50 protein-coding genes and 2 pseudogenes (1 of these 52 cut by a window edge) are annotated in these 55,711 nt (G+C 47.2%); 33 read left to right on the top strand and 19 right to left on the bottom strand.

The genetic code is table 11. From position 1 onward, the window contains the following. The 3 genes and pseudogenes from NDI33_RS10025 to NDI33_RS10015 form a co-directional block, all read left to right on the top strand. A pseudogene (locus NDI33_RS10025) lies at positions 1 to 411 on the top strand (photosystem II q(b) protein); the annotation flags it as partial. Positions 412 to 746: 335 nt separating this feature from the next. Next, the gene (gene aroC / locus NDI33_RS10020) at positions 747 to 1,841 is read left to right on the top strand and encodes a chorismate synthase (RefSeq protein WP_190676666.1); all 1,095 of its coding nucleotides are present in this window, start codon (positions 747 to 749) and stop codon (positions 1,839 to 1,841) included. Between the two features lie 7 nt (positions 1,842 to 1,848). Beyond that, the gene (locus NDI33_RS10015; RefSeq protein WP_190414328.1) at positions 1,849 to 2,703 is read left to right on the top strand and encodes an MBL fold metallo-hydrolase; all 855 of its coding nucleotides are present in this window, start codon (positions 1,849 to 1,851) and stop codon (positions 2,701 to 2,703) included. A 41-nt stretch (positions 2,704 to 2,744) separates the two neighbouring features. Here NDI33_RS10015 and NDI33_RS10010 read toward each other — a convergent pair whose 3' ends face one another. After that, entirely contained in the window at positions 2,745 to 3,683 is a 939-nt protein-coding gene (locus tag NDI33_RS10010; protein WP_190676664.1) for a phosphodiester glycosidase family protein, read from the bottom strand. Between the two features lie 164 nt (positions 3,684 to 3,847). Between NDI33_RS10010 and NDI33_RS10005 the strand changes: the two genes are divergently transcribed. Continuing rightward, positions 3,848 to 4,909: a hypothetical protein gene (locus tag NDI33_RS10005; protein WP_242033174.1), complete on the top strand. Its 1,062-nt coding sequence runs from the start codon at positions 3,848 to 3,850 to the stop codon at positions 4,907 to 4,909. A 159-nt stretch (positions 4,910 to 5,068) separates the two neighbouring features. Beyond that, positions 5,069 to 6,217, top strand: coding sequence for an isomerizing glutamine--fructose-6-phosphate transaminase (locus NDI33_RS10000; RefSeq protein ID WP_347275917.1), 1,149 nt, complete (start codon positions 5,069 to 5,071; stop codon positions 6,215 to 6,217). A 27-nt stretch (positions 6,218 to 6,244) separates the two neighbouring features. On the opposite strand, the gene NDI33_RS09995 is transcribed toward NDI33_RS10000, so the two are convergent. Then, on the bottom strand, positions 6,245 to 7,105 hold the full coding sequence (locus tag NDI33_RS09995; RefSeq protein WP_190676662.1) for an SH3 domain-containing protein: 861 nt from the start codon (positions 7,103 to 7,105) through the stop codon (positions 6,245 to 6,247). A 924-nt stretch (positions 7,106 to 8,029) separates the two neighbouring features. Further along, on the bottom strand, positions 8,030 to 9,145 hold the full coding sequence (locus NDI33_RS09990) for a serine/threonine-protein kinase (protein WP_190529213.1): 1,116 nt from the start codon (positions 9,143 to 9,145) through the stop codon (positions 8,030 to 8,032). Positions 9,146 to 9,380: 235 nt separating this feature from the next. On the opposite strand from NDI33_RS09990, the gene NDI33_RS09985 reads away from it, so the two are divergent. After that, positions 9,381 to 10,130, top strand: a complete 750-nt coding sequence (locus NDI33_RS09985; protein ID WP_190414319.1) for a DUF561 domain-containing protein — start codon at positions 9,381 to 9,383, stop codon at positions 10,128 to 10,130. 183 nt (positions 10,131 to 10,313) lie between these two features. Here NDI33_RS09985 and NDI33_RS09980 read toward each other — a convergent pair whose 3' ends face one another. Further along, positions 10,314 to 11,438 carry an aminotransferase class I/II-fold pyridoxal phosphate-dependent enzyme gene (locus NDI33_RS09980; RefSeq protein WP_190676660.1) on the bottom strand — a complete coding sequence of 375 codons (1,125 nt, stop codon included), beginning with the start codon at positions 11,436 to 11,438 and terminating at the stop codon, positions 10,314 to 10,316. Between the two features lie 346 nt (positions 11,439 to 11,784). Between NDI33_RS09980 and fetB the strand changes: the two genes are divergently transcribed. Beyond that, positions 11,785 to 12,564: an iron export ABC transporter permease subunit FetB gene (fetB, locus tag NDI33_RS09975; protein ID WP_190414315.1), complete on the top strand. Its 780-nt coding sequence runs from the start codon at positions 11,785 to 11,787 to the stop codon at positions 12,562 to 12,564. 292 nt (positions 12,565 to 12,856) lie between these two features. On the opposite strand, the gene NDI33_RS09970 is transcribed toward fetB, so the two are convergent. Beyond that, positions 12,857 to 14,809 (bottom strand): hypothetical protein, encoded by a 1,953-nt coding sequence (locus NDI33_RS09970; RefSeq protein WP_190676658.1) that lies wholly within the window; start codon positions 14,807 to 14,809, stop codon positions 12,857 to 12,859. Between the two features lie 243 nt (positions 14,810 to 15,052). Here NDI33_RS09970 and NDI33_RS09965 point away from each other — a divergent pair, with 243 nt between their 5' ends. The 3 genes from NDI33_RS09965 to NDI33_RS09955 all read left to right on the top strand — a co-directional run bounded on the left by NDI33_RS09965 (position 15,053) and on the right by NDI33_RS09955 (position 18,546). Next, positions 15,053 to 15,970: an SDR family oxidoreductase gene (locus NDI33_RS09965; RefSeq protein ID WP_190427258.1), complete on the top strand. Its 918-nt coding sequence runs from the start codon at positions 15,053 to 15,055 to the stop codon at positions 15,968 to 15,970. A gap of 134 nt (positions 15,971 to 16,104) precedes the next feature. Continuing rightward, positions 16,105 to 17,406, top strand: a complete 1,302-nt coding sequence (locus NDI33_RS09960; RefSeq protein WP_190676656.1) for an ATP-grasp domain-containing protein — start codon at positions 16,105 to 16,107, stop codon at positions 17,404 to 17,406. Between the two features lie 210 nt (positions 17,407 to 17,616). Further along, a complete protein-coding gene (locus NDI33_RS09955; protein ID WP_190427265.1) occupies positions 17,617 to 18,546 on the top strand; it encodes a CoA-binding protein in 930 nt (309 codons plus the stop codon). Positions 18,547 to 18,599: 53 nt separating this feature from the next. Here the strand turns inward: NDI33_RS09955 and NDI33_RS09950 are convergent, their stop codons facing one another. From NDI33_RS09950 to NDI33_RS09940, 3 genes are all read right to left on the bottom strand, one after another. Further along, positions 18,600 to 20,219 (bottom strand): hypothetical protein, encoded by a 1,620-nt coding sequence (locus NDI33_RS09950; protein WP_190676654.1) that lies wholly within the window; start codon positions 20,217 to 20,219, stop codon positions 18,600 to 18,602. Between the two features lie 109 nt (positions 20,220 to 20,328). After that, the gene (locus tag NDI33_RS09945; protein WP_190676653.1) at positions 20,329 to 22,059 is read right to left on the bottom strand and encodes an ABC transporter permease; all 1,731 of its coding nucleotides are present in this window, start codon (positions 22,057 to 22,059) and stop codon (positions 20,329 to 20,331) included. 106 nt (positions 22,060 to 22,165) lie between these two features. Continuing rightward, positions 22,166 to 23,116 (bottom strand): ABC transporter ATP-binding protein, encoded by a 951-nt coding sequence (locus NDI33_RS09940; protein ID WP_190414301.1) that lies wholly within the window; start codon positions 23,114 to 23,116, stop codon positions 22,166 to 22,168. Between the two features lie 909 nt (positions 23,117 to 24,025). Between NDI33_RS09940 and leuB the strand changes: the two genes are divergently transcribed. The 11 genes from leuB (at position 24,026) to NDI33_RS09885 (ending at position 31,119) form a co-directional block, all read left to right on the top strand. After that, positions 24,026 to 25,117, top strand: coding sequence for a 3-isopropylmalate dehydrogenase (leuB, locus tag NDI33_RS09935; protein ID WP_190676652.1), 1,092 nt, complete (start codon positions 24,026 to 24,028; stop codon positions 25,115 to 25,117). A gap of 103 nt (positions 25,118 to 25,220) precedes the next feature. After that, complete coding sequence (locus NDI33_RS09930) at positions 25,221 to 25,484, top strand: hypothetical protein (RefSeq protein WP_190414298.1); 264 nt, start codon at positions 25,221 to 25,223, stop codon at positions 25,482 to 25,484. 87 nt (positions 25,485 to 25,571) lie between these two features. Next, on the top strand, positions 25,572 to 26,393 hold the full coding sequence (locus tag NDI33_RS09925; protein WP_190676650.1) for an A24 family peptidase: 822 nt from the start codon (positions 25,572 to 25,574) through the stop codon (positions 26,391 to 26,393). 54 nt (positions 26,394 to 26,447) lie between these two features. After that, on the top strand, positions 26,448 to 26,660 hold the full coding sequence (locus NDI33_RS09920) for a hypothetical protein (RefSeq protein ID WP_190414294.1): 213 nt from the start codon (positions 26,448 to 26,450) through the stop codon (positions 26,658 to 26,660). Between the two features lie 42 nt (positions 26,661 to 26,702). Continuing rightward, positions 26,703 to 27,641 carry an acetyl-CoA carboxylase, carboxyltransferase subunit beta gene (gene accD / locus NDI33_RS09915; RefSeq protein ID WP_190676648.1) on the top strand — a complete coding sequence of 313 codons (939 nt, stop codon included), beginning with the start codon at positions 26,703 to 26,705 and terminating at the stop codon, positions 27,639 to 27,641. A gap of 72 nt (positions 27,642 to 27,713) precedes the next feature. Next, positions 27,714 to 27,908, top strand: a complete 195-nt coding sequence (locus tag NDI33_RS09910; protein WP_190414291.1) for a translation initiation factor IF-2 N-terminal domain-containing protein — start codon at positions 27,714 to 27,716, stop codon at positions 27,906 to 27,908. A 179-nt stretch (positions 27,909 to 28,087) separates the two neighbouring features. Continuing rightward, the gene (gene psbV / locus NDI33_RS09905; protein WP_190414289.1) at positions 28,088 to 28,579 is read left to right on the top strand and encodes a photosystem II cytochrome c-550; all 492 of its coding nucleotides are present in this window, start codon (positions 28,088 to 28,090) and stop codon (positions 28,577 to 28,579) included. A gap of 84 nt (positions 28,580 to 28,663) precedes the next feature. Continuing rightward, positions 28,664 to 29,155 (top strand): photosystem II cytochrome PsbV2, encoded by a 492-nt coding sequence (gene psbV2, locus NDI33_RS09900; protein WP_190676646.1) that lies wholly within the window; start codon positions 28,664 to 28,666, stop codon positions 29,153 to 29,155. 138 nt (positions 29,156 to 29,293) lie between these two features. Continuing rightward, positions 29,294 to 29,713, top strand: a complete 420-nt coding sequence (petE, locus tag NDI33_RS09895) for a plastocyanin (protein ID WP_190676644.1) — start codon at positions 29,294 to 29,296, stop codon at positions 29,711 to 29,713. Positions 29,714 to 29,870: 157 nt separating this feature from the next. After that, positions 29,871 to 30,203, top strand: coding sequence for a cytochrome c6 PetJ (gene petJ / locus NDI33_RS09890; protein ID WP_190676642.1), 333 nt, complete (start codon positions 29,871 to 29,873; stop codon positions 30,201 to 30,203). Positions 30,204 to 30,393: 190 nt separating this feature from the next. Beyond that, positions 30,394 to 31,119 carry a rhomboid family intramembrane serine protease gene (locus tag NDI33_RS09885; protein ID WP_190414281.1) on the top strand — a complete coding sequence of 242 codons (726 nt, stop codon included), beginning with the start codon at positions 30,394 to 30,396 and terminating at the stop codon, positions 31,117 to 31,119. Between the two features lie 229 nt (positions 31,120 to 31,348). Here NDI33_RS09885 and NDI33_RS09880 read toward each other — a convergent pair whose 3' ends face one another. From NDI33_RS09880 to NDI33_RS09840, 9 genes and pseudogenes are all read right to left on the bottom strand, one after another. Then, positions 31,349 to 33,520 carry a tyrosine-protein kinase domain-containing protein gene (locus NDI33_RS09880; RefSeq protein WP_190676640.1) on the bottom strand — a complete coding sequence of 724 codons (2,172 nt, stop codon included), beginning with the start codon at positions 33,518 to 33,520 and terminating at the stop codon, positions 31,349 to 31,351. A gap of 167 nt (positions 33,521 to 33,687) precedes the next feature. Beyond that, entirely contained in the window at positions 33,688 to 34,980 is a 1,293-nt protein-coding gene (locus NDI33_RS09875) for a polysaccharide biosynthesis/export family protein (RefSeq protein ID WP_199302489.1), read from the bottom strand. A 394-nt stretch (positions 34,981 to 35,374) separates the two neighbouring features. Then, positions 35,375 to 36,109, bottom strand: a complete 735-nt coding sequence (locus tag NDI33_RS09870; RefSeq protein ID WP_190676637.1) for a cyanoexosortase B system-associated protein — start codon at positions 36,107 to 36,109, stop codon at positions 35,375 to 35,377. Continuing rightward, positions 36,106 to 36,990 carry a cyanoexosortase B gene (crtB, locus tag NDI33_RS09865; RefSeq protein ID WP_190676635.1) on the bottom strand — a complete coding sequence of 295 codons (885 nt, stop codon included), beginning with the start codon at positions 36,988 to 36,990 and terminating at the stop codon, positions 36,106 to 36,108. Before crtB ends, NDI33_RS09870 begins: the two co-directional genes overlap by 4 nt. A gap of 86 nt (positions 36,991 to 37,076) precedes the next feature. Then, positions 37,077 to 38,222 (bottom strand): DegT/DnrJ/EryC1/StrS family aminotransferase, encoded by a 1,146-nt coding sequence (locus NDI33_RS09860; protein WP_190676633.1) that lies wholly within the window; start codon positions 38,220 to 38,222, stop codon positions 37,077 to 37,079. A gap of 265 nt (positions 38,223 to 38,487) precedes the next feature. Then, complete coding sequence (hpsE, locus tag NDI33_RS09855) at positions 38,488 to 39,501, bottom strand: hormogonium polysaccharide biosynthesis glycosyltransferase HpsE (RefSeq protein ID WP_348245634.1); 1,014 nt, start codon at positions 39,499 to 39,501, stop codon at positions 38,488 to 38,490. Between the two features lie 729 nt (positions 39,502 to 40,230). Then, a pseudogene (locus NDI33_RS09850) lies at positions 40,231 to 40,392 on the bottom strand (Uma2 family endonuclease); the annotation flags it as partial. 229 nt (positions 40,393 to 40,621) lie between these two features. Next, positions 40,622 to 42,619 carry an excinuclease ABC subunit UvrB gene (uvrB, locus tag NDI33_RS09845; RefSeq protein WP_190428900.1) on the bottom strand — a complete coding sequence of 666 codons (1,998 nt, stop codon included), beginning with the start codon at positions 42,617 to 42,619 and terminating at the stop codon, positions 40,622 to 40,624. Positions 42,620 to 42,697: 78 nt separating this feature from the next. Beyond that, positions 42,698 to 42,823 carry a hypothetical protein gene (locus NDI33_RS09840; protein WP_348245633.1) on the bottom strand — a complete coding sequence of 42 codons (126 nt, stop codon included), beginning with the start codon at positions 42,821 to 42,823 and terminating at the stop codon, positions 42,698 to 42,700. 529 nt (positions 42,824 to 43,352) lie between these two features. On the opposite strand from NDI33_RS09840, the gene NDI33_RS09835 reads away from it, so the two are divergent. The 3 genes from NDI33_RS09835 (at position 43,353) to NDI33_RS09825 (ending at position 44,796) form a co-directional block, all read left to right on the top strand. After that, on the top strand, positions 43,353 to 43,541 hold the full coding sequence (locus NDI33_RS09835; protein WP_190414269.1) for a CsbD family protein: 189 nt from the start codon (positions 43,353 to 43,355) through the stop codon (positions 43,539 to 43,541). Positions 43,542 to 43,671: 130 nt separating this feature from the next. Then, the gene (locus NDI33_RS09830; protein WP_190414267.1) at positions 43,672 to 44,124 is read left to right on the top strand and encodes a hypothetical protein; all 453 of its coding nucleotides are present in this window, start codon (positions 43,672 to 43,674) and stop codon (positions 44,122 to 44,124) included. 147 nt (positions 44,125 to 44,271) lie between these two features. Next, on the top strand, positions 44,272 to 44,796 hold the full coding sequence (locus tag NDI33_RS09825) for a hypothetical protein (RefSeq protein WP_190414265.1): 525 nt from the start codon (positions 44,272 to 44,274) through the stop codon (positions 44,794 to 44,796). A 402-nt stretch (positions 44,797 to 45,198) separates the two neighbouring features. On the opposite strand, the gene rpe is transcribed toward NDI33_RS09825, so the two are convergent. Next, entirely contained in the window at positions 45,199 to 45,906 is a 708-nt protein-coding gene (gene rpe / locus NDI33_RS09820; RefSeq protein ID WP_190529182.1) for a ribulose-phosphate 3-epimerase, read from the bottom strand. 187 nt (positions 45,907 to 46,093) lie between these two features. On the opposite strand from rpe, the gene NDI33_RS09815 reads away from it, so the two are divergent. The 6 genes from NDI33_RS09815 to NDI33_RS09790 all read left to right on the top strand — a co-directional run bounded on the left by NDI33_RS09815 (position 46,094) and on the right by NDI33_RS09790 (position 52,645). Next, positions 46,094 to 47,722, top strand: a complete 1,629-nt coding sequence (locus tag NDI33_RS09815) for a S8 family serine peptidase (RefSeq protein ID WP_347275916.1) — start codon at positions 46,094 to 46,096, stop codon at positions 47,720 to 47,722. A 289-nt stretch (positions 47,723 to 48,011) separates the two neighbouring features. Then, positions 48,012 to 49,292 carry a serpin family protein gene (locus tag NDI33_RS09810; protein WP_190676679.1) on the top strand — a complete coding sequence of 427 codons (1,281 nt, stop codon included), beginning with the start codon at positions 48,012 to 48,014 and terminating at the stop codon, positions 49,290 to 49,292. Continuing rightward, positions 49,289 to 49,687 (top strand): hypothetical protein, encoded by a 399-nt coding sequence (locus NDI33_RS09805; RefSeq protein ID WP_190676629.1) that lies wholly within the window; start codon positions 49,289 to 49,291, stop codon positions 49,685 to 49,687. Before NDI33_RS09810 ends, NDI33_RS09805 begins: the two co-directional genes overlap by 4 nt. A 412-nt stretch (positions 49,688 to 50,099) precedes the next feature. Then, the gene (locus NDI33_RS09800) at positions 50,100 to 51,506 is read left to right on the top strand and encodes an LCP family protein (protein WP_190429410.1); all 1,407 of its coding nucleotides are present in this window, start codon (positions 50,100 to 50,102) and stop codon (positions 51,504 to 51,506) included. Positions 51,507 to 51,662: 156 nt separating this feature from the next. Then, on the top strand, positions 51,663 to 52,112 hold the full coding sequence (locus NDI33_RS09795) for a hypothetical protein (protein WP_190429409.1): 450 nt from the start codon (positions 51,663 to 51,665) through the stop codon (positions 52,110 to 52,112). A gap of 161 nt (positions 52,113 to 52,273) precedes the next feature. Next, entirely contained in the window at positions 52,274 to 52,645 is a 372-nt protein-coding gene (locus tag NDI33_RS09790) for a hypothetical protein (RefSeq protein WP_190676627.1), read from the top strand. Here NDI33_RS09790 and NDI33_RS09785 read toward each other — a convergent pair. Continuing rightward, positions 52,632 to 53,585: an alpha/beta fold hydrolase gene (locus NDI33_RS09785; RefSeq protein WP_190676677.1), complete on the bottom strand. Its 954-nt coding sequence runs from the start codon at positions 53,583 to 53,585 to the stop codon at positions 52,632 to 52,634. The two genes, NDI33_RS09790 and NDI33_RS09785, sit on opposite strands and share 14 nt — an antisense overlap. A 352-nt stretch (positions 53,586 to 53,937) precedes the next feature. Between NDI33_RS09785 and speB the strand changes: the two genes are divergently transcribed. The 3 genes from speB to pyrH all read left to right on the top strand — a co-directional run. Continuing rightward, positions 53,938 to 54,852, top strand: a complete 915-nt coding sequence (gene speB, locus NDI33_RS09780) for an agmatinase (RefSeq protein ID WP_190676625.1) — start codon at positions 53,938 to 53,940, stop codon at positions 54,850 to 54,852. 72 nt (positions 54,853 to 54,924) lie between these two features. After that, positions 54,925 to 55,482, top strand: coding sequence for a thioredoxin family protein (locus NDI33_RS09775; protein WP_190411995.1), 558 nt, complete (start codon positions 54,925 to 54,927; stop codon positions 55,480 to 55,482). 118 nt (positions 55,483 to 55,600) lie between these two features. Beyond that, positions 55,601 to 55,711, top strand: partial view of a UMP kinase gene (gene pyrH, locus NDI33_RS09770; protein WP_190411994.1) — the 5' end (the start) only. Its footprint extends 618 nt past the window's final position; 111 of the gene's 729 nt are visible here — the first part of the coding sequence; its start codon is at positions 55,601 to 55,603; its stop codon lies beyond the right edge, outside the window.

Below are 55,711 nucleotides of genomic sequence, written 5' to 3'. Positions count from 1 at the left end.
CGTGAAACCACCGAAACCGAATCTCAGAACTACGGTTACAAATTCGGACAAGAAGAAGAAACCTACAACATCGTGGCAGCCCACGGCTACTTCGGTCGGTTAATCTTCCAATACGCTTCCTTCAACAACAGCCGTTCCTTGCACTTCTTGTTAGGTGCATGGCCCGTCGTCGGCATCTGGTTCACCTCTTTGGGAATCAGCACGATGGCATTCAACCTGAATGGTTTCAACTTCAACCAGTCAGTGATTGACAGCCAAGGTCGGGTCATCAACACTTGGGCAGATGTCATCAACCGCGCCAACCTGGGTATGGAAGTGATGCACGAGCGCAACGCTCACAACTTCCCCCTCGACTTGGCAGCAGGTGAGTCCACCCCAGTGGCTCTGGTTGCTCCCAGCATCAATGGCTAATCGCTAGAAACTCTAGCTAAATAAAAACGCTCTCCGCAAGGGGGGCGTTTTTTGTTTGGGGAAATAGAAAAAGCAAAGGACGTACAAGAAGCGATCGCACCCGATACAGAACTTTGCTTGATAAGGTGAGCAAGCGTGCTGGAGTACGTGTGGCTGCTGATAAGTAGATAGGAAAATTAAAAAAATATAAGCTCTCTCTCCTCTTACCTCTGCGCCCTTTGCGTCCTTGGCGGTTCGTTTAAATAAAAACAGTTGCAGCGAGATGCGCGATCGCTTCCCATCTCAATCGCGATCGCTGTTAAGATACAAATCGCTATGCATCCTCCTTAAGTATTATGGGCAATACCTTCGGGCATCTATTTCGCATCACTACATTTGGCGAGTCCCACGGCGGTGGCGTCGGGGTGATTATCGATGGGTGTCCACCGCAATTGGAAATTTCTGCCGAAGAAATTCAGGTAGAACTCGATCGGCGGCGTCCGGGACAAAGTAAAATCGTCACACCCCGCAAAGAAGCTGACACCTGCGAAATTCTTTCCGGCGTATTTGAAGGCAAAACCTTGGGAACGCCAATCGCAATTTTGGTGCGAAACAAGGACACTCGCCCCCAAGATTATGATGAGATGGCACAGAAATATCGCCCTTCTCATGCTGATGCGACTTACGATGCTAAATATGGCATTCGCAACTGGCAGGGGGGCGGCAGATCCTCAGCGCGGGAGACAATTGGACGAGTAGCCGCTGGCGCGATCGCTAAAAAAATCCTTCATCAAGTTGCTGGAGTTGAAATCATCGCCTATGTCAAGCGCATCAAAGACTTAGAAGGCGTTGTCGATCCCAACACTGTCACTTTAGAACAAGTAGAAAGTAATATTGTCCGCTGTCCGGACGCCGAATGTGCAGAGCGGATGATTGAAAAAATTGAGCAGGTAGGGCGAGAAGGCGACTCTATCGGCGGAGTTGTAGAATGTGTTGCCCGTCATCTACCCAAAGGGCTAGGTTCGCCAGTATTTGATAAGCTGGAAGCAGACCTGGCTAAAGGTGTCATGTCTCTACCAGCAAGTAAAGGATTTGAAATTGGCTCTGGTTTTGCCGGTACTTTGTTATTGGGCAGCGAGCATAATGACGAATTCTCGATTGACGAAAGTGGCGAAATTCGCACCAAAACGAACCGTTCCGGCGGGATTCAGGGGGGCATCTCCAACGGAGAAAATATTATTCTTCGGGTGGCATTTAAACCAACAGCCACCATTCGCAAAGAACAGCGCACCGTGACCCGCGAGGGTGAAGAGACTATACTAGCAGCTAAGGGGCGTCACGACCCTTGCGTTTTGCCCAGAGCGGTGCCTATGGTAGAGGCAATGGTGGCTTTGGTGCTTTGCGATCATTTGCTACGCCATCAGGGTCAGTGCGGTACTTTAAAGCCTTGAGAGTGAAATGGAAACCAGCCCTTCTTCCGAGTTTTTGCTTCAGTTTTGGGGTGTGCGAGGCAGTATCCCCTCCCCTGGAAAAGATACCGTTCGCTACGGTGGCAATACTTCTTGTATAGAAATGCAAATCGGTGGGAAACGCCTGATTTTTGATGGCGGCACCGGCTTGCGCCTTCTATCTAAGGATTTGATAAACCAGCAGCAGTCAGTAGAAGCTTATATGTTTTTTACTCACTACCACTGGGATCATATTCAAGGAGTGCCATTTTTTAAGCCAGCTTTTATGGAGGGCAATTGCTTCCACATTTATGGGGCAGTGCCACCGGATGCAGACTCCATGAAACAGCATTTCTGCGATCGCGTGATGCACTCAAATTCTCCAGTGCCCCTGCAAGGCATGGAAGCTGACTTGAAATTTTACGAGTTAATTTGTGGCGATACCTTTCAGGTGGATGATATCACCATTGAAACCGGCCCGCTGAACCATCCCAACGGCGCGATGGGATATCGGGTGACGTGGCAGGGGCACACCGTGTTCTACTGTACGGATACGGAACATTTGCCGGATCGCCCAGATGAAAATGTGCTGCACTTAGCCCGCGAAGCCGATGTCTTGATTTACGATGCCATGTACACCGATGAGGAGTATAACAACCCCAAATCTCCCAAAGTCGGCTGGGGGCACTCTACTTGGCAGGAAGGGGTGAAAGTAGCGCAGGCAGCAGGTGTCAAGCGGTTGGCAATCTTTCACCACGAACCGAACCACAGCGATGACTTTCTCGATCAAATTGAGACACAAGTTCAAGAAGTCTCGCCCGGTTCGTTCCTTGCCCGTGAAGGGATGATTGTGCAGGTAAATTAAAAAATGCAAAATTAAAAATTAAAAAATAAGATTGTTTATTTTTAATTTTTAATTCTTATCGGTCGCGCATAAAAGCCCAGATGGTTCGCCACTGGGCGCTGTCGCATGGGGATTCGAGTATGAATCGGTGAATTGAGCGATGCTCCTAACACTTCGTTAGGCTTCCCTCCAGGACGCGCTACCACCAGCGTTGTCGAACCGCCGCCATCCAAGTTCAGCGCCCGATAAACACCCAACTCGGCAAGAATATTTTGTAGCTCAATTATACTGACGCCCTCACTATAGAAACGCTGGCGACCATCAACCAGAATTAACCACAATTTCTCGCCGCTTTCATCAGTCGCAACCACTGTGCGCGGAAATAACTTTTTTTGATCGCGGTTATCTTTCATCACCACTAAGTTGCCGCGTTCGATGATGATTTCGCCGCCTGCCAAAGCTTGAGCCGTATCCGCAGGACAACTCGCCTTGCTGATTTGGGCACGATTATCCTGAGAAAAACACAAAACGGGCCAGCCTCGCTCAAACGCAGAGTAGGTGACGCCGTTAGAAATCGCCTGCCCCAATACGTTCACGGGTTCGCCGCTGTGGGGATAATATAACAGCCATTGCTCTTGGAATGGGTAAAAAAAGCTACCATTGATTGCCAATTGCAAGTTAAATTCCCGCAAAAAGTCACTGGTCGTTTGTGCTACGGTTTCTTTTCCTTGGGTGGGTTTTCCTGGCGTTACTAACACCCCAATTCCTGGCGCTTTTAGGTCGATAGTGACAACGTGGATCGTTAGGGGGCGCGGTGTTGAGCGGGGAATGCGCCGATAAACGATACCTTGAAATAGCGGTTGCTGAACGTCGGTGCGGGGTGGACGACTGAGACACGAAACGCCATAGAAGACACTATAGAGTCCCAGAGACAACAGCACCAGACTAAGGGCAATGGCACTGAGCGATCGCTTCCAGGAAATTTTGCGTCGTTTGCTCATGCTGGTTGAGGATTTTTCGACCACCGATTATCCCAAGATATCTTCTCATTTTGAAGCAAGGGCCGCGATCGCATTCTCAGCGCATTCTCATAGCTAAGAGCGATCGCGCATCATTGAATAGCACTTAGGATAAAAAAGAGTTTTAAGTTCGTAGGACGCAAGCCATGCGATTACAGTGGTTACTGTGGGGATCAATCCTCAGCGTTGGGCTGTCAGCACTGCCCGCTCAAGCACAGATAACAGATGCTAAAGTAGCGGCATTCGCAGAAGCGCTCAGGAAGGCAGCACCCCAAACCGGAAAACAGGACGATGGACTCTACAGCGACTGGCAAATCAAACTAAACAACATTTCTCGCTGGTCAAAACAATGCACCGGACGTGCCCTAAGCACAGCGGAATTTGAAGCAAATCCCGCCACCGCACGGAAAGTTGTAGAGTGCATCATGGGCAATATTCTTCGCCAACAGTATCAAGCCGCGGGTAACAATGAATCCGTAGCAGTACAACGGGCGGCTGCTTGGTGGATGACAGGCGATCCCACCCGCTATAACAGTAAAGACATCGCTTCCTACATCCAAAAAGTTTCTGGTTTTTACCAGCAGTCGCGTTCAACTTCATCCGCAGTACCGCCTGCCTCAACCCCACCCAAACCTGCTACCCAACCAGCGGCTAAACCAACTCCAACTCCCACGCCATCACCATCACCCACCTCAAACCAGCCACCCGCAAAACCCCCTGTCACAACGGCGGCGGCTACCAATTCAGCAAAGATTTCTGATACCCATGTAGGGGCACTGGTGGAAGCGTTACGACGGGCAGCACCGCAAACTGGCACCGCTGATGATGGACTCTACAGCGAGTGGCAAGTTAAACCAGATAATATACCCGGCTGGTCAAAACAATGCATCAATCGGGAACTAACACCGACACAATTTGAAGGCAGTCCCGTAACCGCACGAAGCATTTTGGTGTGTGTCATGCGCGACGTGTTGCGGGACGAGTTTCAGGCGAGTGGCAACAATGAGGTGGTAGCGGTACAACGGGCGGCTTCCTGGTGGATGACGGGCGATCCCACCCGCTATAACAGCAACGAAACCGGCCCTTATACAGAAAAAGTTCTTGGTTTCTATCAAGAGTTGCGCTCAACTTCATCGGCTTCACCACCTACCTCTAACCAGGCAGCTACAAATTCAGCGACAGAGCCGAAGTTATTTCCCCATCGCTAAACTGTTCGTAGTAGGGCAGAGGAACCTAGAACAGGGAGCAATTTCCTTTTAAGGGTAGGTTATTTTTCCTTCTTCCCCAACCAAGTCCGGGAATACTGCTGATAGGAGGCTCTAGCTCCTATCGGCAGCAGCCAATCCAATTAACATTTCTAGTGCAGCGTGAATTCTCCTAAAGAAAAGGTATTTTCCCACTTCATGCTCAAGGAAATCCATGAGCAATCAGAAGTTGTCCGAACTTGTTTAGAGGCTTTCTCAGAAATTCGTTTTAACGATAAACAGCCACGGCATGAATTGACTCAACAACCTCTAAACTTAGGTTTATCATCCAACTTTTACGATGGTATAGACCAGATTAAAATTCTTGCTTGTGGTAGTAGTCTTCATGCCAGCTTAGTAGGTAAATATCTATTAGAGCAAGTGGCTAAAGTGCCAACAAGCGTACACTATGCCTCAGAATTTCGGGATGCACCATCGCCTCTAACTCCGAATACTCTCATTGTTGGCGTTACCCAATCTGGAGAAACAGCAGATACTCTCGCTGCCTTAGAAATAGAAAAACAGCATTGTTCTGGTGACACTCGATTTTTAGGAATTACCAATCAGGCGGGAAGTTCCTTAGAAAAGCTAGTAGATCGTACAATTCATACTTTGGCAGGAAGTGAAGTAGCGATCGCTGCCACCAAAACCTTTGTCGCTCAGTTGATAGCGTTCTACTGTTGGGCGCTTGATGTAGCATACTGCCGTCAAACTCTATCGAGCGATCGCCTGCATCAAATTCTCACGGAATTGCACCGAATCCCCGAGCAAATTGATTTAATTTTACAAAGCCAAAAGCACGTCATCGAGCAGCTAGCCAAAGATTTTACCCATACCCAAAACTGCATTATTTTAGGGCGCGGGATTAATTTTCCTATCACTCTAGAAGCAGCACTAAAACTGAAAGAAACCAGCTATATCCACGCAACAGGTTATCATGCTGGAGAGTTTTTGCACGGCCCAATTGCGATGCTAGATTCTTCTGTGACTGTAGTAGCGATCGCAATGCCCGGAGTTGTTTATGAAAAAATCCTTGCTAATGCCCAAAAAGCAAAAGCAAGGGGGGTTCAGCTCATTGGGGTGACATCCACAAACAATCCAGAAATTACAGGCATCTTTGATCGGGTATTGACTGTCCCGGAGGTGGACGAATTACTTTCTCCGATCCTGACAGTTATTCCGCTGCAACTCTTAGCCTATTACGCGGCTGTTCATCGGGGATTGGATGTTGACCGCCCCAGAAATTTGACGAAGACTTTGGCTGTGGATTAACCTGTTGATTTCAGAAATTGCGATCGCTTAATTCCCATTTCCTGGCAAGAAGTAACGTAGTCGCCATTGTCCGCGAGTCCGCACAAAACTGACGCGGTAATCGGTTTCTGAATCGTACACATAGCGGTTGAGAACCCAACCTTTTTTACCATTCCCGAGTTTCACTGGCGTCCAACCATCGATAACCTTTTCCTTCACCTCTTTCTGCATCTGCTCTGGTAGGCTGTTAAAGGTGTTGCCATCAAACCCTACAAAATCGTAAGACACAACCCCCACAACTTTGCTACCTGCCCCAGGGTTTGCACGGACATTCACATTTTGTCCTAAAATTGCCAGTTGTCCAACATTCGGTTTATCTGGGCGAATTGACTCCAGTGCTTTTGCGATATCTGGACACACCCAAACATCAGATCCCGGTTCTTTGTTCGCCACTTTTGCCTGATTGTCGGTAGCACAACCTAAACTAAGTGCCTTATCCATGTATGCCCAAAATTTAGAATTTTTGTCATCAATGTTGTAGCTGTCCAAATTGAGCGTACCGCCATAGTTCCATTCAGTTTCTGAGGTGACAAGCGTGCGAATAAAATTAGCATCCCGCCGACTAATGGCATCTAAAAGACGCACGCGAAACTGAGAAAACGAACTTTTGTCTGGCGGAGTTGTTTGAGTCCCAGTTGGTTTTGGAGTCGGCGGCGTATACGGTGGGGGCGATACCGCCACAGACGGGGGTATTGTCGGTTCTAGTGTCTCCGTTGTCGCCGGAGGAGCTGGAACTTCAGTTGTGGGTTGTGGTGGTTGGCTGTTGCGGTAGCTAATCGTTGCTAAAGTGGAACCTGCGATCGCTCCTATAGCGATCGCGCATATTATTAAAATTTGATAAGGTTTCATTCTCCCCTCCTGTTCGATATTCCAAGTTCCTACGTTTTCAATGCCTTATCTTTGGCGGAGCCAGTGCAAATCCTGCTTGTTTGCTTTTACTGCTTTCAGGATTAACTTGCTAAAGCGGTTGGGTATTGATTCCCATTTTTTTACTCATAGAAATACCCTCACCAATCATTTTTTGACGAGGAAATAACTTATAAAACTGATTTTGAGCTTTTTAAGTAGCAAGCTTCATCAAGGGGATGCCAGTTTGTTAAGCTGCCACATGATTTCTAAGTTATTTTCGTGACTAAAGCTTTTTTGATTGAGTGCCATTTTAAATAACTTTCACAACCTCATTGGCTTTTCTATGGTTAATGATTATGATCTAAAACAAATTATTTTCATAAGATTTTTCCTTGGTCTTTGGCGATACACATCAGATACCTCATCCCCTGAGATGGGAGTGCGGCTACGCTAGAAGAAAGAGAGATAATAAGAAACTGAAGTGTAGCGCTTAAACAGGTGAATTGATATCAGCTCGCTCTCAAACTTTTTACTAAATTAGACGCTTGATTGAGCTAAATGTTTCCCTCTGTAAGCTTGAGAAATCTAAAACAACTTTTTATATTTTATCAATTAATAATAGACCGAGATAATGCAGCGAGCCTAAACGATTCATGAAGGTGATATCCTCGAATTCTCTAAGAATTCGAGGATATGAACCGCTGGTCCGCCACTTAAATGGGATTGCTATATAAGCAACCGTTCCCTTTTTCCTTTAGGAAAAGATTTTTTTAGAAGATATCTGAAAGGAATATTGGCATCTTGTCTGGGCTTTCACTCTCAGGAAATAAACTGCTGCACCCAATAGGAAACTTCTGCCCAAAAGCGGAAGCCTTTGTTGAGCAATGGTGTAATAACCAACTATAATTTTCCCACTACCAATTCCTAAAGTCCTGAGTTACCAGAACTGCTAATGATGCTATGACGGTGTCTTTTCTTAGGATCTCGTTGCTTTGCCTGCCACCTAGCTTTCCAATCTCGAAGCGCGATCGCTGTTCTGGCGGTAGGAGAAACATAATTTGGTGAATTTGCTTCTGATTTTTTCTTATCCGAATCTTTCCCTGAAGGACGCTGAGTTGTCATAAACTGCGCTAAATTGTCTTGAGGCGATTCCCAGCCAAATGCCTGCATAATCGCTGTTGCAGATTGATAACGTTCGCGTAAAGAGATTTTCAGCATTCTGTTGAGAATTTTGCCAAAGTCTTTACTGACTGATATCGTGTCCTGCCACTGAATCTCACCCGTAGAGCGATCGCTATCAAATTCTAGCGGCGCTTTCCCACTCAACAAGTAAAGACACGTTACGCCTAACGAATAAATATCGCTGGCATAAACAGGACGCAGTGAAAATTGTTCCGGCGGTGCAAATCCAACCGTGCCGATAAACTGGGTGGTTTGCTTCTGACCTCCTGTATCGCTTAAAGGAACCATCTCCTCTTTGACAGCTCCAAAGTCAATCAGTACCAGCCTCCCATCGTCCTGGCAACGGATGATGTTCTGGGGCTTAATATCGCGGTGAATTACATTATTGCCGTGGATGTACTGCAACAATGGCAGGATTTGACGGAGGAAATATTTAACGCCTTCTTCCGATAAGGGACCTCCGCGCCGCACCAAGCGTGCGAGGGTATACCCTCGTACATATTCTTGAACTAAATAGAATTCTCCCTCGTTTACAAAGTAATCTAGCAGCATGGGAATTTGGGAATGGCTGCCCAACTTACTGAGGGTTCTTGCTTCTTGCTCGAAGCGTTTCCGCGCTGTTTGCAGTCCAATCGGATCGCTAAACTTGGGACACAGCTGCTTAATCACGCACAAAGGATCGCCTGGCAAGTTGGCATCTCTGGCTAAAAAGGTGATACCAAAGCCACCTCTTCCCAACATTCGCAGGATCTCATAGCGATCGCGGAACAACTGCTCGGTACCACACAGCTGCCCTAGTTCAGTTTGCTGTAAAACATCTGAGTGAAAAGTTGACAGATTTGTGGGTGGAAAATTCATGACCGTCACTGGCAGGAGGAGGGCAGGAGGGGGGCAGGATCTGCGCTATGCTCCTAGTCTAGATCCCAGTTGTGATAAAAAGCAGAGCGTAATTTTTATTTCCTGATGGTATGGCAATCAGCGGGGATGCACAACCTTCCGCAGTAATATTCCCAGGTAGATCGTTCTGAATGTAGAGACCGGATGATTCGGTCTGTACAATTAAGATGCAAAATTTGCGAGCCAAATCGGGCTTATGACCATGAATACTACACTACAGCGTGTCTTTGACCAAGGTCGTGCTTTAAAAATTATTACCGGATTGAATAACTTCAATCCGGAGCGAGTTGCTGCCACCGTTAAGGCAGCCGACTTAGGCGGTGCTACTTTCGTCGATATTGCCGCAGAACCTAATTTGGTGCGGTTGGCTCGTCAGTTGACAAGCCTGCCAATTTGCGTATCAGCAGTAGAACCAGAACTGTTTGCGATCGCAGTGGAAGCTGGAGCGGATTTGATTGAGATCGGCAACTTTGATAGTTTTTACGCGCAGGGACGGCGGTTTGAAGCAGAAGAAGTGTTGGCGCTGACGCAAGCAACGCGATCGCTGCTGCCAAATATTACCTTGTCTGTCACCGTGCCCCATATTCTGGAGCTAGATCGGCAAGTTCAACTCGCAGAAGCATTGGTAAAAGCCGGTGCCGATATTATCCAAACCGAAGGAGGCACTTCCTCAACCCCGACTCACGCCGGTACGCTGGGACTGATTGAAAAAGCGGCTCCTACCTTAGCAGCAGCTTACGAAATTTCCCGCGCTGTTTCCGTCCCAGTCCTGTGTGCTTCCGGAATTTCTAGCGTTACTGCACCAATGGCGATCGCTGCCGGTGCTGCGGGTGTCGGCGTCGGTTCTGCCATCAACCAACTCAACAGTGAAGTCGCGATGGTAGCGGCTGTTCGTAGCTTGGTGGAAGCACTATCCACTGTCAGCCGCGAACGCATTCATGCGTAATCCCTAAGCGGTCGGAGTGATGAGTGATGAGTTTTGAATTTTGAATAAATCTTGGCTAAGGAACGTGGATTAAAAAACTTACACTGATGCACGTTCTGTAGGGACATGGCAGCGCCATGCCCCTACGCCAGAAATCGAGGTTAATCAATCAACCCTCAAAACTCAAAATTCAAAACTCAAAACTTATCCCAAGCAATCTTTCAAGCTGTAAACCACTTGCTCCTGTTCCGCCAGAGAAAGTTCTGGGAACATGGGCAAGGCCAAAACCTCGTGACAGACTTGCTCCACCACAGGGAAGTCCCCAGATTTATAGCCTAAATTCTTGTAGACCGGCTGTAGGTGTAAAGGCAGGGGATAGTAAACCATCGAACTAACGCCTTGCTGCTGTAGCTGATTGCGAACCTCATCCCGATAGCTGCCGTTACCGGATTGGGTGAGGCGAATCGTGTATTGATTCCAAACACAGCGACCTCCTGGCGTTTCTTGCGGCTTCACCACCCCAGGCACCGGCTCTAACAATCGGTGGTACTGCTGTGCAACCGAGCGACGCAGGTCATTCCACGTATCCAGATAACGCAGTTTAATTTGCAGAATGGCGGCTTGTAGAGCATCCAAGCGGCTATTGATGCCAGTTGCTTCATGATGGTAGCGATCGCGCATTCCATGCTCCCGCAGCATCCGTATAGCAGAAGCGATCGCTGGATCGTTCGTCGTCACCGCACCGCCATCCCCACAAGCACCCAGATTCTTAGTAGGAAAGAAACTAAAGCAGCCAATATGCCCGATGCTGCCTACTTTAGATCCTGCCCACTCAGCGCCTGTGGCTTGGGCACAGTCTTCAATCACCGCTAGATTATGAGCCTGTGCTACGTCCATCACTGTCGTCATATCCACCGGCTGCCCAAACAGGTGAACTGGGATAATGGCGCGAGTTTTAGCGGTAATCGCCTTTTGCAGCTGATCGATATTGAAATTAAACGTATGGGCATCAATATCGACAAAAACCGGCGTCGCCCCCACCACGCTAATTACTTCAGCAGTGGCAATAAAGGTGAAAGGCGTCGTAATTACCTCATCCCCCGGCCCAATCTGTAAAGCCCTGAGAGCTAGATAGAGGGCATCTGTACCAGAGTTACACGCTACACACTCTGCAACGCCCGTGTAAGCTGCAAACTGTTGCTCGAAGCCTGCAACCGAAGGACCACCAATATAACGACCAGAAGCCAAGATGCCTAGAACGGCTGCATTCACTTCTTCACTGATAATTTTGTACTGCCGCGACAGGTCTAGGGGGGGAATATTATTCACTCGTTGACACCACAAATTTTTATCTACATAGAACCAAATTTTGCTCAGAAAGGGAATCCACGCCTCACCATCCTTTGTGATTCAGAATGCCGAACTTACAAAATTGTTTCGCAGAATTTGGCAGATAGAGGGACGATAACAGGAAAACGAAGCAGACCCACAGAGGACAAGGGGAGCATTCCTATTTTCACTCAGTCCTAACTCCTAACTCCTAACTCCTCAGCACTCAGTCCTCAGTCCTCAGTCCTCAGTCCTCAGTCCTCAGTCCTCAGTCCTCCGCCCTCCGCAATCAAAACTTCCTCAACCCTGGCAGAATTAGGGAGAAAGCAAGACCTCATTTTGAACTGTGGATTCTTTAATCGCACTGAACTTTACAGACCTTGTCTTGGCGTTGGGCATGATGGCAGTTGCCATTGGTTTATCCAGGATTCAACAACTCGGATTAGAAGGGCAATTGGCGATCGCGACTGGTCGCACTATTATCCAGCTGTTGGGCGTTGGATATGTATTAGCCTTTGTCTTCGCCTGGAAAAATCCTTGGGCAGTTTTGGCACTTTTGATGGTGATGCTGAGCATTGCCGCAATTGTTGCTCGCAATCGCATCGGCAAAAAAATTCCCCAAGTATTGCCCGTGGTGTGGGGGTCGATTTTGGTGAGTAGCGCCCTGACATTGAGTTACACCACTTTGTTGATCCTTCAGCCGCCCATTTGGTATGAACCCCAGTACCTGATTCCCTTAGCGGGAATTGTACTCGGAAATGCGATGAATGGAGCAGCGATCGCGGGCGAACGGTTGAGCAGCACCGTCAACGCTAGTCGCGCCGAAATTGAAACCCACCTGAGCTTAGGTGCAACACCACAACAGGCGGTTGCACAGTACCGCAAAGATTCCATCCGTGCCGGTTTGATTCCCACTCTCAACCAAATGATGGTTGTTGGAGTCGTGACACTACCGGGAATTATTACAGGTCAATTATTGAGTGGTGTTGACCCGCTGAATGCTGCATCCTACCAAATTTTAATTATGTTTATGCTTGCTTTTACCAACTTAGTGACAACTTTATTAGTCACTCAAGGGCTTTGCCGCCAGTTTTTTACTAGCGAAGCCCAACTCAAGAATCATTAAAAATAAAAAACGGATTTTTTTAAAAAATTCCTGGTTAGTTTAATTCAAATATTGCTAGTTTTATACGACCTTGCGTCTGTTGTTTATTGTTTTGACAAATGCAAGATGTAATCTTAATTTCCTTTGATGATGCCTACATATTTGAGCCACTCAAATGGGACGGAAGACGAAGCATAAGTGTAGCAACACAAAAATGAAATGGTATAAGTAGCAACAGCAAAAACTAACCCAATATCAGGATTTAGTGGGTTGAGATAGAAAACATAATCGACCCTAATTGAGACTTTTCCTCCTAGCTAACTTTAGGATATTTGTTAATCAATGAACCATCTGGAGTATAGAGTTCAAGAGGAATACGGGCGTTATCGCTAATCGCTTCCAGTGCGTCTCCTAGCGTTCGCAAATGAGCGGCTATACCAGCTTGAGCATTAGAATCTCCTCTCAATTGTGCGGCGTTTACGGTTTGCGTCACCATCTGCATATAAGCGGGTGTCAACTGAACTCTGATTAGCTGACTGGTGACAGTGTATTCACAGACTTTCGGCGTTCCAGCGCAGGTTTTAATAAGATCGGTACTCGCTTTTTGTAGCAGGCTGGCATACCCTAGTTGGATTTCTGCTTGCCTGAGTTCGGCTTTATAAGAACTCATTAGGGAATCGCCTTGATTGTAGAAAAAAGTACCTCTGGGAATTTTTTGAATGTTAACGATTGCATTGCGCCAGTTCAGCACCGCTAATGTCCATTGGTTGCGCTGTTCGTAATTTTTGGCATTGCGTGCGAGGGTTTGAGCGAAATTGTAGGCGTTAGCGGCAATTTGTTCTTTGTTTTTGCGATCGCGTGCTGCTGACAATTTGGGCAGATTTGTCGCCAGCAGTTGCTGCGCCTCCGGACGGGAAGTCGTGCCGACAGGAATCGCCTTGAGCCGATTGATTGCCATCTCCCAGTTCATTTCAGCCAGTCGCCAAGTGGCGATCGAATTAGCCACTCCTTCACGGGCTTCTGCTACCTGAAGCCCTTCTTTTGCAGCGTCGAGGTTTTTAAGCGCCTGTCGTTCGGCATTCACTCGCCCGTTAATCGCGGCTAAATTTATTCGATAGTCCTTAATTTTCTGCTGAGCCAGTTGGTAGACCGTGCTATTTTTGGGCACGGGTTCCAAAAGCGCGATCGCTTCTCGCCATAGCTTCTGAATTTCTAACCATTCTGTCGCTGAATGGGGAGGATTTTGGCTCTGTCTAGCCGCCGCCGAACCTTTACTCAAAGCCATTACCAGCTGATCGAGCAATTCGGCTTGCTGCGAATTGTCGTTCAATTGCTTCTGAGCTTCGGAATAAGAACCAGACCAAAATGGAATCAGCTTCAAAAGGCGGATTGCCTCTTGTTGTTTCTCTCTTGCTTCTAGTATTTCTTGCCCAGATTTTGGTCGCTGAAGGGTTGCAGATGCCTCCTGGCTCAACTCTTGTGCCGTGAGTAGCGGCGTACAGGTTCCGATGACACAGGGACGTGTCAAGGCGTAGAGAGTGAGCAGAAACGTCAATAAACTTACTCCCGCGCTTGCCAACAGTACCGGTAATGGCAATCGCTGTAGTTTACCAACCAGTGAAGTCGGTGGTGCCTCGCTTTTAACCTCCCCCGGCGAATCATCCGGCGGCGACTCATCCGGCTCTAAACTGAGTTCATCGGCGGGAAGGGAGGAAGATTCATCAATTGTCGGTGCTGAGCCGATTTCTGCCGAATCGGTATCCACTCCAATGCTGTCATCTGCCGCTGCTGGTGTCTCGCTGGGGAGATTTTCCGGAATTGTCTCCTTGCGCCTCAATTTTTTGGGTGGATTTTTGACTTCTGTCGAATTTGGGATTGTCTCCTCGATAACAGATGTCTCATCAGCGAGAGCAGTCGTTGACCTTGACACAGTTGACGTTGGCACAGTTGACGTTGACACAACAGGCGGATCGACACTGAAGGCATGGAAAGCATAGGGTTGCTTTTGCCCGACTACTCTTAGATACACCTGGACTTGACGGGCAAATTCCGGTTGCAGACTTTTGAGAGTTTGCTCTAACGTTCTAAAGGTTCGTTGCGGGTCAGGCAGAAAATCCGCTGGGTGTTGCGTCAAAATAATTAACGCTTCCTGCGGTAAGGCACACCGAACTTGAAAGGGAACCTTCTCCGGTAATGCCGAGTAAAGGCGATTTTGTAGAATTCGCCCCAGTACCTCTAATTCGCTTTCGCGGGCTACTGTTTCCATCCAGCAACACCCTCCGTTTCACTTTCTTCCATTTTGAGGCAGGACAGCTAAAAAGCTTGCTCAATTTTCTACTTTCAAGCAGAGGAATCGCATCAGTAGTGCTTGCAATAATTAAAAAATCTAATCAAAAATCTAAAAATTTGTCTTGGCTACAGCGAATTGGCTATTGCTTGCAATGCTAGGGCTTACCATTAACAACTGTACGGGCACGCGGCTAAGGTGTTAGCCTACTGAACTCAAGTTATGAAGATCGATACTCCACCGCTATCTGAACAAGTCATCCTAATTACAGGAGCTTCTACTGGGATTGGCGCTGCTCTGGCGCAAGTTTTAGCGACTCAGTCGTTGGGAATCCGGCTCGTCTTAGCAGCTCGAAACCAGGAAAAATTGGAGGAAGTCGCAACTTTCTGCCGCAAAGCGGGTGCTGATGTGCTGGTTGTTCCCACCGATATCTCTCAAGTTGAGCAGGCTAAAGCTTTGGCAACTAAAACGATCGACCATTTTGGGCGCGTGGATGCCTTGGTCAATAATGCCGGATATGGACAGATGGGACCAGTAGAGTTGATTCCATTTGAGGCGGTGCAGCGGCAGTTTCAGGTCAATTTACTCGGCCCGCTTGCCTTAATTCAAGCTTTAATTCCAGGAATGCGGGACCAAGGGGGTGGACGGATCGTTAATATTAGTTCTCTAGGCGGACGGCTTGCGTTTCCCTTTGGAGGGTTATATAGTTCCTCTAAATTTGCTTTGGAAGGAATTAGCGATGCACTTCGGATGGAACTGGCTCCATTCAATATCAAAGTCAGCGTGATTGAACCAGGGCCAGTCAGTACGGAGTTTTTCGCGGTAGCAGCGCAACGGGTTGAGCAAGCGATATCAACTCCACAAGATACACCTTACCGGGCTGCTTTTGAGCGGCTAGAAGGGCTAGAGGAACGAACCAGTAGTCGAGCTTGGACTTCCGAACGGGTTGCTAAAGTGGTTGTGCGATCGCTCACCGACCGTCATCCTCGTCCCCGCTACGTGGCTGCTACTGGGGGAGATATTCTACTGTTTTTAATGAACAAAGTGTTGCCTACCAGGGCGGTTGATGCCTTTTGGCAGCGTTTCTATGGAATTGATAAAGTCGCCAAAGACTGGCAAAGTCGTCAGAAACAGGGGTAATCGGGATTGGGTAATTGTCACTCGTCATTATCGTTAGCCATTCGTCTTTGGTTTGCTGCGACTGCCAAATAACGAATCCCTTTTTTCTCAATTACCATTCCCCATTCCCCATCCCTCATCCTTAATTGCCATTCATGGATTTACTAGAATATCAAGCTAAAGAATTATTTCGGGAGATGGGCATCCCCGTTTTGCCTTCTCAACGAATTGATAATTCCAGAGACCTCAAAGGTTTGCAAATTCCTTACCCAGTTGTCCTAAAATCGCAAGTGCGTGCTGGTGGACGGGGTAGAGCGGGTGGAATTCGATTTGCAGAAAATACCATCGATGCGATCGCGGCAGCACGGACGATTTTTAATTTGCCGATTCTGGGTGAATATCCCCAAGTGCTTCTAGCAGAAGCAAAATACGATGCTACTCGTGAATTTTATCTAGCCGTCACCCTAGACTACGACCTTCGTCGCCCGGTGCTGCTAGGTTCCTCACAAGGAGGCATGAACTTGGAAGCGGTGATGGAGCTTCTTCAGCAAGTAGTTGTTGACCAAGAATTTTCCTCTTTTTATGCCCGCCATCTGACTCTGAAAATGGGACTCCAAGGTTCCTTGATCCAGTCAGTTAGCACCGTTATCGAAAAGATGTACCATCTGTTTGTCCAAAACGATTTAGATGGAGTAGAAATCAATCCCCTAGGTGTAAGTCCTACAGGCGAATTGATGGCTTTAGATGGCAAAATTACAGTCAATGATGCTGCTCTTAGACGTCATCCCGCTTTGGCTTCTCTAGCGGCAAAAATGCCTCAGTCCGATATCGCGAAGGAAACGCCTACAGACATCGATCCCGGTAAGTTTCTACCCATTCAGAACTGGCTGAATCGAGATGGTAATATTGGGATTCTCTGTAACGGCACCAGCTTGGCGATGGCAATGGTAGATTTGGTTTACAGCGCTGGCGGTAAGCCGAGACTTTGCCTAATTGTGGGTGAGGAGACAAGTGGAAATTTGACACCCGCATCTTGGAGAGAACAGCTCGAACAAGCGCTGGAGCGTCTCACTCAAAATAAAAATATTAAAGTATTGCTGGTTAATATTTTGGGCAATACCGCAGCGAGTCAGGAAGTCGTTGCAGTGATTGATTCATATCTGCAACGAAAAGTTAATGAAATGACAGAGCATCCGCAGCGAATGACTCGACGGGTTAGTTCACCCAGCCCCAAGGACTCTCGCACCCGGATCGGCGATCGCAGACCAGAATTTCTCACCCTGCTTCCCCAATTTGTTGTGCGCTTAGCAGGTGGCGAACTCGACAAAAGCCAAGAGCCTCTAGCCACGATGCCCGTACACTGGAGCGATAATCTGGATGACGCTGTTGAGCAAGCGATTTCCCTAGCCAAAGCAGCAGCTAAAAGTAGATCCGGGACTCCCAGCACTAAATCGTGAGGCAAGGTTGTTTTAGCGGTCGAGCTTTCATGCTGCTTTGCTTGGCATTAAAGTTACATTCAGGACGTTGGCTTGCTCCTGTCAACCTGACTCGCTCATCTCAACCTGATATAGATGTATGGGAGATGTTAGATACCGACATTTGTTATTAAACCTCATGTGCTGTTCGCGCACGAACGTTGCATGGAAAATAGACTTTGGTAAAGGATCATGAAGTTAACGCCAGACAGTAAAATCCTGATACAAGGCATCGCAGAACCACTTGCGTCAACCTACACTGCCCGAATGACAGCTTACGGCACGAAGGTAGTAGCTGGGGTCAGTGCCGGTCAGGGAGGGCAAACGCTGGATGGCATTCCGGTGTTCGACCTGGTAGAGCAGGCGATACAGTCGGTCGGAGCGGTTGACATTAGCATTATCTTTGTACGACCTTACGCGGCGCTTGATGCTGCGCTAGAAGCGATCGCAGCAGGTATCCGACAAATTATTCTGATTACGGGTGGGATACCTCCCCTGGATATGGTTCGGCTGCTCAGAAAGGCAGAGGCGACTCAAACTCTCATCGTCGGTCCCAGCAGTGCTGGGATTATTGTTCCAGGCAAGGTTTTACTAGGCACTCATGAACCTGAATTTTATAGCCCTGGATCGGTGGGACTGCTCAGCCGCAGCGGCAATCTCACCTACGAAGTAGCCGGGGAAATGACACGAGCCGGTTATGGTCAGTCGATTGCTGTCAGTATTGGCAGCGAGCCGTTTGTCGGATCTTCTGTCGTACAATGGCTGGAAATTTTGGCAGCAGATAAAAACACGAAGGTCATTGTTTTAGTCAGCCATATCAGCCATACCAGTTCTAGTGATGAACAGGCGGCAGCAGAATACATCGTTGCTACACTTGATAAGCCAGTAATTGTATATTTTGTCGGTCGCTTGCTTCCCCAAGAAAAACTTTTAGGCCCAGGGAATGCACTTGGTTTTTGGCGTCAGGAAGCGATGCTCGCTTCTCCACAGGCTGAACTTGCGGCCGAACAGACACCTGAAAACCGAAAAATTGCCGCTTTCAAGCAAGCGAAAATTCCAATAGCAGAGCGCCCTTCCCAAATTCCAGATTTGGTGAAAAAGGCGCTCAAAAAGTCGGGTTGAGGATTGAGTTAGAGGGAGAAGCAGTCGCGATATTTCTCCCTCTCTGAAGTGTTCTAGCGGGCGGGTGCTGATGGACGATTGGCAAAGATTGCTTTGGAGGAAGATTCGCCTGCTAATCGCATCTGCCGCGTCAATTGTAAGCTTAACAATGTCGTAACGCTCCACTGTCCCAAGATTGTCAGAAAAATGGGAATTGTGGAGGCTTCTTTTACCCCTATCCACGGAAAGGCGGTAAGCAGCCACACACCAGAGCTTTGATAAAATGGCATCGACAGCACGCTGAAAAAGATTGGAGGAAATACAATCAAGACTATTACAGTTATGCCAGCCCAGAGCGATCGCTTTGCTGTTTTCATAAATAGCAGCGTCTGAGCGATACCCGCCAATATCAGGAGCCAGTTTAGACTCAAGATCAAACCTAAAATAGCTGAAATCTTGGCACTGTTTTGAGGCCAAAACAGAATCCAAGCACCCCAAATTACGGTTTTAATGCCCAAATTTACTGCTACTGCCACCAGTGATGGGCTTTTTTCACCCCACAGCAAATCCTGCATTAAGCCGCTTTTCCAAAAACCTTTACGGTTAGAAACCTTTTCGCGGCGGTAACGCGCCCAATCCTGTAATGCCTGACGGTGAGGGGATAAAGCAGCAATTAAACCCAAGAACCATAGCAGATTTACGGTTTCCATAAAGACCAACAATCCCCACAGAAATCCAGATTCAGCAAATTGTGCCGGATTTAAGTGGTTCTTTTGTAGACAAAAACCTAGAAGCAGGAATTCAAAATAAGCGACCATCCAGTAACTTTGTTTTTTGCTGATAAGCGTGGCGTTGGCATTAGCAAAACGCCGATTTAAGGCTTGCCAAATCCAGTAAGTCCACAAACTAAAAGTTAGAATTGCAAAGGTCTCAGCTAACAAAAAGTTACTACCGAGCGGTATATAAAACCATTGCCAATAGTATAGTACTGAATCGCTCCAATCATAATTGGCCTGTGTAACCAGGGACACAGACCAATTAATTACATTTAGCCAAGGCAAAGCAAATACAAAGGTTAAAAAACTGGCTGACGAAGCTTGAAATTCGCTCAAAAATCCATAAAGTAAGGCAGCGCTATAGAAGAAATAGTAACTAGCACCTGAGAGCAAATAAAAACTCACCAGAAAGTGAAAAGGTACACCGGCACTAATCGCAGACCAGCAATGCAAAGGTAGTGCTAGGGCTACACCCAGATAAAGTAAGATAGGCACTCCCAGGATTTTCCCCGTCAAAATGCTTTGACTTGATTGGGGACTCAATCGAATGAAATTCAGGGTGCCTCGACGCTCTTCTTTACCAAGGTCGCTGAGAATCATATAGACCCCAGCGAGTAATAAGATAAGAGGCAAAGTCCAATTCAAAATGCTGAATAGGGTTTGCCACCACTGCTGCCAGTCAATGACAATCTCACCGGCAGCATCCAACCGGCAGTTGTAGTTACTGGTTCTTACACAAAAGCTGCTGTAGGTTCCATCAAGATTTAGTTGTTCGTAAAAATATAAGACCAGTAAAAACTGACTAATCAAAGAGACACCGATAGCGATCGCTAACTTGCGAGTTTTCAGTTGTCCTTTGAGTTCGCGCAGAAACTGAGGGTTCCAATCGCCCAATCGCTCCATCCAAAGTAGGTTCATCTCTGTTTTCCTTGATCGCAAATTTTGAGAAGAAACCCGTTTTCGAGGCAGAAAACGGGTTTTTCTAGATTCGTTTGTGTCCGAGAATTCGATTCGAGCGATCGCTTCTCTACAAGCCGTTAGCGGGTAAAGAGGGACGATTGGACATCAGCGATTTCGACGTGGACTCACCCGCCTGTCGTAACTGTCGCACTGTCTGAATACTCAACAAGCTGAACATTAGCCACTGACCCAGCACTGCCAGACCCAGGCTAGTCGCAGCAGCATCTTTTACAGCACCCCAGGCGAAGACGGAAAACAGCCATACGCCAGGGATTTTAGCGGGAGAGATTGATAGTAAGCCGAACACAATCGGCGGCAATATAATCAATCCAGCCACTGTACTCGCTGCCCAGAGCGATCGCTTCGGCGTCTTCATGAACAGCATTAGCTGAGCAACACCTGCGTAAATCAAGATTAAATTGACACTCAGCAGGATGGTCGCCAGCGCTGATGCTTTATACGCACTTGCAGGCCAAAGGAGTATCCAAGGCACCATGATAGTTGAAGCAATCAGTAAATTCAGTGCCACTGCTCCCACTGAAGGGCTTTTTTCCCCCCAAACCAAATCCTGCACCAAGTTTTTCACGCGAGAAGATGTTTTCTCCCGTCGGTAACGCGCCCAATCCTGCAAAACTTGGCGGTGAGGTGACAACGCCGCCATCAGACACAAGAACAGCGGCAAATTTAACAACAGCAAACCACCAAAATTATCAAACAGTCCGCCTGGTATAGATTCTGGATTATCTGCGCGCCATTTGGGTAGGGTTAGGGCAAATCCCAGAACAGCCACTTCAAAGCAAGCCGTCATTATATAACTCTGCCGTTTGCTGAGGAGAGTCGTACTGGGATTGTGAAAGCAACGCTTCATCCCTTGCCAAAACCATAAAGTTCCCACCGCATAGTTCAGCACGCTAAAGCCGATGACATTCCAGATGCTGGTACCTAGAGGTAAGTAAAACCATTTCCAGGCTTCCAGTTGCGCCATTCCCATTGACGGTGAATAGGCACTTCCTTGAGAACTGGCATCAATGAGGTATGCCAGCACAATTGAAGGAGAAAATAGATGCAGCCAATCTAGGGGGGAATTATGGATGATTGTGCTGCTGTTAAGGCTCAAGCCAGTCATAAGGCTCAAGAACATCAGCACGATGCCGCTGCCAATCCAAGATTGAAATCCACCGAGTCCACCGGCGACCAATCCATAAAGTAAGGCGGCGCTGTAGATGCAAGCGGCGCTGGCAACCACGACACCATAAAAGCCCAGAATGAGGACTAAAGGAATTTCAGCCGACAGACCCGCCAACAAATGCAAAGGAATCGCCAGACCGGCTAGGAGATAAAGTAAAATCGGCACTCCCAGCAGCTTACCGCTGAAAATACTGGTTGTTGACTGGGGGCTGAGGCGAATGAAATTCAGCGTGCCGCGATTTTCTTCCCGCGATAGGTCGCTAATTAGCATATAGGTGCCAGCCACCAAGACGGTCAGGAAGCCAATAACACTCAGCCAGACGAACACATCTAGCCACCACAATTGCCAGTTAATAACAATATTGCCAAGGGGATCTAGAAGGCATTTCTGCCCATAACCAGGGCGATAGTCTAGGCAATATCTACTGTAGATATCACCCATACCTGTATCAACCGGCAGTTGAGTTGCGAAACTCATCAGCAGTAGCATTTGACCCATCAGCGCGATCGCTACTGCAATTAATACATTTCGGGGTTTAAGACGCCCTTTAATTTCTCGTAACAGCTGGGGATTCCAATCTCCCAGCCGGTCGCTCCAATTAATTTTCATGACTAAAAAATCTCCAGAATTAAATTCAGTGCTGAGTGAAGAGTAAGCATTGTTAATAACTCAGTCCAAAGCCTTCAGTCCTCAGTCCTCAGTCCTCAATCTTGTCTTATGATGCTTGTTGGTGTCCCAGCTTCAGGAAAATGGTTTCCAAGTCTTCCTGAGTGCAATGAAATTCGGTCAGAGGGATGTCAGATTCAACAAGCGATCGCAACAACTTAGCACAATCTTCCTGACCCCCAGAAAAGTAAAGGCGCACTCGCTCTTGTCCCGCCATCACCTCCAATTCTTCGACTAAAGGATGGTTTCTCAGCTTTGATACAAGTGACTCTAGCTTACCCAACGTAGACAAGAAAATTTGCTGGCGGCTGAGGCGGCGGCGAAGTTCCTTGAGTGGCGAACTTTCTACGAGAAAGCCGAGTTCCATGATGCCGACTGAGGTGCAAAGTTCCTCTAAGTCGCTAAGGACGTGTGACGAAATGACAATCGTCATCCCGGCTTCCTGCAATACTTTGATGATTTCCCGAAACTGCATCCTGGCAAGAGGATCTAATCCGGAAACGGGTTCATCCAACAGCAGCAAAATCGGTTCGTGAATAATTGTCCGCGCCAGACTCAGGCGCTGTTTCATCCCCCGCGAGAGCGTGGCAATCATGCTATTGCGCTTACCCGTTAGCTGCACCAGTTCTAAAACTTCCCGCAGGCGCTGGCTGCGGTGTGGTTCTCGCAAGCGGTAGAGACGCCCAAAATAGTCTAGGTAGTCCCAAACTGTTAAATCGTCATACAGGGGGAAGTCATCAGGTAGATAGCCGAGTCGCCGCTTCAGGGTAGGGTTGCTGTGATCGCGTTGCAGGCGATCGCCATTAATATAAATTTCACCTGTCGTTGGCTCTTCAGCCGCCGCCAACATCCGCAGCAAAGTTGTTTTACCGGCTCCATTCGGTCCAATTAGTCCATAGACTTCACCAGCTTTTACCTGTAAATCAATATCATTAACTGCAATATGTCGATCGAATTGCTTGGTGAGTCCACAAGTTTGAATTGCCAGTTCTTTTGCCATAGCTGCTGAGGGTTGACTGTAGGATGGCTTGCTTGAGTGCTAGCGTAGCCTTTACCTACAGCATTTGCCACGAGCGTTTCTGAAATTTAAACAAGATTGTAGAACCGATTAGCCTTGTAATTCCTTAATTTGTCCCAATTAGGATAATTTCAGGGGGATCAGACATTTTACTATTTGGTTCAGCTAGCACCTTCAAGCATAGAAGGCTCTTACAAGAGCGATCGCACTTTTGGCTCTGTGTCAATGCCGTTCGTTAATATTCGGATGCTCTGTTCTTCCAATCCTCAAATAGCACGCCTGTAATCTTTAATAATTCTCTGCAAGCATTTTAATTAATTTTATTTAATAAAGCTTACTGTTTTTTTGCACATTCACAACTCCAATACATTACATCATTTATTGAAAAAATCTTTAATAAATTTGCTTGCGAATCAGCATTAAATATTTTATTCTTTCATCTTGAACTTCCTTACTTGCAACTATTTAATAAATTCAAAAGAGGTTCAAAAGCCAGTTAGTAAAAGACACGAGTCCTAAATCAACTTCGACAATGGCACATAAATCATCCGATATCGAGCTGATAAAATGCTGAAAAATAGTATTGACATTTTATAGAGACGAAGCGATTCGAGCGGCAATTTCTCGTTGTTAGCAGCATTGACTGAATGCTTTGCCCATTACATTATGAATAGTGTTGTAACCAACTTCTCAGACATTCCGCTCCTAGCTGCCCTCACCGCCTTCTTTTTTGGCAGAAAGTTAGCAATCAGAGGAATTGCTGGTATTCCCGCACCTATTTAGGTCTAGCTGGGCTTTAGCTCTAGCTGGGCAGATTGTAACTGAATCTGAACGTTTTTCAGGTACATTTCCCCTGTATGATTAATAACTCGCAAGAGTTTTGAACAACCTATGACACAGCAGAACTACCGTATTACCCTACTTCCCGGCGATGGCATTGGCCCTGAAATTATGGCAGTGGCGGTAGACGTGCTGAAACTTATCGGGAAACAATTTGAGATTCAGTTTGAATTTCAAGAAGCCCTTGTGGGGGGTGCGGCGATTGACGCTACAGGAGAACCGCTACCCGCCCAAACGTTGGAAACATGCCGCAATAGCGATGCTGTTTTACTCGCTGCTATTGGCGGTTATAAGTGGGATAACCTCCCTCGCCATCAACGCCCGGAAACGGGTTTACTAGGACTCAGGGCTGGTCTTGGCTTATTCGCCAATTTGCGTCCCGCCAAAATATTACCCCAGTTAGTGGATGCTTCGTCCTTGAAACGGGAAGTGGTTGAGGGCGTTGATATCATGGTGGTGCGCGAATTGACTGGTGGTATCTACTTTGGGGAACCGAGGGGAATTTTTGCTACGGAAACAGGCGAGAAGCGCGGCGTCAATACAATGGCTTATACGGAATCAGAGATTGACCGGATTGGGCGAGTAGCGTTTGAGACAGCGCAAAAACGCAGTGGGAAGCTATGTTCGGTGGATAAATCAAATGTGCTGGAAGTGTCGCAGTTGTGGCGCGATCGCATCACTGCGCTCTCTAAAGAATATCCAGATGTGGAATTGTCTCACCTCTATGTAGACGCCGCTGCTATGCAACTTCTTCGCTGGCCTAAACAATTCGACACAATTGTGACAGGTAATCTATTTGGTGATATCCTGTCTGATGCTGCCGCTATGCTTACTGGCAGTATTGGAATGTTACCTTCTGCCAGTTTAGGTGCATCTGGCCCCGGTGTCTTTGAACCCGTCCACGGTTCTGCCCCCGATATCGCTGGGCAAGATAAAGCAAATCCGCTAGCGCAGGTTCTGAGTGCAGCGATGATGCTGCGCTACGGCTTAGATCAGCCTGCTGCTGCCGACAGAATTGAGCAAGCGGTGATGCAAGTTCTGGAGCGCGGCGATCGCACGGGTGACATTATGTCTGAGGGGATGAATCTTTTAGGGTGCAGTGCAATGGGCAATGCATTAATCCAAGCACTAGAAAAGCCTTAAGAAAATTTCATCCTCAACTGCAACAAAAATTGGTATACCTATTGCAGTTTGCAGGAATTGCACGGGTAGATTATAGACTAGCTCAAATAACAGGGGTAGACGAGTGGTTTACGCTTCACAGCAACGGTTAGAAAATCGGACGGAAAGGATAGATATCCCCGTGTTGCTAGACCCCAGCATCGTCAGAGCAGCTCGACAAATCTATCGGACTTACTCGGAAGTCCATCCAGACCGTATGCAGCGCCCTCTAGGGGTGGCAATCGATCGGTATACCTATCGGGGCAAGCTGATTTTTGCAGGCAAACCGATTCTGTTGCCGCAAGAATGTTTTGTGCCTTTTAGTCAAATTGAGTCGGAAATATATTAGTGATTAGTCTAAATTGTCCTTAGTCATGAGTCATGACCCACTACTAATGACCCATGACTCATGACCCGTGACTGATAACTAATTGCTATGGATGATTTGATGGCGTTGCCTGCTGCTGCGATTGTTTTTGCATTGGGTGCCTCAATTGGCAGTTTTCTCAATGTGGTAGTTTATCGCTTGCCAGCAGGTTTATCGATTCTTTGGCCCCCTTCTCGTTGCCCACAATGCCTGCATCGACTGGGTAAAGGTGAAAATGTCCCAATTGTCGGTTGGCTGCGGTTACGAGGGCGCTGTCGCCACTGTAGAAGCAAGATTTCCGGGCGCTATCCACTGGTAGAAGCGGCAACAGGGATGTTGTTTTTGCTAGTTTTCTTGACGTTTGGCATTTCGGTGCAAACGCTAGGATATTGGGCTTTTTTTAGCTGGTTGTTAACACTATCGCTGATCGATTTAGACACAATGACATTGCCCAATCCACTTACTCAAACCGGCTTAATTTTGGGTTTAGTGTTTCAGGCGATCGCCGGTTTTCTGCCAGCAGCAAGTTGGGCAGAAAGTGCAAATCATTTGATGTCAGGCATTGTGGGTGGTGTAGTCGGAATTTGGTTGTTTGACATCATTGCCTTTGCGGGAGCGATCGCTTTTGGACGAGCGGCAATGGGTGGAGGAGATGCTAAACTGGCGGCAATGATGGGAGCCTGGTTGGGCTGGAAGAATTTGCTACTGGCTGGGTTTTTGGCTTGTGTAGTGGGAGCCTTTGCCGGTGGGGGAGCGATCGCGCTTGGCTGGCTTGACCGGCACCGCCCCATGCCGTTTGGTCCCTTCCTAGCACTGGGAGCGCTTTTGGCAGCTTTTTGGGGTGAGGCGATTTGGTCTGCTTACCTGCAACTCTTTTTCCCCCTCAATTAACGCATTCCCCCTGCCCTGATTTACCGCAATACTGCCGTATTGTAAGATATTCCAGTGTCTTGGATTACCCTAAAAACAAATTGCGCTCGCTGGGAAGCTGAATTAATGCAGCAAATGCTAGCGGCTCATCAAATTCCTAGTCGGATTCTCGACCTCGGTGTGGCACCTTATTTTGGTGCGGGGAGTCCTACTGCCTTACAGGTGCGATCGCAGGATCGGTGGGCCGCTCTGCTATTATTGAGTCCGATTCAGGAAGAGCAAGCTTAAAGCGTAGGAAAATCATTTTAATAAGAGGAATTAACCGTTTTCATGTCTCTATTTGATTGGTTTGCAAATCGACGAAAATCAGAGCCAATTAGTGAACAGCGGCAAGAGCGTGAGATTGCGGATGGGCTGTGGACAAAGTGCGAGGCATGTAGTGTCCTTGCTTATACCAAAGACCTCCGCTCAAACAATATGGTTTGCCTGGAGTGCAACCATCACAACCGGGTGTTCAGCGATGAACGCATCCGCCAGCTGATCGATGCCAATACCTGGATGCCGTTGGATGAACAGGTGTTTCCCTCCGATCCGTTGAAGTTCCGCGATCGCAAACAATATTGCGATCGCTTGCGAGAAACTCAAGACAAAACTGGCTTGGTGGACGCCGTGCAGACAGGAATGGGGCAATTGGAAAACTTGCCTGTCGCCCTCGGTGTCATGGACTTCCGCTTCATGGGCGGTAGCATGGGTTCTGTCGTTGGAGAAAAAATTACCCGCCTGATTGAACGAGCTACCTGGGAAAGAAAGCCGGTCGTGGTTGTCTGTGCCTCCGGCGGTGCCAGGATGCAGGAGGGAATGTTAAGTCTGATGCAAATGGCGAAAATCTCCGGAGCCTTGGAGCGTCATCAAGAAGCCAGACTGCTGTATATTCCGGTTCTTACTCACCCTACAACGGGAGGCGTCACGGCTTCTTTTGCCATGTTGGGAGACATCATTCTCGCAGAGCCAAAAGCCACAATTGGCTTTGCAGGGCGTCGCGTGATCGAACAAACCTTGCGAGAAAAGCTCCCCGATGATTTTCAAACTTCTGAGTATTTGCTCCAGCACGGTTTTGTAGATGCCATTGTGCCCCGCACTCAGTTAAAGAAAACTCTAGCCCAACTCATTCGCCTACACCAATTTCTCCCCCCTGCACCGCCCCCCGTTCCCCTGTCAGAAACAATCGACTCCGAGCGTCCAGTTTCTAGATTGATCCCAAGCAACTAGACAGGGAAGGGAAAGCGACCGCAAGAGTGGGATGATATTGATATTAGAGCGGTTCAATCTCTCTCAATCATCATGGGTTTTGCAGACCTGTCCATTGCCGAAATCGCAGCAGACTATAACCTCCCAGTAGAGGAGGTTTTCAAGCTGTGCGAACAATTGGGAATCGCCTATAAAACCCAACAGAGCCGTCTGGCTCTGGAGGATGCCAAGGCCATCATTTCTAAGATTCTGTCTCAAAAGCAGGGATCGGGCACGGACGGAGGGTAAAATTAATCCCGACCAACTATCCTGAGTCCCAACAGTCGATTTTCCTTTTTGGCAATCGGCTTGCTTCTTTTTGTCCAGATGATTGGTTGAGAAGCCTGCAACTTAGGGGTCGGCTTACTAAGATTGAGTCCAGCTGTGTTGTGGATCAAAAACTCGCACCAAATTTCTTAAGGAGAACCATGCTTAAGCGATACATAAGTCTGGCTTTAGCCACTGTAATTTTCACCTTCGGATTGCTTGTCACTCAGGTAATGGCAGTCGAACTCACTGACGAAGTTCGCACCGTAAAATTAAACGATCGAGGACAGCAGGTGACATTAAACCTAAAACAAGTCGCCGAAGGCAAACGCCTATTTAACTATGCCTGCGCTTCGTGCCATGCTGGGGGCGTTACCAAGACTGATTTCAACGTCGGTCTAGGTCCGGACGATTTGGCTGGGGCAACCCCACCGCGCGACAACATTGCCGCTCTGGTGGATTATATGCATCATCCCACGACCTACGATGGGGAAACTGCAATCTCTGAAGTACACCCCAGCATAGAGAGTTCCGATATTTATACGGTGATGAGAAATCTCACAGATGATGACCTGTTTAAGATCGGCGGTCATATCCTTCTACAGCCGAAAATCCTCGGCGAACAGTGGGGAGGCGGTAAAGCCGTGCGCTAAGTAAAATTATGAGTTATGAGTTATGAATTTTGAATGCATTCATAACTCATAATTTTTACATTTTGTCAATCTGTAACACGGTCAATGCTGCGTCAATTCTTCTCACTTCGCCGTTTATTTTTGATTTTGGGCATCTGCTGGGGCGTCTGGATGGTGAGTTTACCGGCTCAAGCCGCAGCCTCCTACGTTCGGCAGTACCTGCGAGTTACCGAACCAATTTCCCTAGACTTAGATGGGCAAGGTCAGACTCGCCAGTTTTCTGTGGAAGATTTCTCGGCAGGGAAGCAGTTATTTGAACAACACTGTCTAAATTGTCATGTCGGCGGTGCTACCCTGCCAAATCCAGCCGTGTCTTTGTCCCTGAAGGACTTGAATGGTGCCACTCCACCCCGCGACACCATCAACAGCATCGTGGCTTTCCTTCGACAGCCGATGACCTACGACGGGAGCGAAGAAAGCTTTTGGTGTCGTCAAGTACCGGAAAGTTGGATGCCGCGACAGGAGGTGGAAACGATAGCAGCCTTTGTTCTTAGAGCCGCGCAGGTAGCACCGGGATGGGGTACAAATGATTTCTGATCTTCGTGCCGATTCAGGATGCATCTGCCAATGCCTCCGATTGATAGAAAGCAGAAATGTTTTAATTTTCTACAGAATGTAGGCGTTAAAGCTAAAATACTACTAAACAAAATTAATTGACAATTTTGGGAGGAAACGATGAGATTGAGAATGGCAATTCCACGAAGCTTAGGTTTACTAATTTGCACAATTCTGCTAGTAGTCTCTAGCTTTGTGTTGTCAGCTTCTCCTGCATCAGCAGAAACCTATACGATTAAAATGGGCACAGATGCCGGGATGTTGAAGTTTGAACCGGCTAAACTCACAATCAAGCCGGGTGACACAGTAAAATTTGTCAATAATAAACTAGCTCCCCATAATGCTGTTTTTGATGATAAGGGAGTGCCAAACGGAGATAAAGCGCTGGCTAAAGATCTGTCTCACACCAAGTTGCTAAACTCTCCAGGAGAATCCTACGAAACGACTTTCCCCTCTGACACACCAGCAGGCACCTATACGTTCTATTGTCAACCTCACCGGGGCGCTGGGATGGTTGGTAAAATTACAGTCGAGGGTTAATAGAACCGTTCCTTTAGGCTGGCAATTCAATCATAATCACCCTTGAGGTTTAAGATTTCTTCTCCTCTTTGGTGATAGAAAAAGCCTTGAAGAAGCTTAGAATAGTTCTGCAAGGCTTTTTTTTATGACTGTACCTGTTAAGAAGAGGAGAATCAAGTTGAGGAAACTGTTATCGGTTTTACTGTTGACGATTGCGGTGTTGACAGGTGCCTTGACTCGCCCAGCCAATGCAGCTGATACAGTCAGTGGTGCTAAAATTTTCAGCGCTAACTGCGCTGCTTGCCATGTGGGCGGCGGTAACGTGATTATGGCTAATAAAACTTTAAAGAAGGATGCCCTAGACAAGTATGGGATGTACTCGATAGATGCCATTGTTAACCAGGTAATGAATGGTAAAAATGCTATGCCAGCCTTCAAAGGACGTCTGAATAAACAACAAATTGAGGATGTTGCTGCCTATGTCATGGAAAAGGCTGCACAGGGCTGGTAGTCTCGACAATAATTTCTTCATGCACCATGATTAAACCCCTCTAATGTCCCTAGAGGGGTTTATTTATTGCCTCTACCTTCTCACCGAGAGCGTCTCATACTGGATCTCTATCCAGAGGTGAAAAGACAGCTAGGAAGAAATTAAGTTATGTTGTTTCCAGCTTTTGCTTGGATAGTTAGGAAAGACGCCTGTGGTTCCTTTACGTGATGATAATCCTACACGCCTCACTCCGTATGTCACTTATGGACTGATTGCTGCGAATATTTTGGCTTTTATATATGAGTTGACTTTGGCTCCACAACAGCTGGAAGGTTTTTTTCGCCTTGCCGCTGTGGTTCCTAGAGAGTTATCTGCTAGCTTTAGTGGCATACCCGTGAATCAGCCGGTACCGGAGTGGCTGACACTGGTGACATCGCAATTCTTGCACGGCGGGTTTTTACACCTTGCCGGTAATATGCTGTTCCTCTGGATTTTTGGCAACAACGTTGAAGACAAGCTGGGTCACGTTAGGTACTTAATTTTTTACCTGACTTGCGGGATTCTAGCGGCTTTAACTCAGTGGTATTTTTCAATGAACTCTGGCATTCCTTCCTTGGGGGCCAGTGGCGCGATCGCGGGTGTCTTAGGAGCCTACATTCTCAGATTCCCTAATATACAAGTGCTAACATTAATTCCTCTGGGTATCTTCTTCACCACGATTCGCGTTCCTGCTGTTTTCTTCCTCGGTTTTTGGTTTGTTCAGCAGGCTTTTTATGGTGTTGCGAGTCTGAATGCGCCTGCGAATATTGGTATGGAGCAAGGTGGAGTTGCCTATTGGGCACACGCTGGTGGCTTTGTTTTCGGGGCAATCTTAGCACCGCTGTTGGGATTGTTTTCTTCCAATTCGGACAATCATCCAGAACAACAAACTTTTTAGCAAGCGGTTCTTGGCGGAACTGGCATATTGTGAAAATCAGGAAAACAGGAAAAGCAGTCACTTCTTCTCCTGTGCTACAACCAAGAATCTAAACTGGTTTTTTTAGACGCTTTACAGCTTGGTTTTTTACGAATGGCTAACTGCTCATTACCTTTCTACAATGAGCGGTTAGCCATTTGTCATTAGCGGTTTCCATTTGGGATGGATATCCAACCCAGATTTGCGATGATTAGCGCTTAATGTACTCATTTGGCACTTTTTCTGACCGAGAAGGGGAAGGTTCTAATTCTTCTTCTTCTATGTCGGCTTCAATGTCCTCATTGTTCGCGCTGGGAACCTGTACTGGCGTGTCTACCGCATTGATGAGCGCTCCCACCAGTGGTAGTTCTGCTTCGGTCAATTGATCGACTGCCTCTACCAAAATACTCTCCTGGGTGAAACCGGGTCGAGTCACCAGCACGATACCATCGGCGTAGGGTTCCAATAGGAGAGCATCGTTGCACCGGCTTAAGGCAGGGGTATCGAGAATCACCAAGTCAAAACGACCTCGCGCATCTTCGATCAGCCGCCTGAGTTCGCTGGATTCCAGAATTGCAGCAGCATTACGCACGGGGCCGGGACTGGGTACTACGTATAGGTTCTCAATGTCTGGGACTAAACGGATACACTCACTTAACTGAGTGTAGTACCGTAGGGGTTCTAGGCTAGCACCCGGATCGGGAGAGACTTTCAGGAACTTGGACTCAGAAGGCGATCGCAAATCAGTTTCTATCACTAGAGTGCGCTTGCCAGCACAAGCCGATGCGATTCCAAGGTTATAAGCATTGACTGTCTTACCCTCTTGGCTAATCGTGCTGGTCAATAACACAACTTTCAAGGGTTGATCGCTGGCTCGCCGCAGATTGCTGCGGAAGCGTTCGTAATACTCGTGATAAACAGAATCCTGCTGGAGCAGAACTGGCGTTTCGCCCAATTGCGGATCTTGGAGGGCAACGAAAGGCACTTCACCCAGCACCAGCACATCCCGTTGTCGTAGTGCCGCCCGCACTTCCTCGACCGTGTAGAACGTGCCATCCAGCATCGCTAACAGGAAAATCAATCCGCCACCCACTAATACCCCGACCAAAGCTCCCACGGCTACCGTTATCGGTAAGCTTTGGCTCTTCTGCTCGCTAGCGGCGACTTGTGGCGGTTGGGCAATGGTGAGACTGCTAACCGTCTCGGCTTCTGCTGCCTTGGCATCTACTAATGCCACCTGCATCTTATCGTACAGACCTTGTTTGAGCTGAACCTGCTGTTGTAGTCGGGCTTGATCCAGCTGTTTATTGGGGATTTTTACATATTCAGCACGGAGTTGCTGCTCGGTTTTGCGACTAGCCTGTAGTTGCTGTTGCAGCGTTTCGCGCTGGGTTTGTAAAGCTACCAGCGTGTTTGCCATACCTTGCCGCGTGGGGTCGAGGCTGCTGTCTCTGCGAATTTGGCTGGGGGGCAAGGGTGCTGCTACACCGCCTCCACCCATCACCTCCGATGCTCGCGACGATAGCAGTTCATTGTAGGCTGTTAACTGTTTTTTCAGCTGAATGATTTGAGGATGCTCCTGCCGCAAATCCCGGCTGAGAATTTGCAGTTGGGTTTCAGTTTGATGGATTTGCGATCGCAAGCTGTTAATAATTGGGTCAGCACTCAAGGCAGAAGACGTGTAAGCTTCAGCCGCCGTCAAACCCAACTTGTTTTGCAGACTGCGAATTTGGGTGTCAATTCCCTCCAAAGTCATCTGAAGCTGACGTTGCTGCTCTTGGCTACCAGAAATTGCACCCAGTGTCCTCCCATCCTGAGCGGCAACCAGTGCAGGTCCCTCCTGGCGGATATACTGCTCTAGTCTCTGTTGCGCCTCTTTAAGTTGCATCTCAGCAGGAGATAACCGGGCACTGATGGAGTCAATAATCGCTCGTAGCCGGGAGCTGTTAATCAAACGGCTCTGTTCCACCATTCCCTGCATTAGCGCTTCCAAGGTAGCACCCGCCCGCTTCGGGTCGCTATCGCTGTAAGAAACTTGAATAACCTTCGGTCCGTCCTCCTCCGGCAGCTTTACTTTCGCATTTTTAGCAATTTGTGCTGTGTCTGCTTTCACGCGCGTTGCTGCTGCTTTGACCACATTCTCTGCTAGCAGCGTATCCTCATTCAGCTCTTGACCCTGCTTTTGAATCGCTTGCGTCGTCGTTGAAAATGGTGCAATCGGCCCGTTATAAGCCAGCACCCCTGTGGCCTTGAAAACAGGAGCTGGTGCTGGTTGTATACCCATGACGGCTGACGCACCGACAATGATAGTAAAACCAGCTAATCCAATCCATTTATGTTGATCCAGGGCGATCAGATAACGCTTAACAATAGGAGGAGTCATGGTCGTTTTTGGGCCTAGGGGCTAATGAGGAAATCAGGAGTAGAAACAAGTAGAAATCAAAAGTTCACGCTAAATATTTTTCTTATTTTGCTGCTTTGGCTTGATATTTTCTAACATTTATTTTCTTGGATATTTTTGGTTTCAGGTAGCATTTATTACCAGCTTCTCTAGTCGGAGTTATTGTTACTATCAGTCGTTGGACCAAACAGATCGGTAGCACTTTCTCTTAGCTGGTCAAAAAATAGCAGGAATCCCAAAATATCCCGGAAAGGTTGAGTAAAAGTACTCAAGGCATAAGTGATTTTACCAACCAAGTTACGGCCCACCACAATGACATCGTTGTTCCTTAGGGGGACATTTTGAGCAATGTTTCCCAGTAGCGCTGCTTTCCCATCTATTTTCTGAGTAACTGCTTTGCCGCGTTCGGGATCGAATCGAATCAGGGCGATATTTCGCAGGTTAGAATTATCTGGACTAGGGCCAATCGCGCTTAAAGCATCAACAAATGTACTACCGTTGGGCAAGCTAATACTACCAATTCCCCCACCAGCGTAGCTCAAAACTCGGATGTTGATCTGCTGCTGAGACACAGTAGAACGAGAAACTAGCGCTCGATCGTAGTTTTGCTCCGTGGCAACTTCTAGCTTCGGGATGACTACTGCATCGCCATCTTGTAAGCGTAAATTGGGGAGTGACTGTCCATTTAGCAGCGGCGTAAACAAATCAACTCGTTGCTCAATTGTCGAGCCATCGATCCGGGCGCGACGCACCAAAACCGATCGCAGATCGCCGAGATTAGTGCTGCCACCAGCGATTAGCAATGCCGCAGAAAGTTGAGCGCCAGGAGCCAGGGTGTAAAAACCAGGTCTAACGACTTCGCCGCTGATAGTAACTTGGGCTGGACGTTGACCTGCCAGAGTTACAGTGACAGCGGGATCGATGACAAAGCGGTTTAAGCCCAAACGAATTTTTTCCTGGGCTTCTTCCAGAGTCAGACCTAATACAGGTATTTTCCCTAACAGGGGTGCTGCGATGTTTCCTTCCGCGTCAATAACGCTTTGAAAACTCAAGTCTGGAAAACGCTCAACCAACGCCGAAATCGTATCTCCCGTGCCTAGCAGGTAGCGATTATTAAACTGGGTCGGCTGTCCCTCAAACGGCTGAGGTGATGGATAACCCAGCGGTGGCGGCGGACTGGTGGGATCGATAGGAGCTGCTGGAATCACCACCGGCGATTGTATGTTCTCGTTGGTGTTAGGGAGAGGAGGTGGAGGCGGGAGGGGAGGCGCAACCGAGTTGGGTAAGGTGGGTAAAGTTTGACTCATCCCTCTACCAGCAAAAGTCCCTGAGTGCAGCATCCAGAGTAGGACACTACTCGGCAACGTGTAGACAGTGGTGTGGAGAGTGAAGAGAAAGAAGGCGGCGAAGCGGTGGAACCGGCCTCCAGAAGTGCGAGACATAAGTATATTCACTAAGACCTTAGGGAACCGATCATCAAATTTATCAGTTATAACTCACTGTGCAACTTTCTTTGCATTCTCAACAAAGCGATCGCGTCTTGAAGTTCCTCCCCAGAAATTCATCCCGCGATGTTTTAGACTGGCACGATTGCAAATCCTAAAACCCTTATGGAGCTTTAGGTTCCCTTCCAACATCCTTGGATCAAGATGCGATAAACTTCTACCCGTTAGAAAGCCGTTTGGCTTCTAAACTCCACCGGGTTGCATCAAGGGTGACAATTCTCAAAAAGTTGCACATCTCGAAAAGTTGCACAGATTGCACAGAGTGTAGTTATCAGTAAATTCATTCTTCAAATCCAAGCGAGTCAAGCAAATTTCTCCTCCCACTCTCAACTCATAACTCTTTCATCAAAGCAGCTTGAACCGTTTGACCGAGCGATTTAGCCAGTGGTAGAGCTGTGTCAACCTCAGCCAAAGGCTCCATCGGTATCAAGATGCTAACAGCAACCCAAGGCAAGCGGCGACGGTGCAATTGAGCCATTTGATCCGCCCAGAACCAACCACTAGGAGACGGATTGCCTCCTCCAGGCCAAGCGTACCACTGAAGCACGGCGAAGGTCTGCTGCCGAGTCCAACCGCGAAAGAAACGAGCTTTAACATCGGAAGATGTCGGACGTGTAGCAGAAGTTCCAGATTCTGTAGTGTTTTGGGTTCCCGTTTGTGCTTGAGTTTCAACCTTAAACTGCAACCGCTGCTCTTGATCGGTCTGCCACTCTTTAAACCCATTAATATCCATCCACTCAACCTCTGGTTGAGCCTTGCGATCTTCTTGAGGCAAAAGCAGCAAAGTTACCTGGTTTTTTTCATCCTGCTGGAGTTCCTGAATCGACCATTTATGACCGCCAATCGTTACGGTATCCTGTTGTTGAGTCTGCCAGCCGGGAAGCGCTAGACCAGCCTGCCGTATATTTTTGAGTTGTTTGAGGTTGGTCACTCGTGGGGGATTTGCCCAAGACCAGCGTCCTGTCAAGTAACTAGGAACTGCGCCAATTGCCATCAGTCCGACAAGAAAACTCAGTAAGACGACTTTAGAAAATTGAAAGCGCTGCAATTTCTTGGGCAGTTTCATGCTTCATCCTTCTGAGGCTCATCTGAAATATATCGATCGATCGCATTGAGTAGAAGCACAATTAACCCCAACATACAGGCAGAATAAACATCACCGCCCCAGCCTTCGTGCAGCCAATCAAAAGTTTTTTCTTGGCCAGTACCATGAAAGAAAGTTAGCAGCGTATTGCGGACGATATTACCAGTAACGCTAATGACTACTGCACCGACGACTAACAAAATCGTCTTCGTGCGAGATGCCCAAGCACCCGTCCAGTAAAGCAACATCAAGGTTACATAAAGACTGGTGAATAACATCTTAAGTCCAGCGCAGAAAGGCGCAACTTCTACAATTCGTCCGCCTACGAATAAGTAAATCTGGTTGACAGTAACATTCATCCCGAACTGAGTCAGGATGAAACCAGCTGTTGCAGCAATGAATCGCTGGAGGGGCAAGGTATAGGGAGCTAGTAAGTAAGGAATTTGGGTCGGCGTTGCCAAAAATACGAGTAACAAGGGAAAGCCTTGAAGTTTGAAGCCAGGAACTCCTTTCAGCCACAGACAAAGTCCAGCTAATACAGCGGGAAAGGATAAATTTATCAGGTCAGTAATGCCGCTGAGATAAAATACCCCGCCCAAGGCTAGCAAGGCTGCGCCTAGTGGATGACTTGTATCTGGTAACTGACGCCATTGTTGTCGATTTAACCAGGTTATATAGGCGGCAAAAGGCAACCCAATTAAACCGTGGCTGTAATATTCATGTTCAATACTGATATTTTTGTTCAACCAGCCATCGTACCAGTGCCATAACAGTGGAGCATACAGAATCACCAGCAAAGCAACAATGGTTCCTTCTAGCAAGTAACGCTCAATGGCAATCGGAATCTTTCGCTCAAAATGCATAGTTTGACCTTAATTTTCTAAGCTTTCTTAATGCTAAGCGCAAAGTTAGAATCATTATTCTTAGCGTTTTTTACATTGAAAATTCATCAGGTTCTCACACACAAGGTTTGCAAAGTATCAATGACCTGATGGACTTGGGTATCGCTTAAGCCTGGATACATCGGTAAGGATAAAATTTCCAGTGCTAGAGCTTCGGCTTGGGGGAAGTCTCCGGCTTGATAGCCGAGATTCTCGAAGGCGGGTTGAAGATGACAGGGAATGGGGTAGTGGATGCCGGTTTGAATACCAACAGCCGCTAGTTTGTCTTGAATCGTCTGCCGGTCGAGGGGACAAGCTTCAGTGACACGAACAACATAAAGGTGATAAATGTGACCGTTGCCACTTTGGTTTTGGATGGGGAAAATTCCAGAGTTTGCCAGCGGCTTCAATAAGGCGTCGTACTGCTGGGCTGCTTGGTTACGTGAGTGGTTCCAGTCGGCAAGATGAGGGAGTTTGATGTTGAGGACAGCGGCTTGCAGGGTATCAAGTCGGCTATTGGTACCGGGTTCGGTGTGGTAATACTTACGGGAACACCCGTAATTGCGGAGCGATCGCATTTTCTTCGCTACTGCTTCATCATTGGTGATGACCATGCCTCCATCTCCTATGGCACCCAAATTTTTACTGGGATAGAAGCTAAAAGCTGCTGCTTTACCAATAGAACCGGCACGATAACCTTCTCGCTGTGCTAGGTGAGCCTGAGCCGCGTCTTCAAATACAATCAGGTTGTGGGTGCTGGCAAAGTCCAAAAGTTGACGGGGCGAAACCATTTGCCCATACAGATGCACTGGAACGATCGCTTTGGTTTTGGCTGTGACTGCTTTTTCGGCGGCTGTAAAGTCAATTAGCGCAGTTTGAGGATCGCAATCGACTAAAATCGGCGTGGCACCAGCGTGGACAACGCCGATCAGAGTGGCGATGAAGGTATTGGTGGGTAAAACGACCTCATCCCCGGCACCAATACCACAGGCTTCTAATCCGAGCGCTAGCGCATCTGTTCCCGAAGCGACCCCAATGCCATAAGCCACACCACAGGCACTGGCAAACGCCGCCTCAAAGTCAGCTACAGCCTGACCTAATATAAAATCTCCTCGTTGAATCGTACCCCGCACTGCCTCCTCTATCTGTGTTTGAAGAGGCTGGTGTTGGAGTTGAAGATCCACAAAAGGAACTGCTGTCGTAATATTGTTCATACGGTATGAGAATTCAGTGTGAGAATTAAAGTTACCGAGAGTTTTTAGGGTTTTGGAATCGCCAACAAGAATGCCTTTTGAGGTATCAACAGCACTGATTGGAAGAAAAGCTTAGGCTTTTAGAGCGATCGCTTCCATAAAGTTTTCCCGATTGATCCAGCTAAAGACCAGTTTAAGCGAGACCAATACTCCCTGTATGAAGAGAAAGTAAAGCTTTTATATTGAGAATAGTTACAATATAAACGGTAAATTCTCTACGCAGAATTTAATCAATTTTTATGTCATAAGTACGTAGTCGAGTTTTCCAAATATAAAAAGGGCTAATCAGGCTATTAATAAAAAGTTCCATTTGGCAAGCAGCTACAATATCATCTTTCAACGAAAATTTATACTTGATTAGATGAAATAATATTTTACGTAAATCGTTAACCATATACATAAAAAAAACGGCGGGTCGCTGCCAAGGTTTGAAACTAAGCATCCGAGTCCGATGGCGGCTCAAACCAATCCCTCGACATAATTTGATTAAATAGTCTTTCTCTAAGCGCCAGTGGGGAATTCGATGGTGAATACACATTTCAGGGTTGTACCAAATTTCCCATCCAGCTTGTTGAATATGTAATAGCGCTTCCAAATCTTCTCCTGCCAGCATATTGTCGCCAATTCGCCCGTGAAGAATAAAATTTTTCGGCACGCTTTCCAGCCAGACTTGGCGACGCACAACTAATCCAGCTCCAGGTGGTAGAACCTTTTTGTGGGGTTCGTAGCATAGAGCATTTGTTCCCCTGTCTGCAATAGCGAGCAGACAAGCGATTTCTTCAAAATTTTTGGGAGGAGTCCCTTGCAAGTCACCATAAATGCGGCTCCCATAACCGCCAACTTTCGGATGATTTTGCCCAAATGTGTATGCTGCTGCAACCCACGTAGATGTTGGTAAATTATCGTCATCAAGAAATCCAATCAACTTACCTCTGGCTTCTTGGACTGCACGTTGACGGGAAAAGGCAAGTCCTTGTTGGGGTTCAAAACAATATCTTAAAGGATAGGCGAAAGGCCAGTTTGCTTGGTATTCTCGAACAACTTTGGCGGTATTGTCTGAGCTGTTATTATCAACAACTAAAACTTCCCAGACAATTTGCTCGGTATGAATTTGCGATCGCAGTCGCTCTAAGACATCAGGTAAACGGTCTTCCCCGTTATAAGTCGGAATGGCTACAGTAAAATCAACAGACATCGGTTTCAGAGCAGTTTTTTCAGATACGCGATCGTAATTAAGCATATGTTACATTCCTAAGCTTAATGATGCTCTTCTATACTCTTAGTATGCCCAGAAGTACTGGTTGAAATCGCAACCCCACGAACATAATTAGGACTGCGCGAATTGCCAACATTATCGAGAAGCTCTGCCCTTTGCAAACAAGATCGAAGATGCAGATGCAAATTTAATTTTTCTGGTTTCAGCACTGCCTAATCTGGAAGATCGTCGTCAGCCGCTGATGACGCGGGGAGATGACTCGGCTGTGGGTAGATGCCGGAGAAAAATCGACATTTGACGATTCAAAGCCAGATTGACGCTCCACGAGGCGCCAGGGACGCTAGGTTTTCTCGTGGCACCCTGAACGTTGGGGTTATGAGACGGGCACGACAAAGTAAGAGTTGCCTCTTATAAAGTTTAACTGCATTGACGGCAGTGAAGTTTCAGACAGCGATCGCCAACATTGTACGGATATCGCTAGTACCATTCACCACAATCAAAAGGTAGAAATTTAGGGTAAGGTTTATTTTCCTTGAGAGCATGATTTCTGGATGAGGGGATTAGCTGGGATGACAAAAAATTACGCTTGCTAAATTTTCCAGAAATCCTTGGTATGCCTTATCTAGCGCCCTTCCGGAATATGCGGCACCACCTCATTAGTGCCGCTCGTACCGAGAATTGGCATCTGTGTAGCAATGTTCTAGCAGTGAATCCCATTCGGGTTGGATGCGATCGCTTACCAAAAATCAGCTTTCACCATACCTCATCCAAATCCAACTCAAATCCAGGTAGCACATCCTCGCCAGATAGAGTTAAAGGAAACTCCATCACCTCTACATCTTGCCCTACACGGTAAATTTCTACCTGCTTCGTCTTTGGATCAATCAGCCATCCTAAGCCAACGCCGTTGGTGATGGCGTTCATAGGCTGCACGGGTGATGCCTGAGTCGGTGAACTCAATTATGAAGATTGCTCAACTTGGCTTTCAGATGGCTGATTGGTGTATGGCTGCGATCGCTCTTCACCCTGTTTTTCCAGTCAAAGTGCGATCGCTGTTGAATTTTTGAACCCCGTTGGCGAAGCCTGCGCGAAGCGCTTAGACGCGAAGGACGCAAAGTAAGAAAAGAGAGGCGCTTAAGCGTTTTTAATGACCGAGTAATTTGTCTCGTAGATGCTTAATGCGATCGCGGTATTTTGCAGCCTCTTCAAACTGCAAATTCTTTGCTGCTTCCTTCATTTGCGCTTCCAGTTGGGTAATCAACTCTGGAATATTCTCTAAAGGCAAATCGTCCGCCTGTTCGTAAATTTCTTCCAACTGTTGAGAATTCAGCCGCCGCGAAACATCTAGGTAAGCCAAAATTGAGTTATTGACTTTTTTGATAATCGGCTGGGGTGTAATGTTGTGCATTTTGTTATATGCCATCTGAATCCCCCGCCGTCGGTCGGTTTCGTCGATCGCTTTGATCATGCTATCGGTGAGATTATCAGCATAGAGGATGGCTTGTCCCCGGATGTGACGAGCGGCGCGACCAATGGTTTGAATGAGCGATCGCTCTGCGCGTAAGAAACCCTCTTTATCTGCATCTAAAATCGCCACCAGAGAAACTTCCGGCAAATCCAACCCTTCTCGCAGCAAGTTAACCCCAATTAGCACATCGAAATTGCCCTCGCGCAACTCTTGCAAGATTTCAATTCGCTCAATCGAGTTAATCTCTGAGTGCAGATAGCGGACTCGAATTCCTCGTTCTTGTAAATATTCTGTCAAATCCTCCGCCATGCGCTTAGTTAAGGTAGTAACTAGCACCCGTTCTCGCTTGTCAATCCTGTCTTTAATCTCACCTAACAAGTCGTCAATTTGTCCTTCCGTGGGACGCACAAAAATTTCTGGATCGAGTACGCCAGTCGGACGGATCACCTGTTGTACAATTCGATCCTCTGACTGTTCTATCTCCCAGTTACCGGGAGTTGCAGAAACAAAAATACACTGATTCACCTTCTCCCAGAACTCTTCTGACTTCAGAGGACGGTTATCAGCCGCACTGGGGAGGCGAAAACCATGCTCGATCAGCACTTTTTTTCGTGCTTGGTCGCCATTGTACATCCCCCGAATTTGCGGGACGCTAACGTGAGATTCATCCACCACCAATAGCCAATCTTTAGGAAAATAATCAATCAGAGACTCTGGAGGTTCTCCCGCACGCCGTCCTGCTAGATGTCGGGAGTAGTTCTCAACGCCGTTGCAATATCCGACTTCCCGCAACATTTCCAAATCGTAGCGAGTGCGCTGATCGAGTCGTTGCGCCTCTAGTAATTTCCCAGCTTTTTCTAATTCTTCGAGCCGATCTTTGAGTTCCTGTTCAATGTCATTACAAGCGGCTTCTAGCCGATCTTCTGGGGTGACAAAGTGACGCGCTGGGTACACATTTACGGCGTCCATACTCTGAAGGATTTCGCCGGTTACGGGGTCAACGTAGCGAATGGCGTCAATTTCATCTCCAAAGAATTCTACGCGAATAATCCGATCTTCGTAAGCCGGGCCAATTTCCAGCACATCGCCCCGAACTCGGAACTTTCCTCGCCCCATTTCTACATCGTTGCGGCTATACTGCACGGAAGCTAAATCTCGCAGCAACTCGCGTTGATTCACTTCTCGCCCCATCTTTAAGGGAATCGCGGCTTTGAGATATTCCGAGGGAATTCCCAAACCATAAATACAGCTAATAGAAGCCACGACAATGACATCGCGCCGCTCAAAAAGCGATCGCGTGGCGGAGTGTCGCAACATATCAATTTCGTCGTTAATTGCAGCACTTTTCTCGATATATGTGTCGGTGACGGGAATATACGCTTCTGGCTGATAGTAGTCGTAGTAACTGACGAAATACTCCACCGCATTTGGGGGAAAGAACTCCCGCAATTCGTTACACAATTGAGCAGCGAGCGTTTTGTTGTGCGCCAATACCAGCGTGGGTCTGCCGACATTCTCAATAACGGCTGCTACTGAGAATGTCTTGCCCGTTCCCGTCGCTCCCAGTAGGGTTTGAAAGCGATCGCCTTTTTTTACGCCTTTCGTGAGTTGCGCGATCGCATTCGGCTGATCGCCCGTCGGTTGAAAGGGAGCTTGCAGACAAAATTGCGTCATACAGTTTTAAGAAGCTTTAAGAAAATTGTTTTTCGTGCCTGGAGCTTGGTCGGCAGATTACCACATCTCTCTTCTCTCTCATCCTAGCCATTTGCCCTCTTCTATGCCTTGCTCATCTAAGCGATCGCCAGAAATAAATCCTAACTTGTCACTGCCATGCACGTTCATCGCCAACAGCATAATTATTTTAATAAATATTGACAATTCTTATTTTTTGTATTCAAGCGGTAAAGCGATCGCTGATTCGTTTATCGGCTTCAACATTGCTTGCAAATGAGATTGTGTCATCCAAGTTTTTAGCGATCGCATTTTAGTTGCACTTGGGACTAAATTACTTCTCCCCATTTACTTGATTAGCACTCCCTCTGCAACTTTGGGAAGCCGCTTGTTTCTAGCGCAGGGGCGCTTTTACTGCAAAGGTTCGAGAGAGCTGTTGAAGGGAACTTATGAATGGGATAATAATCCCACGTTTTTAGCCGTGACAAGATTTCCTATTGTAAAAATTAAGAAGTTTTTTAAATTATCATCTACCTTTAGCCGTAGGAAATGCTCATTCTTTGAGCATAGGTAAAGAGTAATAATAGCGATCCCCATTTTTTCTGTCTGGGGGCAGAAGGCTATGTAAACAAAACTAGATACATTGAATACATAGAAGCAAAAGAAGACTGCGGCAATAAAGCAAATTTAACGCATCTTCTAAAATAAAAACTGTTTGAAAGATTAGGAGAAAAAAATGAGCGTTGAAGATAGAGCTAAAGCAACCGGCAAAAATATCGAAGGCAAAGCCCAAGAAGCGCTCGGCAATATAACTGGCGATCCAGAAGATAAAGCTGAAGGAAAAGCCAAGCAAGCTGAAGCCCAAGTAAGTCACACCAAAGAAGATGTGAAAGATAAGGCAAAAGATTTGGTTGATAACGCCTAATACTTGACTTTGGAGGTCTAGCTACTGAAAAGATTCATCTAGACCTTCTCCCTTATTTAATGCAGCCAATACCACAGACAGGCAACACCCTGATTCTGTCTTGTAAAGACAAGTTTAATAGGAGACTGAGGTGAATTTTCTTCAGCAATTTCGGAAAATTTTTACGGCTTTAGTCTTGGTTCTGTTCCTCTCTACAGCTACAGCTTGTAGTGGAGCCAGCCAAGCAACTCAACCGAAAGCTCTACCGGGTGCGAGTAGCGGTGCTAACAGCATTGTCGCATATCAACAGTTGGAACGGGGTAGCACTGCCGCCGGTCAAGAATTTGGTAACTGGGTAGTCCAGACAGCGAAAGGATTAGTCAAGGATGCCTACGTCCGTGATAACAACAAATTGGGAGTTGTGATTACGCCCCAAGTCCGTCCTAACGAAGTTAAAAGTTTAGCAAGCTCTTTAGCTCAAGGATTCCACAAGAATTTTCCCAACCAAGATTTAACCATTTTGATGTATGCGCCAGATAAAAAACTGATTTTGACAGCAAAATATGATGAGCAGTCAAAACAAATTCAGTATCAAGGTGCTTAGTTTAACTAAGGGGAAATCGGTGAAAGCTGGGGCAACTCATCTAGCTTTAACTACTTTAGAAGGTGCATTTGTAGAGATAGGGTGAATCCCCTCTCTACCCAAAATTTACGATTTTTTCTTTCAGCTTTTGAATCAGGAGATAAGAAAATGACCAGCAGCGAACAATATAAGCGTCAAATCATGAATGATTTGGCTGGTGGTGACTCCGAAATGATGCAGGATGCTCCAAGCGATCCTAGCAGCGACTATCAAAATTTTGATGACTTTGCTCAACGTTCCTCTAGAGACGAACGCCGTCAACTGTTTGGGAAGTCTCTACATCCAGACAGCATTCCTGTCAGCCAGATGGAACCAGAACTGCAAAAAGCGATCGCGCAGATTCAACCCAGCGAACGGGATGATGTGGCGCGGGAGTTCTTCAAGCGGTTAAAGGAAAGAGGTCTTAATGACCGCCAGTTAGAGCAACAATTAAGTCTCTCCACCCATCACCCCAGCCGCATGAGTGCAGATGATGTTAGCAAACTGGCTACCTTTACCTATCACACTCATCCTGACATCTTCCAAGATGTATTAGCTGACAAACCAGCTATTATGAAGTTTCTGAGCAATCCAGTGGTTGCCGCTGTATTTGGCATTATGGCAGCTAAGTGGCTAGGTGGACGCAGGCACTAAAGCCAGCAAAATTGAAATAGCATTAGCTTGTTAAAAAAAGGCGACCCAATTTGATTGGATCGCCTTTTTCGGTTTAATAGCCTTTAAATTAGCTCAGCTCATTGAATAGCTTTCTCTGAAATTTTCCTATCCTCACCATTGACGACCATTCACGAACAAACCAATATCAAAGTCCGCACTCGCCAGAATCTTCCCATCTGGGCTGAAAGCCAAGAAATGTTTGTAGTTTGAATTCTTGGTGAGGGTGTGGATACAGTGCCAAGTCGGAGTGTTAGGCCTAGATAAGGGGTAGTAGCGATCGCCTTCTTATCTAACAACAAAAAAAGCCTGCGATCGCAGGCTTTGTTCATCTCGTAGAGATAAGAATTATCCCATTTCTACAGGCATATTATTAAATGCTTCTTACACCGCAGCTAATTCTGGTGAAGGACGCTTACTATTGCGAATCCCTTCAATTGCCTGTGCATAATCCTTCGCCTTAAACACAGCAGAACCAGCAACAATTGCATTCGCTCCTGCTTCCAAAACCTGCCAGGTATTATCTACTTTGAGTCCGCCATCCACTTCAATCCAGGGATCTAAACCACGTTCATCGCACATTTGACGCAACTTCCGGATTTTCGGCACCATCTCTGGGATAAAACTTTGACCGCCGAAACCGGGGTTAACGCTCATAATTAATACCAGATCGCAAATCTCCAGCACATACTCAATCAAATCCAAAGGAGTAGAAGGATTGAGAACGACACCCGCCTTTTTACCCAGTTCCTTGATTTGTCCTAAAGTCCGGTGCAGATGCGGTGAAGCGTTGTGTTCTGCATGAACGTAGATATGATCTGCCCCCGCCTTCGCAAAATCTGCCACATACTTTTCTGGTTCCACAATCATCAAGTGGACATCCAACGGCTTTTGGGTAACTGGGCGAATCGCTTCTACAATCAGCGGACCAATTGTAATATTCGGAACAAAGCGACCATCCATCACATCAACGTGAATCCAATCTGCACCGGCGGCATCTACCGCCTGAATTTCCTCTCCCAATCGACTGAAGTCAGCTGATAGGATTGATGGAGCGATAACAATCGGCTTCTGGGATGGCGTTTGGGTCATGGTTATTTATACTCTCTTGCGTCCTCGTCTGGTATTCAGTTTAACAAAAGACGTGGCAAGCCTTAAAAAAGTATGAAGTATGAACGATGAAGTGTGAATTTAACCTTCAATCTCTAACCTTCAACCTTGAAACTAAGATTTTCAACCTTCAACCTTCAACCTTCAAAACTTCAGTGGAGAAGCTTGCGTGGCTCACCAGCAGATTTTTAAAAAACTAACATGGCTTGTTTGGGGGCTGGGAATTACCGCGTTAACCGCTCCTTCCTCTCTGGCTAACGAAACCTCATCACTAGGAGAAGCAGGCATTGATGCCCAAAGGCTACACGCTGCTCCTTATAACTTATTGGGTCGTAAGATTGCTATCGGTCAAGTGGAGATTGGAAGACCGGGACAATTTGGTTTGGATAAAGCGGTTTCCCGGAATCGAGCCTTCTCCTTGATCCGAGTCTTTTACCGAGATGCCCCAGCCAAAGCTGATAGTAATGTTGATGGGCACGCAGCAATGGTAGCAAGCGTGATGATTAGCTCGGATAAAGGTTTACCAGGCGTGGCACCGCAGGCACGACTTTATGCTTCAGCGGTTGGCGCACCGCAAAAAACAGGTCAACCGGAAGAGTGCTTATCCACGCAGTATGTGGCGATGCAAAACGGGGGCGATGTTCGGGCAATTAACTTTAGTTTTGGAGAGTCTCTGGAGCGAGATTCTCGACCGAACCCGATTCTGGATGGCAACGCTCTACTAACCCAGTGTATTGACTGGTCTGCTCGCGTCCACGACTCGCTTTATGTAGTAGCGGGGAATCAAGGGACTGGCGGGATTCCGATTCCCACCGATAACTATAATGGCGTCAATGTTGCTTACACAACGCGCCGCGAGGGAATTTTTACGAAAGTAGATTTTGCCAACTTGAGCGCTGCGCCTATCGGGATTGCGAAGCGTCTGCTTGACCGGGAAATTAATGTTGGCCCCCGTCGCTCGATTAGTTTAGTAGCACCCGGTAGCCAGATCGAGGTATTAGATATTAAGGGTAAGGAAAGTCGGGTTACGGGAACGAGTTTTGCGGCTCCCCATGTCACCGCATCTGTCGCGTTATTACAAGAATATAGCGATCGCCAACTGCGAACACAACAGCCCAACTGGACTCCAGACGCCCGTCGTCATGAAGTTATGAAAGCTGTGCTGCTGAACTCCGCAGAAAAAATCAAAGACACTGGTGATGGACTGCGCCAAGCGATGAGTCGCACAATTTTGACCAAAGATAACCGCGACTGGTTAGCCTCCGATGCTTACAAAGACCGAAAAATCCCATTAGACTTCCAAATGGGTACCGGACAAATGAATACTTTTCGGGCTTACCAGCAATTTAGTCCCGGTCAGTGGAATTCTGAAAAGCCGGTGCCGTTGGTCGGTTGGGATTACCGCACAGTGAAGGAGTCTGCATTTCAGGATTATGTCTTGAACCAACCATTGCAGCAAGGGAGTTTTGCCTCGATTACGCTCGCCTGGGATAGGCGCGTGGAGTTACAAGATCAAAATAACAACAAGCAGTTTGATGTTGGAGAAAGTTTTAGCGATCGCGGCTTAAACAATCTCGATATCTACCTGATGCGAGCCGAAGATAATGATATCAGCAAGAGTATCTGGTCTTCGGAAAGCGATGTTGATAGTGTAGAACACATTTTTCAGGAAATTCCTGCCACGGGTCGCTACAAAATTCGCGTCCATTATCGTCAGAAATTCAATGAAAATACTCAAGCCTATGCCTTAGCTTGGTGGACAGTACCCGCGAAAGAGCTACTCAAAGGGAAAAATTAAACATAGAATCGCGATTTGAGATTGAAGAATATAGAGGTGCGTTTAACAAAAGAGCGCGCCTTCTATAGACACGCTCCTTAAACCTTCTTCGATCCGGTTCATACCATTTCACTTTATGTCTGCCACAAATACGTCTATTGCCCCCCTTTTGAAGGGGAGTTGGGGCGAGCGCAAATGTGACATCAAAATAGTAAATTGGTATCAGTTGCCAAAACCGTAACCAGTGGAACGTCCCTGGCTGTTAGCCGTCATTCTAGAAAAGGAATGTTACGGCAATATAAACAGCTATATGAAGCGACCAATGTTCAGTTTAATGGTAGCGATCGCATCAGTCAGTATCATCCTATTCGGTTTACTGGGATGGTCGATGGTCAAAAATCCGCAGGCTGCAATGGGCGAACCCAGGCAACCTGGAACCTCTCCTACCATCAGTCAGCGCCAGAAGAAAACCGTGGATTCGAGACTGGTTGCGGCGAATACAAAATTTGGGTTCAAACTCTTCAAGGAAATTTTAAAAGAGGACAGCGGCAAGAATATTTTTGTGTCGCCTTCTAGTGTAGCGATCGCACTCTCGATGACCTACAACGGTGCTAGCGGCGATACTCAACAAGCAATGGCAAAAACCTTGGAATTGCAAGGATTAAGCCTACAAGAAGTCAATCAATCCAATGACGCCTTGAAAGCGCTCTTAGAAAATCCAGACTCCCAAGTGCAGCTCACCATTGCCAACTCTCTTTGGGCAAAGAAAGGCGTCTCTTTTAACCCAGATTTTCTTCAAAGAAATCGCCAATTTTATCAGGCGCAAATTGCAGAAATAGACTTTAGAAAACCCAGCGCTATCTCTGACATTAATAACTGGGTAAAACAAAATACTCGCGGTAAAATCAATTCAATTGTCAACAAAATTCCACCCGATCAAGTGTTATTCTTGATCAACGCTCTTTACTTCAAAGGGACTTGGACAAAGAAATTTGACCAGAAGCAAACAACAACTGAACCGTTCTACCTTTCCGATGGAACTCAGAAACAACACCCAATGATGTCTCAAAGGGATAAATATAAATACTACGAAAACGACCAGTTTCAAGCCATTAGTCTACCCTACGGAAAAGGAAAACTTAGCTTATATGTTTTTCTGCCAAAAGAAAATTTTAAACTTACAAATTTTTACCAGCAGCTAAATACTGAAAACTGGGAGGAATGGATGACTCAATTCAAAACGAAACCGGGATTCATCCAGATGCCTCGCTTCAAAATGGACTACGACATAGAACTCAACGACGCTCTCAAAGCGCTGGGTATGGAAGTAGCTTTCGACTCAAATGCTAATTTTACTCAGATGAGTTCTATCCCACTCCAGCTCAATCAAGTCAAGCACAAAACCTTTGTGGAAGTGAACGAAGCAGGAACCGAAGCAGCCGCAGTCACTGCCGTCGGAGTAATGACAACATCTGCACCGATGCCAGAGGAACCCTTCGAGATGATTGTTAACCGCCCGTTTTTCGCTTGTATTCGAGATAATCAAACTGGAACCGTTCTATTTATGGGGTCTATTGTGGAACCAAAATGAAAGACCTTGACCCGTTTGAAAATCAAGACATCAAGAGGGACGGGTTGGAAACCCCACTTTACCAGCTGTTTATCTATTTGATTCCTGTAGTTGGCTTTTTCCCAGCCCTCTGGACGCTGTACCGACGTGATAGCAACCGGCAACAACAAACCGTGAGTAGGCTGTCAGTGACGCTGGCTCTCGGTTGGCTGTTGGCATACGGTTTATTGGGGGCTGGAGTTGCACAAGCTTCAGAAACTTTAACCCTGCGTTTGTTATTTATCAATGGTCTATTGACATCGGGTTATTTTTTGGTCAGCTTATGGTTGATGGTGCGTCTGTGGCAACGGAAGTCTGTACGTATTCCGGGTGTTAGCGGGCTTGCGGAGGGAGTCGTTCGCAAACACTTGTCCTAAACGAGCGTGTATTGGTTCACCTCAGCTTGGGACGAGGCAAGAGAGGTTGTAGGCGCACAGTATTTTTTCAAAGAAAGCAACCGGAGTTACGAGTGCAACCCATTTGTATCCGGATGCTTTCCTTGAACAAAAGTAAGGAATGGGGAAGGTCGAATGAAGATTTGGCCTATGCACTTGATAGCTGGTTCTCCCTCTAGCCTACGCATCTCTATCGAAATGAGGTTAAACTCTTGCCAGTGTTTGCCTGATTTTGCAGTAAATCGGTAGAAAAACTGCTATGAGTGTTCTAGTGCAATCCTTCTTAAGGACGGATTTTGTTAGAAATAAACGTCCCAGCTCCAGATTGCCAGATTCCGCGCCCCTACCTTGAACACAAATTCGTGTTATCTTTTTTGCGTGTGTGAGGAAGCCAGTGTCAGCCCGAAAAATTCCTGAAAAACGCCCGTGGGGGCAAACATCCAATCAACCCATCAAGAAAAGGCCTGTTCAAAAACGAAACCAGGTGAACTGGCTTTGGCTTGGGTTGGGCTTGACTGGGGTGGCAATGCTGTCAGCAACTGCGGGAGCTTTGTTAGCCGTGTCTTTTTCCAGTACGCCTTTGCTGCAAAGCCAGCTAAGTCCGGAAGAAGCTGCGGTGTTTGATGGCGATCGCATTTCCCGCACCAGTATGCGATTGCCAGAACTGACCCGCCCGGTAAATATCTTAGTTATGGGAATCAAGGTCATCTCCTCCGACCTGGATAACCCTCCTCCTGAAACGAAAAATCTGGGATACCACGCCCTGGTAAACTCCTTCGAGGGTCTATCAGATACCATGCTCTTGCTGCGGTTTGACCCGGAGGCGCAAAAAATCGCGGCTTTATCAATCCCACGGGATACCCGCACCTTTGTGGAGGGCGTCGGCGTTACCAAGATTAATGCAGCGAATCTTGAGGGGGGACCAGCCCTCAGTGCTAAGGCAACCAGCGAACTCCTCAGCGGCGTGGGAATCGATCGCTACATCCGAATAAACGTTCAGGGGGTAGAAAAGCTGGTGGACGCCTTGGGTGGCGTTACCGTCTATGTCCCCAGGGATATGAAATATCGAGATGATAGCCAGCACCTGTACATCAACCTGAAAGCAGGAAAACAACATCTCAATGGCAATCAAGTGCTGCAATTGCTGCGCTTCCGCTATGACAAGTATGGCGACATCGGTCGGATTCAGCGGCAGCAAATGGTAATGCGGGCACTGATGGAACAAGCACTGAATCCAACCACTTTAGCGAGAATGCCGAAGATTCTTTCGGTTATTCAGTCGCATATTGATACCAACTTGACGGTTGAGGAGTTGTTAGCCCTGGTTGGCTATGGTGTCAAGACCGACCGTTCCCAAGTGCAAATGTTAATGGTACCGGGTGACTTTAGTGGCAGTGGGCATCATGAGGTGAGTTACTGGGTGCCAAATCGCCGCCGCATCCAGACGATGATGGCGCAGCATTTTGACCAGGGATTGGACGGTGGTGAAGCAACTGACCCAGCGTATATCCGGGTAGCGATTCAAGATAGTACAGGTGATATGAAGGCTGTCCAATCTTTAATCAACACGCTAAGGAATGCTGGCTACCGGAATGTCTACGTTGACGACCCGTGGCCCGAACCGTTGCGGGTAACGCACGTAGTGGCTCAACAGGGAGATGGAAATAGTGCCAAAGCCATCTACCGTTCGCTAGGATTCGGGGAAGTGCGGGTTGAAAGCACTGGCAACCTGGTTTCGGATGTGACGATTCAGCTGGGTCAGGACTGGCTTAAGCGGAGTGCTAGTCGGGACTCTTTTTAAATGGGTGATTGGTAATGAGAGTTTTGAGTTTTGAGTTGAAGAGAGTTCTTTAATTTAAAATTCAAAACTTAAAAATTTTTCTCAGCTACCAATTCCCAAACAGGGGATTTTTGTAGTATTAGTGGCTGCTTAGAAGTGCCGAGGGCGATCGCTTAGATGTCTGTTGACTTCCTGAGATTGATTCCAACGGCTCCACAGCTTGTACCCAATACCGCAGCGCAACAAATGACCTTGCAATTGCTCAAGTCTTTTGTCCCGCAAGCAGATCGGGTGTATCTCAGAGTCACAGATGACGTGGAATTTGTTGACCCAGGCAGCAACTTGGAACAAATCTTATGTCCTGTCTGTTTATCCCACCTGGAAACTCTCTGGTGGCAACAAGCTATGGACACCGCATACGGCACAAGATTCAACGATCTGATGGTTATCGTGCCTTGTTGCGGTATTGTCTGTTCGTTAAATGACTTGCGGTATGAGTGTCCCGCTGGTTTCGCTCGTTTTATCTTAGAAGCACGCCACCCTAACACTGACCTTGACAAGAGCCAGCTTCACTTGCTAGAGCAAACACTGGGATGTCCATTGCGAAAAATATGGGCGCACTATTAAGTTGATAAAGGTGCAGCACTGATGCCACAATTCCAGCACTTCTAAGTATTTTCAGATGATTCTAGAGTCTGCGGGTCGGTAAATTTTTCAGCCCCTTTTTACAAGGCTACTTTTAGAGTTTTGTGCCATCCTCGACTTGTGTCGTTCCAGGTAGTTTTCTGATGAATCAGCTTTCAGGAACCTTATTGAGTCTTCTGTTGATAGCATCTTCAGCGCCTCGACCTGCCCAGCTGTTGCAGGTGTTTCCCCCCGAAGAGTCAACACAGACTTATGTACAGTATGTCGCCGCTGCATTGAGCTTTAAATTAGGGGAACAGGCCGATCCTAGATCGGTGCAGTTGTTTGTTGATGGGGTAGATGTTACAAGCCAGTCTCAAATTGGCAACACCCGCGACTGGCCTATTAGCCACCTCGAAATAGGTTACACTCCCAATTTCTCTGAGTCAGGGACTCATCACGCTGAAGTTCGTTTTCGGACTCTAGATGGCAAAACGAAATCATATCGCTGGTCTTTCTCTGTCAAGTCTCCTTAAGAGAAGTCAATTCTGTGGCTAATGTGGCTGAATGCTGCAATATCCAATCCTGCAAAATTGGGTTAACTAACTCAGGCGCTTCATCCTGGGGACAATGCCCGACACCTTCGATGGGAATAAACTTCTCAATTTTGGGGTAATTGGCAAACTCTCGCCCCAGTTCTATCGGTTCCCAAGGATCTTCCGTTCCCCAGAGAATGATGGTCGGGCAGGGCAAAAGGGGCAGCAGGTCTTCCGGCAGCGGCCCTTGAGAATAGCGTGTAAAGGCTACAAAAACGTCCACAGCCCCCTCATCAAACGCGGGTGCCATGAGCATATCCACCAGTTCGTCTGTCACCGCTTCCGGATGCTTGTAGGCTTGCAGGAGAACCTTCCTTACCACCTTCGGCTTGGCAAGTTGGCTAAAGAAGAATTTGCCAATCCACTTAACTGCCAGCAGTCGTTGAACGATAGGTGCCCCAAAGCTGCGATACCAGGGCAACTGGGCGCGTTTGCGGTCGTGCAGCAGCCGCAGAGAGCAGTTAATGAGGGCAGTTCCCAAGACAATATCTGGATGATCGACTGCTGCTTGCATTGCCACAATACAGCCGATGGAATTTCCGACTAAAAAAACGGAACCGCCCACCACCTCGCGGCAAAAATCAGCCAGTTGCTGTCCCCAAGTTTCAAAGGTGTAGGAAATCTTGCCCCCTGGCGTGGGTTTCGCAGAACCGCCAAAGCCAATTAAGTCAATGGCATAGACGCGGCAATTTTGAGCCAGCACTGGAATGTTTTTGCGCCAGTGCCCCCAAGATGCCCCAAATCCATGTACCAGCACAACCGCTGGCCCTTGGTTTCCTTGAGTCTGGTAGCAGATGGGAAAACCTTGCCAAGTCCAAGTTTTCGTGACGATATGGGCAGCCGTAGGTGCAGTTGGAGTGGTGGAGGAAGATGGAGTCATGGGATAGATAGCGATCGCATCTCTTTGATTTCTATCCCGTCGCACCTTGAATGCGCTCTCAACGCCACGGGTAGACTTAGCTTTCCTAATTTTACAATTCTTCAACTCTGGAAAACACTAATTCCAATAATTTTGAGCAACTGAATCGAAAATCCCGTAAAAACTCTGATGCCAAGTGTAGATAAGCCTGGTACACAGGTGAAGACTCTCACAAGAAGCGGAAAGTGACACGGAGAATTCCAATTTTCAATTTCCAATTTCAAAACCTTAGTTTTTCATCTGTGCGTAGCACTCAAAGCGGGGAGTATGTCAGTATCTAGATTGGTGACTCCCTCATGAAATTTAGTTGGTGATGACTACGGTGCAAACTCCTACTTCTGTTCTGCCATTCCTTGGTCCTGATTTAGCTTCTACCTACGATGCCGCGCGAGTGGTGATTTTGCCGATTCCTTATGAGGCGACTACAACGTATCGAAATGGCTGCGAAAATGGGCCAGATGCGATTCTAGAAGCCTCTGGGCAGGTGGAATATTATGATGAGGAGCTAGATTGGGAAACTGGCAAAGACATTGGAATTTATACGGCTGAATCAATTGCAGACACCCGCAACGGTCGTTCAGTTTCATCTGAGGAAATGCTGCAAGTTACCCGCGAAACGGTATCTCAGATGATAGCTGACGGCAAGTTTGTTATTGGTCTGGGTGGCGAACACAGCATTACAACTGGTCTTGTAGAGGCATACCAAAAAGCTTACCCCGATGAACCCTTTACGGTCGTGCAAATAGATGCTCACGGCGATTTGCGCTATGAGTACGAAGGCTCGATTCACAACCATGCTTGCGTGATGCGGCGGATTGTGGAAATGGGATTGCCAACTGTACAAATCGGCATCCGCGCCATTTGCAAAGAAGAAGCTGACTTGATCAAAGAGAAGAATTTGACGGTGTTCCGGGCGCGAGAAATTGCGACGCAACCGGATTGGATGGAAAGGGCGATCGCAAGTATCCCCACCAGACGCGTTTTCCTCACCATTGACCTCGACGGGATTGACCCCACCCTGATACCTGGTGTCGGCACCCCAGAACCCGGTGGATTAAATTGGTACTCCCTACTCTCTTTTTTGCGGCAAGTGTTTCAAAATCACGAAGTGATTGGTTGTGATGTTATGGAATTGGCACCGATTGTAGATTCCGTAGTATCAGAATTTACTGCTGCAAAATTAGTCTACAAACTAATCGGTTATCAGGCGTTCTCCCAAGGCAAATAGAGACCGTAATTGCTTTGTTCTTTACGACTGTAGCCCCCTCGTACTTTGTTGTAATTACCCAGGGATAAGTAAATGAGTGTAATGGAAAAGACCGGCACTCCTATTGGTAGTTATGCTCCAGATTTTGAATTACCGGGAATCGATAATCAAGTCCACCACCTGGCTCGGTATTTAGAAAAGTATCGAGCTGTGGGCGTTGTTTTTATGTGCAATCATTGCCCATACGTGCAGTCCTATATGGGTCGGCTAATCCAGATTCAAAGCGAGTTCCAAAGCCAGGGATTTACCCTGATTGGCATCAACGCCAATGATGCGGTTCAGTCGCCTGAAGACAGCTTCGAGAATATGCAAAATTTGGTAGCAACTCACGGTCTAAATTTTCCTTATCTGAGAGATACCACACAGGATGTCGCTCGTTGCTTTGGGGGACAGACAACGCCAGAGGTTTTCTTATTAGATAATTCTGGGATACTCCGCTACAGGGGACGAATTGATGATAATTCCCAAGATCCAGCAGCGGTGAAGGTGCATTATTTACGGGATGCGATCGCTTCTTTACTGCAAGGAAAAACGGCGATTACAACCGCCTCAACTGAGGCGGTAGGCACCCCGATAAACTGGCGTCCTTAACACGTAGTCTCAAGGCTCTCCACACTTTAGTAACTGAATTTGCGGATAATATCACAAAACTTACTCCTCTACTGTTATCTTATGGTGGAGGTATTTTGAGTGAGACAATAGTCTGGGCATGGGGATAACTTATCGGCGGGTTTTACTAAAGCTGAGCGGTGAAGCTTTAATGGGCAACCTGGGCTATGGAATCGATCCAATGGTGGTTCAGGAAATCGCGCAGGAAGTC

The organism is Trichocoleus sp. DQ-A1, from assembly GCF_039961955.1.
Lineage (GTDB): Bacteria > Cyanobacteriota > Cyanobacteriia > Cyanobacteriales > FACHB-T130 > FACHB-T130.
Note: the sequence above shows the minus strand (reverse complement) of the source record. Positions and strands in the feature narration are given on the sequence as shown.

What these genes read in the sequence shown, in the direction of transcription:
- aroC (WP_190676666.1), top strand. Translation starts at nt 747, where the DNA reads ATGGGCAATACCTTCGGGCATCTATTTCGCATCACTACATTTGGCGAG.
- NDI33_RS10015 (WP_190414328.1), top strand. Translation starts at nt 1,849, where the DNA reads ATGGAAACCAGCCCTTCTTCCGAGTTTTTGCTTCAGTTTTGGGGTGTG.
- NDI33_RS10010 (WP_190676664.1), bottom strand. Translation starts at nt 3,683, where the DNA reads ATGAGCAAACGACGCAAAATTTCCTGGAAGCGATCGCTCAGTGCCATT.
- NDI33_RS10005 (WP_242033174.1), top strand. Translation starts at nt 3,848, where the DNA reads ATGCGATTACAGTGGTTACTGTGGGGATCAATCCTCAGCGTTGGGCTG.
- NDI33_RS09995 (WP_190676662.1), bottom strand. Translation starts at nt 7,105, where the DNA reads ATGAAACCTTATCAAATTTTAATAATATGCGCGATCGCTATAGGAGCG.
- NDI33_RS09990 (WP_190529213.1), bottom strand. Translation starts at nt 9,145, where the DNA reads ATGAATTTTCCACCCACAAATCTGTCAACTTTTCACTCAGATGTTTTA.
- NDI33_RS09985 (WP_190414319.1), top strand. Translation starts at nt 9,381, where the DNA reads ATGACCATGAATACTACACTACAGCGTGTCTTTGACCAAGGTCGTGCT.
- NDI33_RS09970 (WP_190676658.1), bottom strand. Translation starts at nt 14,809, where the DNA reads ATGGAAACAGTAGCCCGCGAAAGCGAATTAGAGGTACTGGGGCGAATT.
- NDI33_RS09965 (WP_190427258.1), top strand. Translation starts at nt 15,053, where the DNA reads ATGAAGATCGATACTCCACCGCTATCTGAACAAGTCATCCTAATTACA.
- NDI33_RS09960 (WP_190676656.1), top strand. Translation starts at nt 16,105, where the DNA reads ATGGATTTACTAGAATATCAAGCTAAAGAATTATTTCGGGAGATGGGC.
- NDI33_RS09955 (WP_190427265.1), top strand. Translation starts at nt 17,617, where the DNA reads ATGAAGTTAACGCCAGACAGTAAAATCCTGATACAAGGCATCGCAGAA.
- NDI33_RS09950 (WP_190676654.1), bottom strand. Translation starts at nt 20,219, where the DNA reads ATGAACCTACTTTGGATGGAGCGATTGGGCGATTGGAACCCTCAGTTT.
- NDI33_RS09945 (WP_190676653.1), bottom strand. Translation starts at nt 22,059, where the DNA reads ATGAAAATTAATTGGAGCGACCGGCTGGGAGATTGGAATCCCCAGCTG.
- NDI33_RS09940 (WP_190414301.1), bottom strand. Translation starts at nt 23,116, where the DNA reads ATGGCAAAAGAACTGGCAATTCAAACTTGTGGACTCACCAAGCAATTC.
- leuB (WP_190676652.1), top strand. Translation starts at nt 24,026, where the DNA reads ATGACACAGCAGAACTACCGTATTACCCTACTTCCCGGCGATGGCATT.
- NDI33_RS09925 (WP_190676650.1), top strand. Translation starts at nt 25,572, where the DNA reads ATGGATGATTTGATGGCGTTGCCTGCTGCTGCGATTGTTTTTGCATTG.
- accD (WP_190676648.1), top strand. Translation starts at nt 26,703, where the DNA reads ATGTCTCTATTTGATTGGTTTGCAAATCGACGAAAATCAGAGCCAATT.
- NDI33_RS09910 (WP_190414291.1), top strand. Translation starts at nt 27,714, where the DNA reads ATGGGTTTTGCAGACCTGTCCATTGCCGAAATCGCAGCAGACTATAAC.
- psbV (WP_190414289.1), top strand. Translation starts at nt 28,088, where the DNA reads ATGCTTAAGCGATACATAAGTCTGGCTTTAGCCACTGTAATTTTCACC.
- psbV2 (WP_190676646.1), top strand. Translation starts at nt 28,664, where the DNA reads ATGCTGCGTCAATTCTTCTCACTTCGCCGTTTATTTTTGATTTTGGGC.
- petE (WP_190676644.1), top strand. Translation starts at nt 29,294, where the DNA reads ATGAGATTGAGAATGGCAATTCCACGAAGCTTAGGTTTACTAATTTGC.
- NDI33_RS09880 (WP_190676640.1), bottom strand. Translation starts at nt 33,520, where the DNA reads ATGACTCCTCCTATTGTTAAGCGTTATCTGATCGCCCTGGATCAACAT.
- NDI33_RS09875 (WP_199302489.1), bottom strand. Translation starts at nt 34,980, where the DNA reads ATGTCTCGCACTTCTGGAGGCCGGTTCCACCGCTTCGCCGCCTTCTTT.
- NDI33_RS09870 (WP_190676637.1), bottom strand. Translation starts at nt 36,109, where the DNA reads ATGAAACTGCCCAAGAAATTGCAGCGCTTTCAATTTTCTAAAGTCGTC.
- crtB (WP_190676635.1), bottom strand. Translation starts at nt 36,990, where the DNA reads ATGCATTTTGAGCGAAAGATTCCGATTGCCATTGAGCGTTACTTGCTA.
- NDI33_RS09860 (WP_190676633.1), bottom strand. Translation starts at nt 38,222, where the DNA reads ATGAACAATATTACGACAGCAGTTCCTTTTGTGGATCTTCAACTCCAA.
- hpsE (WP_348245634.1), bottom strand. Translation starts at nt 39,501, where the DNA reads ATGCTTAATTACGATCGCGTATCTGAAAAAACTGCTCTGAAACCGATG.
- uvrB (WP_190428900.1), bottom strand. Translation starts at nt 42,619, where the DNA reads ATGACGCAATTTTGTCTGCAAGCTCCCTTTCAACCGACGGGCGATCAG.
- NDI33_RS09835 (WP_190414269.1), top strand. Translation starts at nt 43,353, where the DNA reads ATGAGCGTTGAAGATAGAGCTAAAGCAACCGGCAAAAATATCGAAGGC.
- NDI33_RS09825 (WP_190414265.1), top strand. Translation starts at nt 44,272, where the DNA reads ATGACCAGCAGCGAACAATATAAGCGTCAAATCATGAATGATTTGGCT.
- rpe (WP_190529182.1), bottom strand. Translation starts at nt 45,906, where the DNA reads ATGACCCAAACGCCATCCCAGAAGCCGATTGTTATCGCTCCATCAATC.
- NDI33_RS09810 (WP_190676679.1), top strand. Translation starts at nt 48,012, where the DNA reads ATGAAGCGACCAATGTTCAGTTTAATGGTAGCGATCGCATCAGTCAGT.
- NDI33_RS09805 (WP_190676629.1), top strand. Translation starts at nt 49,289, where the DNA reads ATGAAAGACCTTGACCCGTTTGAAAATCAAGACATCAAGAGGGACGGG.
- NDI33_RS09795 (WP_190429409.1), top strand. Translation starts at nt 51,663, where the DNA reads ATGTCTGTTGACTTCCTGAGATTGATTCCAACGGCTCCACAGCTTGTA.
- NDI33_RS09790 (WP_190676627.1), top strand. Translation starts at nt 52,274, where the DNA reads ATGAATCAGCTTTCAGGAACCTTATTGAGTCTTCTGTTGATAGCATCT.
- NDI33_RS09785 (WP_190676677.1), bottom strand. Translation starts at nt 53,585, where the DNA reads ATGACTCCATCTTCCTCCACCACTCCAACTGCACCTACGGCTGCCCAT.
- speB (WP_190676625.1), top strand. Translation starts at nt 53,938, where the DNA reads ATGACTACGGTGCAAACTCCTACTTCTGTTCTGCCATTCCTTGGTCCT.
- NDI33_RS09775 (WP_190411995.1), top strand. Translation starts at nt 54,925, where the DNA reads ATGAGTGTAATGGAAAAGACCGGCACTCCTATTGGTAGTTATGCTCCA.